Annotated in this window: 52 protein-coding genes, 5 tRNA genes and 3 pseudogenes (1 of these 60 running past the window's edge); 50 read left to right on the forward strand and 10 right to left on the reverse strand. The window is 39.5% G+C overall.

Annotated features, from left to right (window positions below):
- Positions 1-155 precede the first annotated feature (155 nt).
- Positions 156-482 (reverse strand): YnfA family protein, encoded by a 327-nt coding sequence (locus tag LMF89_RS13925; RefSeq protein WP_229535621.1) that lies wholly within the window; start codon positions 480-482, stop codon positions 156-158.
- Between the two features lie 245 nt (positions 483-727).
- On the opposite strand from LMF89_RS13925, the gene LMF89_RS13930 reads away from it, so the two are divergent.
- The 4 genes from LMF89_RS13930 (at position 728) to LMF89_RS13945 (ending at position 4,466) form a co-directional block, all read left to right on the forward strand.
- A complete protein-coding gene (locus LMF89_RS13930) occupies positions 728-1,309 on the forward strand; it encodes a superoxide dismutase (RefSeq protein ID WP_229535622.1) in 582 nt (193 codons plus the stop codon).
- Between the two features lie 242 nt (positions 1,310-1,551).
- On the forward strand, positions 1,552-2,280 hold the full coding sequence (locus LMF89_RS13935) for a (Fe-S)-binding protein (protein ID WP_229535623.1): 729 nt from the start codon (positions 1,552-1,554) through the stop codon (positions 2,278-2,280).
- Positions 2,277-3,689 carry a LutB/LldF family L-lactate oxidation iron-sulfur protein gene (locus LMF89_RS13940; RefSeq protein WP_229535624.1) on the forward strand — a complete coding sequence of 471 codons (1,413 nt, stop codon included), beginning with the start codon at positions 2,277-2,279 and terminating at the stop codon, positions 3,687-3,689. The genes LMF89_RS13935 and LMF89_RS13940 overlap by 4 nt, the downstream gene beginning before the upstream one ends.
- A 15-nt stretch (positions 3,690-3,704) precedes the next feature.
- Positions 3,705-4,466, forward strand: a complete 762-nt coding sequence (locus LMF89_RS13945; RefSeq protein WP_229535625.1) for a LutC/YkgG family protein — start codon at positions 3,705-3,707, stop codon at positions 4,464-4,466.
- A 30-nt stretch (positions 4,467-4,496) separates the two neighbouring features.
- Here the strand turns inward: LMF89_RS13945 and ubiE are convergent, their stop codons facing one another.
- Positions 4,497-5,213, reverse strand: a complete 717-nt coding sequence (gene ubiE, locus LMF89_RS13950; RefSeq protein ID WP_229535626.1) for a bifunctional demethylmenaquinone methyltransferase/2-methoxy-6-polyprenyl-1,4-benzoquinol methylase UbiE — start codon at positions 5,211-5,213, stop codon at positions 4,497-4,499.
- A gap of 356 nt (positions 5,214-5,569) precedes the next feature.
- Between ubiE and LMF89_RS13955 the strand changes: the two genes are divergently transcribed.
- From LMF89_RS13955 to dinB, 5 genes are all read left to right on the forward strand, one after another.
- Positions 5,570-5,803, forward strand: a complete 234-nt coding sequence (locus LMF89_RS13955; protein ID WP_229535627.1) for a hypothetical protein — start codon at positions 5,570-5,572, stop codon at positions 5,801-5,803.
- Positions 5,804-5,963: 160 nt separating this feature from the next.
- The gene (locus LMF89_RS13960) at positions 5,964-6,215 is read left to right on the forward strand and encodes a hypothetical protein (protein ID WP_229535628.1); all 252 of its coding nucleotides are present in this window, start codon (positions 5,964-5,966) and stop codon (positions 6,213-6,215) included.
- Positions 6,216-6,345: 130 nt separating this feature from the next.
- A tRNA-Ser gene (locus LMF89_RS13965) sits at positions 6,346-6,434 on the forward strand.
- A gap of 12 nt (positions 6,435-6,446) precedes the next feature.
- Positions 6,447-6,537 (forward strand) — tRNA-Ser (locus LMF89_RS13970).
- Between the two features lie 102 nt (positions 6,538-6,639).
- Positions 6,640-7,803 (forward strand): DNA polymerase IV, encoded by a 1,164-nt coding sequence (gene dinB / locus LMF89_RS13975; RefSeq protein ID WP_229535629.1) that lies wholly within the window; start codon positions 6,640-6,642, stop codon positions 7,801-7,803.
- A 23-nt stretch (positions 7,804-7,826) separates the two neighbouring features.
- Here the strand turns inward: dinB and LMF89_RS13980 are convergent, their stop codons facing one another.
- Positions 7,827-8,123 (reverse strand): hypothetical protein, encoded by a 297-nt coding sequence (locus LMF89_RS13980; RefSeq protein WP_229535630.1) that lies wholly within the window; start codon positions 8,121-8,123, stop codon positions 7,827-7,829.
- A 184-nt stretch (positions 8,124-8,307) separates the two neighbouring features.
- On the opposite strand from LMF89_RS13980, the gene LMF89_RS13985 reads away from it, so the two are divergent.
- Positions 8,308-9,435, forward strand: a complete 1,128-nt coding sequence (locus LMF89_RS13985) for a M20/M25/M40 family metallo-hydrolase (protein ID WP_229535631.1) — start codon at positions 8,308-8,310, stop codon at positions 9,433-9,435.
- Positions 9,436-9,496: 61 nt separating this feature from the next.
- Here the strand turns inward: LMF89_RS13985 and LMF89_RS13990 are convergent, their stop codons facing one another.
- Entirely contained in the window at positions 9,497-10,558 is a 1,062-nt protein-coding gene (locus LMF89_RS13990) for a tetraprenyl-beta-curcumene synthase family protein (protein ID WP_229535632.1), read from the reverse strand.
- Positions 10,559-10,623: 65 nt separating this feature from the next.
- Positions 10,624-12,147, reverse strand: coding sequence for an exopolyphosphatase (ppx, locus tag LMF89_RS13995; RefSeq protein WP_229535633.1), 1,524 nt, complete (start codon positions 12,145-12,147; stop codon positions 10,624-10,626).
- Positions 12,148-12,502: 355 nt separating this feature from the next.
- Between ppx and LMF89_RS14000 the strand changes: the two genes are divergently transcribed.
- The 5 genes from LMF89_RS14000 (at position 12,503) to LMF89_RS14020 (ending at position 15,671) form a co-directional block, all read left to right on the forward strand.
- Positions 12,503-14,557 carry an RNA degradosome polyphosphate kinase gene (locus tag LMF89_RS14000; RefSeq protein WP_229535634.1) on the forward strand — a complete coding sequence of 685 codons (2,055 nt, stop codon included), beginning with the start codon at positions 12,503-12,505 and terminating at the stop codon, positions 14,555-14,557.
- Positions 14,558-14,872: 315 nt separating this feature from the next.
- Positions 14,873-14,949, forward strand: a tRNA-Arg gene (locus tag LMF89_RS14005).
- 22 nt (positions 14,950-14,971) lie between these two features.
- Positions 14,972-15,048 (forward strand) — tRNA-Arg (locus LMF89_RS14010).
- A gap of 23 nt (positions 15,049-15,071) precedes the next feature.
- Complete coding sequence (gene tadA, locus LMF89_RS14015; RefSeq protein ID WP_369412610.1) at positions 15,072-15,551, forward strand: tRNA adenosine(34) deaminase TadA; 480 nt, start codon at positions 15,072-15,074, stop codon at positions 15,549-15,551.
- Between the two features lie 29 nt (positions 15,552-15,580).
- A tRNA-Ser gene (locus tag LMF89_RS14020) sits at positions 15,581-15,671 on the forward strand.
- Positions 15,672-15,809: 138 nt separating this feature from the next.
- Here the strand turns inward: LMF89_RS14020 and LMF89_RS14025 are convergent.
- Entirely contained in the window at positions 15,810-16,391 is a 582-nt protein-coding gene (locus LMF89_RS14025) for a site-specific integrase (protein WP_304622607.1), read from the reverse strand.
- A gap of 887 nt (positions 16,392-17,278) precedes the next feature.
- Here LMF89_RS14025 and LMF89_RS14030 point away from each other — a divergent pair.
- Together LMF89_RS14030 and LMF89_RS14035 are read left to right on the forward strand one after the other, a co-directional pair.
- A complete protein-coding gene (locus LMF89_RS14030) occupies positions 17,279-17,476 on the forward strand; it encodes a hypothetical protein (protein ID WP_229535635.1) in 198 nt (65 codons plus the stop codon).
- Positions 17,477-18,190: 714 nt separating this feature from the next.
- Entirely contained in the window at positions 18,191-18,838 is a 648-nt protein-coding gene (locus LMF89_RS14035) for a response regulator (protein ID WP_229535636.1), read from the forward strand.
- Between the two features lie 376 nt (positions 18,839-19,214).
- Here LMF89_RS14035 and LMF89_RS14040 read toward each other — a convergent pair.
- Positions 19,215-19,364, reverse strand: a pseudogene (locus tag LMF89_RS14040) (IS3 family transposase); the annotation flags it as partial.
- On the opposite strand from LMF89_RS14040, the gene LMF89_RS14045 reads away from it, so the two are divergent.
- The 3 genes and pseudogenes from LMF89_RS14045 to LMF89_RS26230 all read left to right on the forward strand — a co-directional run.
- The gene (locus LMF89_RS14045; RefSeq protein ID WP_369412608.1) at positions 19,332-19,904 is read left to right on the forward strand and encodes a transposase; all 573 of its coding nucleotides are present in this window, start codon (positions 19,332-19,334) and stop codon (positions 19,902-19,904) included. The pseudogene LMF89_RS14040 and the gene LMF89_RS14045 sit on opposite strands and share 33 nt — an antisense overlap.
- Entirely contained in the window at positions 19,870-20,097 is a 228-nt protein-coding gene (locus LMF89_RS14050) for a hypothetical protein (RefSeq protein WP_229535638.1), read from the forward strand. The genes LMF89_RS14045 and LMF89_RS14050 overlap by 35 nt, the downstream gene beginning before the upstream one ends.
- A gap of 241 nt (positions 20,098-20,338) precedes the next feature.
- Positions 20,339-20,668: pseudogene (locus LMF89_RS26230) on the forward strand (transposase); the annotation flags it as partial.
- Positions 20,669-20,701: 33 nt separating this feature from the next.
- Here LMF89_RS26230 and LMF89_RS14055 read toward each other — a convergent pair.
- Positions 20,702-21,292 (reverse strand): transposase, encoded by a 591-nt coding sequence (locus tag LMF89_RS14055; RefSeq protein ID WP_229535639.1) that lies wholly within the window; start codon positions 21,290-21,292, stop codon positions 20,702-20,704.
- A gap of 577 nt (positions 21,293-21,869) precedes the next feature.
- On the opposite strand from LMF89_RS14055, the gene LMF89_RS14060 reads away from it, so the two are divergent.
- From LMF89_RS14060 to LMF89_RS14180, 25 genes are all read left to right on the forward strand, one after another.
- Positions 21,870-23,207 (forward strand): B12-binding domain-containing radical SAM protein, encoded by a 1,338-nt coding sequence (locus LMF89_RS14060; protein WP_369412609.1) that lies wholly within the window; start codon positions 21,870-21,872, stop codon positions 23,205-23,207.
- A 180-nt stretch (positions 23,208-23,387) separates the two neighbouring features.
- On the forward strand, positions 23,388-25,058 hold the full coding sequence (locus LMF89_RS14065; protein ID WP_229535641.1) for a DHA2 family efflux MFS transporter permease subunit: 1,671 nt from the start codon (positions 23,388-23,390) through the stop codon (positions 25,056-25,058).
- Positions 25,059-25,284: 226 nt separating this feature from the next.
- Positions 25,285-26,496, forward strand: a complete 1,212-nt coding sequence (locus LMF89_RS14070) for a beta-ketoacyl-[acyl-carrier-protein] synthase family protein (protein ID WP_229535642.1) — start codon at positions 25,285-25,287, stop codon at positions 26,494-26,496.
- Between the two features lie 6 nt (positions 26,497-26,502).
- Positions 26,503-27,498, forward strand: coding sequence for a beta-ketoacyl synthase N-terminal-like domain-containing protein (locus LMF89_RS14075; RefSeq protein WP_229535643.1), 996 nt, complete (start codon positions 26,503-26,505; stop codon positions 27,496-27,498).
- Between the two features lie 19 nt (positions 27,499-27,517).
- Complete coding sequence (locus LMF89_RS14080) at positions 27,518-27,751, forward strand: acyl carrier protein (RefSeq protein ID WP_229535644.1); 234 nt, start codon at positions 27,518-27,520, stop codon at positions 27,749-27,751.
- Positions 27,752-27,807: 56 nt separating this feature from the next.
- Positions 27,808-28,254 carry a 3-hydroxyacyl-ACP dehydratase FabZ family protein gene (locus LMF89_RS14085; protein ID WP_229535645.1) on the forward strand — a complete coding sequence of 149 codons (447 nt, stop codon included), beginning with the start codon at positions 27,808-27,810 and terminating at the stop codon, positions 28,252-28,254.
- Complete coding sequence (locus LMF89_RS14090) at positions 28,244-29,422, forward strand: beta-ketoacyl-[acyl-carrier-protein] synthase family protein (RefSeq protein ID WP_229535646.1); 1,179 nt, start codon at positions 28,244-28,246, stop codon at positions 29,420-29,422. The genes LMF89_RS14085 and LMF89_RS14090 overlap by 11 nt, the downstream gene beginning before the upstream one ends.
- Positions 29,419-29,964 carry a beta-ketoacyl-[acyl-carrier-protein] synthase family protein gene (locus tag LMF89_RS14095; protein ID WP_229535647.1) on the forward strand — a complete coding sequence of 182 codons (546 nt, stop codon included), beginning with the start codon at positions 29,419-29,421 and terminating at the stop codon, positions 29,962-29,964. Before LMF89_RS14090 ends, LMF89_RS14095 begins: the two co-directional genes overlap by 4 nt.
- 24 nt (positions 29,965-29,988) lie before the next feature.
- Complete coding sequence (locus LMF89_RS14100; protein ID WP_229535648.1) at positions 29,989-31,293, forward strand: B12-binding domain-containing radical SAM protein; 1,305 nt, start codon at positions 29,989-29,991, stop codon at positions 31,291-31,293.
- Positions 31,294-31,298: 5 nt separating this feature from the next.
- The gene (locus LMF89_RS14105; protein ID WP_229535649.1) at positions 31,299-32,609 is read left to right on the forward strand and encodes a B12-binding domain-containing radical SAM protein; all 1,311 of its coding nucleotides are present in this window, start codon (positions 31,299-31,301) and stop codon (positions 32,607-32,609) included.
- Positions 32,610-34,775, forward strand: coding sequence for a 2-hydroxyacyl-CoA dehydratase (locus tag LMF89_RS26235; protein ID WP_229535650.1), 2,166 nt, complete (start codon positions 32,610-32,612; stop codon positions 34,773-34,775).
- A gap of 1 nt (position 34,776) precedes the next feature.
- Positions 34,777-35,553, forward strand: coding sequence for an acyl-CoA dehydratase activase (locus LMF89_RS14115; RefSeq protein WP_229535651.1), 777 nt, complete (start codon positions 34,777-34,779; stop codon positions 35,551-35,553).
- Between the two features lie 14 nt (positions 35,554-35,567).
- Positions 35,568-36,251 carry a hypothetical protein gene (locus LMF89_RS14120; protein WP_229535652.1) on the forward strand — a complete coding sequence of 228 codons (684 nt, stop codon included), beginning with the start codon at positions 35,568-35,570 and terminating at the stop codon, positions 36,249-36,251.
- Positions 36,252-36,255: 4 nt separating this feature from the next.
- Positions 36,256-37,449, forward strand: a complete 1,194-nt coding sequence (locus LMF89_RS14125) for a 2-hydroxyacyl-CoA dehydratase family protein (RefSeq protein WP_229535653.1) — start codon at positions 36,256-36,258, stop codon at positions 37,447-37,449.
- Complete coding sequence (locus LMF89_RS14130) at positions 37,439-38,185, forward strand: enoyl-CoA hydratase/isomerase family protein (protein ID WP_229535654.1); 747 nt, start codon at positions 37,439-37,441, stop codon at positions 38,183-38,185. The genes LMF89_RS14125 and LMF89_RS14130 overlap by 11 nt, the downstream gene beginning before the upstream one ends.
- Positions 38,186-38,248: 63 nt before the next feature.
- Complete coding sequence (locus LMF89_RS14135) at positions 38,249-38,998, forward strand: 3-oxoacyl-ACP reductase family protein (protein ID WP_229535655.1); 750 nt, start codon at positions 38,249-38,251, stop codon at positions 38,996-38,998.
- Positions 38,999-40,552, forward strand: a complete 1,554-nt coding sequence (locus LMF89_RS14140; RefSeq protein ID WP_229535656.1) for an NHL domain-containing protein — start codon at positions 38,999-39,001, stop codon at positions 40,550-40,552.
- An 86-nt stretch (positions 40,553-40,638) separates the two neighbouring features.
- Positions 40,639-41,481, forward strand: coding sequence for an Fpg/Nei family DNA glycosylase (locus tag LMF89_RS14145; RefSeq protein WP_229535657.1), 843 nt, complete (start codon positions 40,639-40,641; stop codon positions 41,479-41,481).
- A gap of 80 nt (positions 41,482-41,561) precedes the next feature.
- Entirely contained in the window at positions 41,562-43,145 is a 1,584-nt protein-coding gene (locus LMF89_RS14150) for a calcium-binding protein (RefSeq protein ID WP_229535658.1), read from the forward strand.
- Between the two features lie 80 nt (positions 43,146-43,225).
- Positions 43,226-43,939 (forward strand): HAD family hydrolase, encoded by a 714-nt coding sequence (locus tag LMF89_RS14155; RefSeq protein ID WP_229535659.1) that lies wholly within the window; start codon positions 43,226-43,228, stop codon positions 43,937-43,939.
- Positions 43,936-46,521, forward strand: a complete 2,586-nt coding sequence (locus tag LMF89_RS14160; RefSeq protein ID WP_229535660.1) for a PEP/pyruvate-binding domain-containing protein — start codon at positions 43,936-43,938, stop codon at positions 46,519-46,521. The genes LMF89_RS14155 and LMF89_RS14160 overlap by 4 nt, the downstream gene beginning before the upstream one ends.
- 107 nt (positions 46,522-46,628) lie before the next feature.
- On the forward strand, positions 46,629-46,886 hold the full coding sequence (locus tag LMF89_RS14165) for a phosphopantetheine-binding protein (RefSeq protein WP_229535661.1): 258 nt from the start codon (positions 46,629-46,631) through the stop codon (positions 46,884-46,886).
- A 141-nt stretch (positions 46,887-47,027) separates the two neighbouring features.
- Positions 47,028-47,900 carry an alpha/beta hydrolase gene (locus LMF89_RS14170; protein ID WP_229535662.1) on the forward strand — a complete coding sequence of 291 codons (873 nt, stop codon included), beginning with the start codon at positions 47,028-47,030 and terminating at the stop codon, positions 47,898-47,900.
- Between the two features lie 4 nt (positions 47,901-47,904).
- The gene (locus LMF89_RS14175) at positions 47,905-49,236 is read left to right on the forward strand and encodes a B12-binding domain-containing radical SAM protein (RefSeq protein WP_229535663.1); all 1,332 of its coding nucleotides are present in this window, start codon (positions 47,905-47,907) and stop codon (positions 49,234-49,236) included.
- A gap of 84 nt (positions 49,237-49,320) precedes the next feature.
- Complete coding sequence (locus tag LMF89_RS14180; protein ID WP_229535664.1) at positions 49,321-50,259, forward strand: ACP S-malonyltransferase; 939 nt, start codon at positions 49,321-49,323, stop codon at positions 50,257-50,259.
- 271 nt (positions 50,260-50,530) lie between these two features.
- On the opposite strand, the pseudogene LMF89_RS14185 reads toward LMF89_RS14180, so the two are convergent.
- Positions 50,531-51,557: pseudogene (locus LMF89_RS14185) on the reverse strand (IS6 family transposase).
- Positions 51,558-51,681: 124 nt separating this feature from the next.
- On the opposite strand from LMF89_RS14185, the gene LMF89_RS14190 reads away from it, so the two are divergent.
- The 5 genes from LMF89_RS14190 (at position 51,682) to LMF89_RS14210 (ending at position 56,341) form a co-directional block, all read left to right on the forward strand.
- Positions 51,682-52,767: an NHL domain-containing protein gene (locus LMF89_RS14190; protein ID WP_229535665.1), complete on the forward strand. Its 1,086-nt coding sequence runs from the start codon at positions 51,682-51,684 to the stop codon at positions 52,765-52,767.
- A gap of 188 nt (positions 52,768-52,955) precedes the next feature.
- Positions 52,956-54,146 (forward strand): methionine adenosyltransferase, encoded by a 1,191-nt coding sequence (metK, locus tag LMF89_RS14195; RefSeq protein ID WP_229535666.1) that lies wholly within the window; start codon positions 52,956-52,958, stop codon positions 54,144-54,146.
- 136 nt (positions 54,147-54,282) lie between these two features.
- Positions 54,283-54,990, forward strand: coding sequence for an IS4 family transposase (locus LMF89_RS14200; RefSeq protein WP_229535667.1), 708 nt, complete (start codon positions 54,283-54,285; stop codon positions 54,988-54,990).
- A gap of 17 nt (positions 54,991-55,007) precedes the next feature.
- Complete coding sequence (locus LMF89_RS14205; protein ID WP_229535668.1) at positions 55,008-55,649, forward strand: transposase; 642 nt, start codon at positions 55,008-55,010, stop codon at positions 55,647-55,649.
- A 530-nt stretch (positions 55,650-56,179) separates the two neighbouring features.
- Complete coding sequence (locus LMF89_RS14210; RefSeq protein ID WP_229535669.1) at positions 56,180-56,341, forward strand: hypothetical protein; 162 nt, start codon at positions 56,180-56,182, stop codon at positions 56,339-56,341.
- 1,070 nt (positions 56,342-57,411) lie between these two features.
- Here the strand turns inward: LMF89_RS14210 and LMF89_RS14215 are convergent.
- A protein-coding gene (locus LMF89_RS14215; RefSeq protein ID WP_229535670.1) for a flavodoxin family protein crosses the window boundary here: on the reverse strand, positions 57,412-57,671 show its end. It continues 409 nt past the right edge of the window; only the last 260 of its 669 coding nucleotides appear in the window; the start codon falls outside the window, past its right edge; its stop codon occupies positions 57,412-57,414.

The following is a 57,671-nucleotide window of genomic DNA, read 5'->3' on the forward strand; positions in this document are numbered from 1 at the left end:
TACCCCCATACAGGACTTTTATATTTCAGTGTCCTATATAGGGGTAGCATATCAATATAACTGACAGCTTCTTTTGTATTAACGGAAGCGAGGACGGGAACGTGGTTAAAAAAGGACAGGACTCGATGCGTTCTCTTATGAGATTACTGAAGCTATCATCTGGGCCAGTACATAATAATCAGGACGCCTACTAGGGAAATGAGTCCGCCAATAATATCAAATCGATCTGGTGGTATTTTATCAATACCCCACCCCCATAGGATGGAAAGTACGATGAAAATGCCTCCATAGGCAGCATACACCCGTCCAAAGCTGGCTGGTTGTAATGTAGGGATGACGCCGTATAACACTAGAATAATAGCACCCCAGACTGCATAGCTAATCCCTTTTCCCTCCCGCAGCCAAAGCCATATTAAATAACCGCCGCCAATTTCAAATAGACCAGCAAGGATAAAATAGCCTACGGATTTTAGAACCTCCATCGTTGTCCTCCTTGAGCGTGTTGATAATCGTTTTCATTATGGCGCAATATCGAATGGTCATCTGATAAAGTATACTGTATAAATGCTGTATAGGGGAAGCAATGCCGCTTTTAAGGTGATATAATACAGAAATAATAACATATAATAAAGACAAAGGGTAGAACGAATGAAGTAAATTACAATTTTACTGTGTGGAAAAAGAACGTATGTACATCATGAAAATACTTTAAGTGAGGGGAAGAAACATGTCTTATCAAGTACAAGATTTTGACCATCTTTTAAGAATGCAAGGCTTTAGTGAAACCTTACTGCACCATCATTTTGCCTTGTATCATGAACTTGTGGAAAATCGGAATCGAATTGCAGCCAACCTTGAAGGATTAGTAGCACAAGGACAGGAAGACACCCCTGAGTATGGGAGCCTTAAGCGTCGTTTGAGCTGGCAATCGAATGATATGCGTTTGCACGAACTGTATTTTGAGAACTTAGGCGGTCAGAGTGAGAGGAATCATAGATCCTGTTTAATCGAAAAATTAACCGAGAATTTTGGCAGTTATAAAGCATGGGAAGAAGATTTTAAGACAACTGCAAGTATTCCTGGCGTTGGCTGGGCTGTATTGTGTCAGGATCACAGCAGTGGTAAATTAAATAATCTTTGGCTTGATGAACATCAGGCTGAGATTCCCGCAGATTATAAGCCGTTGTTAGTACTAGATGCCTGGGAACATTCTTACATGATGGATTATGGTTTTAAAAGACCAGAGTATCTGGAAACTTTCTTTAAGAATATTGACTGGGATGTAGTTGATAGAAGATTAATTGTATAAGTGATGTCAAAAAGCTCAGGGATGTAGTATTCCTGAGCTTTTTTTATAAGGAACGTTATCTTTTCTCTGCGTATTCTACGCCTCTGTGGTTCGGTTATGTTTTTTTATTACCCTCCAATTCAAGTACATATTCTTATCAAGAAAGGTATGAATCTATCGCATTATGCAAAACATAGGAATAATTAAATTATGCCGTAAAAAGGTAATCCTTAGCGGCAGATAAGGATATGGAGGCTAAAGCTGTGAAAGCATCAATTTTTATCACATGTATTTGTGACAGTATGTTTCCTCGTGTAGGGGAGGCTATGGTTCGTGTATTAGAGCGGCAAGGAGTCAGCCTGGATTTCCCCCCGGGGCAAACCTGCTGCGGGCAGCCCGCATTATCCAGTGGGTATTGGGATGATGCCAGGGAGGTTGCCAAAGGCTTTATCGACTCTTTTCATGCTAGTGAAATCATCGTAACACCAGCAGGATCTTGTTTGGCAGCGATTAAAGAATTTTATCCTGTTTTATTTGAAAAAGATCCCAAATACCTTGATCGATCCAAAGAGTTAATTCGAAAAACCCATGAGTTTAGTGAGTTTCTAGTAGAAGTGTTGCAAGTAACCAATGTGAATGCTTCTTTTCCCTATAAAGTAACCTATCATTCCAGCTGTCATCCCAGGCGGTTTCTAGGAGTTGATAAGTATGTGTATGCGTTATTAAAGAATGTGGAAAAATTGGATTTTATTCCACTGGCTCATGAGGAACAATGTTGTGGATTTGGTGGGACTTTTTCGGTAAAGATGCCTGAGATTTCTGAGAGTATGGTAAATGCCAAAGTCGCTGACATCTTGGCAACCGGAGCGGATGTTGTGGTAGGTACCGATTTAAGCTGTTTAATGAATATTGATGGCAGACTTCGTAAGCAGGGAGCCAAGGTACGGGTAATGCATATTGCTGAACTACTAGATGAAGGGATGAGGACATGAGTCATAAACCTACTTTGCATTTACGCGATAGGGCAAGAAAAGCCATAAAAGATGAGCCAATGAGAAAAGCTGTACAAAAGGCTGTTGACCGATTAAGCGGCAATCGTGAGAAAGCCCAAACCGAATTGCCTAGCTGGGATGACTGGCGTGAGCAAGGCAAGCGTATTCGAAAGCATACCGTAGATCATCTGGATTATTACTTAGGACAGCTATCAGAAAGCGTACGAAATAAAGGTGGGCATATTCATTTTGCCCAGACAGCAGAAGAGGCAAGAAGAGTCATTATCGATATTTGCAAAAAAAACAATGGCAAGTTAGTGGCCAAGTCAAAATCGATGGTTACAGAAGAAATTCACTTAAATCCTGCCTTAGAGAAGGAAGGCATGGAGGTAATTGAAACGGATTTGGCAGAATATATTTTGCAGCTAGCCGGTGAAACGCCTTCTCATATTATTGTACCGGCCATTCACAAAAATCGGTATCAGATTGCAGAGCTTTTTTCTAAAGTCGCTGGCAAGAAGATCGAACCGGATACACCAGCTCTAACCGCTTTTGCACGGCAGACGTTGCGGCAGAAATTTATGCAAGCCGATATCGGTATTACTGGCTGTAATTTTGCCATTGCGGATACAGGAGCCATTTCCTTGGTAACGAATGAAGGGAATGCCCGCCTGACAGCCTCTTTGCCAAAAGTACTGATTTCGGTCATGGGCATGGAGAGGGTATTGCCTACCTTTGATGATTTAGAGGTGATTTTATCCCTGCTGCCTCGGCATGCTACAGGTCAAAAACTTACCAGTTATATATCGGTAGTTAATGCGCCTCGTAAGGAGAATGAAAAAGATGGGGCAGAAGAATTTCATCTGGTGATTGTCGATAATGGCCGATCGCGTTTGCTTGCAGATGAGGAGTTCAGGCAAGCCCTGCATTGTACACGCTGTGGAGCATGCTTTAATGTTTGCCCTGTGTATCGCCAAATTGGCGGGCATGCCTATGGTTCGGTATATGGTGGACCGATTGGGGCCGTGATCACTCCATTTCTAGAAGATGATTTTGATTTTTGGGGAGAGCTTTCCTATGCTACAACATTGTGTGCAGCTTGCAGCAGTGTATGCTCCGTAAAAATACCTCTTCATGATCTTCTCATTAAAATACGCCGCAAGAGAATCGAACTTGGTTTTACCCATCCTTTGGAGAGGGTCGGTTTTAACATGTGGCGGCGTTTCTTTAAACTTCCAGGCCGATATAAATTTGCTATGAAAATGGCTTCAATTGGTCAAATTCCTTTAGTAAAGGATGGATATATCAGATCTGGACCGCCGCCTTTATCCGGGTGGACAAACTCGCGTTATTTACCGGCAGCCGCCAAGAAGACTTTTAGACAAATCTGGCAGGAAAAATATGAATAATGAAGGAGGAAGGACATGCAAGGCAGGGAGCAAAGCTTTTTAAGTCATATCGCTAAGGTATTAGGCAGGGACAAACCTTTGACTTCAGCGCCAAATCGGGATGAAGTAGGTCCCCCTGTATTTTGGAAAGAACAAAAGTTTGATATAAATCAGCCTTTAGAGTTTTTCAAGACCAACTTAGAAAATTTGACAGGTAAGGTCTATATCGCAAGAGACGATCAGGATGCTGGTCAGCAAATTCGGGTTTGGTTAGAGGAATTAGAAGCGAAAAGGGTTATTATGTGGGATCATGAAGAGTTGAAACAGATTGTACATTTGGAGGATACCAATATAAAGCTGGATTATTGGTCGCCAGATCGTTCGCAAAAGGATCTCATTACTGCGGCAGAACAGGCCGATGTAGGCATTACTTGGGTAGATTATGCGATCGGCTATACGGGAACATTAGCCTTGTTTTCAAGTCCTACCCAAGGGCGATCCGTTAGTTTGCTGCCAACTGTTCATATTGCTGTGTTTAGGAAGGACAATTTAGTTCCTACCATGAGTACGGTTATGGAAAACCTTATGGAACGCCGCAGTACCCAAAAAGTTCCTGCTGCGATTGATTTTATAACTGGCCCTAGTCGTACTTCTGATATCGAGATGGATTTATCCATTGGGGTGCATGGACCCGTTAAGGTATGGACTATTGTTATTGAACAAAGTGGGAACGTCCAGCATCATAATGGGATGAAGGAAGAATTGCCTCTGGAAAAAGACGAGGTGCTGTATACTTAAGAATAAAATGAGCTTGGCTTAAGCCAAGCTTCATTTTATTCCTAGATGCACCGCAGCAATACCGCCCGTTAATTGATAAGAAGTGATTTGCTTTAGACCGACTTGTAGGAAGATATTTTGAATAACAGAATGCTCGGGAAGGGTTCTCAGGGAGGCGGGCAGGTTGTAGTAAGGCTGATTTTTATGAAACCCCAGATTGCCGATTAGAGGGAGCAGGTGTTCAAAGTACAGGAAATAAAGTTGTTTTAGAATTGGTGCGCTAGGTTTAGACAACTCTACGGATAATACGGTACCGCCGGACTTTGTTACCCGGTACATTTCGGACAGGGTTTTTGGTATATCTGCTACGTTTCGCAAGCCAAAGCCGATGGTTGTACAGTCAAAGGAATGATCTGGGAAGGGTAAATGTAAGGCATTGCCCTGCATGAGTGTTATCCGTTGGGAATAGGGAGTCTTTTTTATATTATCTTCGGCTTGCCGCAGCATATTTTCAGAGAAGTCAAGGCCGACAATTTGTCCTTGAAGCCCTGCTTTTTCTGCTAGCGCAATGGAGAGTTTTCCTGTACCGCAGCATATATCAAGGATGGACTGTCCGGTTTTTATATTTGCTTTATTAACAGCGAAGTTGCGCCAGTAGGAATCTTGGTTTAAGGTGAAGACTGCATTGAGCAAATCATAGCGTTTCGCGATGCTGCCGAATAATTCTTGAACGAAGTCTTCTCTTCTATGTTTATCCATTTGCTCCATGATGGTTCCTCCCTCTTTTTTTGCAGTAGATGTTAATTATTATCATTATACTAGTGATATAATTGTTTAGCGATAGGCGAATTCTTTGTAATTATAATTGTAGATGAAGAATCTAAGGTTTTATAAATTGAACCACAAAGGCACAATGCCGCTGATGCGGCACACAAAGGAGTACTCAAAATAAGTTATCAAAATAAGTTATAACATAGAGCCCTTCGTGTCCTTTGCGTCTTTGTGGTTCAATTCATCCTATATATTTTAAAGGACGCGTTAGCATTTTTCTTATTTTGTGATACAGATCATAGTACAAGAGTGAATGAATCGTTTATAATAAGAAGCAAAAGAGATAAAAGAGGGTGACAGCTTTGAAACTGTGGAATTGGTTTTGTAAGATCGGTGAGAATAAGGTCGGGTATCGAGTAAAGGCTGGACAGCCGGCTCTTCCAGTCAAACAGGTTTCGGAGCGCGTTAGTCGGTCGGGAGTCGATACGGTTTGCTCCCGGATCTGCGGTCATGAGAATTGTCAGTGTGGCGGAACCGTAAGAGGGCTGCATTGTGTTTGGTCCTATTATCGTTTAGACAATCAATAAAGAAAAATATCAAAGTCTAATCAAAACATATGAAAATATAATAAAAATGTAATAAAAAAACAGGTGCAAAGCAGGCAGATAGTGTTGCAATAATGATAAGAAGTGTGTATACAGTATTATTCGATAATGAAGTGTTCTTACAGTGAAGAGAGGTCATTGCATGATATCGCGGCGTAGATTTATCAAAGGATGTATCAGTACTATTATTGCTATCAGTGGTTCAGAATTGTTATTTCAGGCTCCTACCAGCAGCGGGTCGGGGAATCGGAACATTCCTGTTTTAGTATATCATCGTGTAGGATATACCACAGATGCCCTTACGGTTACTCCAGAGAGGTTTTCTAGTGATTTGGATAGTTTGCAAGAGAGAGGATATCATAGTATCTCCTTAGAACAATTCCAGAATTTTTGAGATGATCGCAATGTAGAAATGCCAGAAACTTATAAAATATATTATAAATTTTTATGTTGACTAGTGTTGACAAAGAAAAAGAATGCTGGTATACTAGTAAATGTGTCATCGGGAACGTGTCAACCGACACGGAGGGGTGTCCGAGCGGTTTAAGGAGCTGGTCTTGAAAACCAGTGATCCTGAAAGGGACCGTGGGTTCGAATCCCACCCCCTCCGCCATATTTCTAATACGGAGCGATACTCAAGCGGCTCAAGAGGACGGTTTGCTAAATCGTTAGAGGTCGTAAGGCCTGCCAGGGTTCGAATCCCTGTCGCTCCGCCATTCATTTTAAATTTTACGCCTTCATCTTTTTAAAGATGAAGGCGTTTGTTGTATAATGAAATAAGGCATGATCTGCACAAATGGAAAGTTAGGTGAAAATGCATGCAACGATGGATTATACATATTGACATGGATGCTTTTTTTGCCGCTGTGGAACAGCGTGATAATGAGGCGCTACGAGGGAAACCTCTTATTGTTGGGGGAATTGGCAATCGAGGTGTGGTGGCAACAGCCTCGTATGAAGCACGCCGTTTTGGGGTGTACTCCGCCATGTCCATGGTGGAGGCGAGACGCCGTTGTCCGGAAGGGAACTTTGTGCCCTGCGACCATGCAAAATACAGCAGGGTTTCTATAGAATTACAGCGCATTTTTTCTGAGTTTTCACCAGTTGTAGAACCGCTGTCTTTGGATGAAGCGTTCCTCGATGTTACAGGAATGGAGCAACTCTATGCTAGTCCCGAAGAGATTGCTGTTTGCATAAAGGAGCGTATTCAAAGTGAGTTGCACCTTACTGCTTCTGCGGGGGTCGCTCCGAATAAGTTTTTAGCAAAGTTGGCTTCTGAGATGAAAAAACCCAATGGTCTGTTTGTGATTTATCCAGGGGAGGAAGAGGCGATGCTGCGGAATCTGCCGATTACCTCCATGTGGGGGGTTGGTAAATCCATGGCTCAGGTTTTGAAAAACTTAGGAATCTATACCATCGGTCAGTTGGCTCAGACCAATGTGGCGTTATTAGTAAAGCATTGCGGACAGATGGCATATAAGATCCATGCGTTAGCACATGGTCAGGATGATCGACCAGTAGTAGCGGATCTTGAGCCTAAGTCTATTGGTAATGAACTTACTTTTCCTGTTGACATCATTACGGCATCTCAAATCGAAACCGAACTATTGGCCTTGGCGGAAAAAGTCGGCTGGCGGCTTAGGCAGTACGACTATAGTGGTAAAACCATTACTATTAAAGTACGTTTTGCTTCTTTTAAAACCATTACTCGCAGTAAGACATTGTCAGACTATACCCAGTTTGATGATGTTCTTTATAATGTTGCTATGGAAATTTGTCATCAGATACCCATGGGAGAGGGAGTAAGACTGTTGGGACTCACCGTGTCCAATCTCCAGTCTGGCGGCGGTCAGCTATCTTTATTTGATCAGCAGGAAGATAGGCGTGCTGCCATGTATGAAACCATTGATAAACTGAGGAATCGATTTGGTGCAGGCATTGTGACCAAAGGACGATTGATCAATGGAAAGGAACCGAAGTAAAGTGCATGCTGCTTCTAATGAGCTTATAGCTGTCGTTCTAAAGTGAGAAGTATTTGCTTAGGTGTTAAGTTGGTAATATTCAGCATAAGAGTGCTAGTATATGAAGCAAGTTCCTCTTCGGAATCTAGCATACTATCTCCTGGTTCGGCTACACTATGATAAGTAGTCAGAGCAGCAGGATGATAGGTTGTATATAAATACGCATCGACGAACTCTCTTTGCAGGTGGGCCTGATACATGTCGATGACAGTATAGCCCTGCTGTTGTAACAAATGGGCTAGTTTTTGGTTGTTTCCTTGCAATGCGATGGTTTTGTCCATTGATATCTTCCTTTAAATTATTTCATTCTTAGTCTAGTATGTGTACTGACTTTATAGATTATAGGAAAGATATCTTTTTATTTGTTCAAAGCAGGAATACAATTGCGAAGTAAGAATTAGATTAGAGTATGATGAAATGTTCTATGGATACAATATTTTTAGCTAAATTGTAGGGGGTTTGGTGATGATTAATAAAGAGCGTGTATTAGCGGAATTCTTTGAACTGGTAAAGATTAAATGTTCGACTCGGGAAGAACGTGAAGTTGCAGATGTCCTGAAGGTTCGTTTAGCAGAATTGGGATTAGAGGTGACAGAAGATCAGGTTGGGGAAATCATTGGTGGTAATTGTGGCAACGTGATTGCTTATAAAGCAGGAACAATACAGGATGCTCCTACTCTGATGCTCAGTGCTCATATGGACTGTGTTGAACCTTGCGGCGGGATAGAACCTCAGCTTAAGGATGGTGTGATCACATCCGTTGGAGATACGATTCTTGGTGCCGATGATAAAGCTGGAGTTGTAGCCATTTTAGAAGCATTGCGCATTGTAAATGAGGAACATATTTCTCACGGCCCCATTCAGGTTGTATTTACTGTAGCGGAAGAAGGGGGCTTAAATGGTGCAAAGGCGATTGATTCTGCTGCGTTAAAAGCTGACTTTGGATATGCTCTTGATTCCAGTGGTGGACCTGGCGAAATTATTACGATGGCTCCTGGTCAAAATAGCATTACAGCGTTGATTCATGGCAGAAAGGCTCATGCAGGCGTAGCACCAGAAGAGGGAATTAATGCCATTGTAGTAGCCGGTAAAGCGTTGGCCGAGATGCAGATTGGACGTATCGATTTTGAAACAACCTCTAATGCAGGGATTATTAGTGGTGGCATTGCCACAAATATCGTGCCTGATTTGGTAGAAGTAAAATGTGAAGCTCGCAGCCGAAATATGAAAAAGCTGGAAGTGCAGACGCTTCATATGAAGGAGACCTTTGAGCAAGTGGCAACTGCTAACGGAGCCCAAGCCGAGGTCAAGGTAGAGACTGCTTATGGTCCTTATGTTTTATCGGAAACAGATCCTGTAGTAACTTTGGCAGTGAAGGCTGCGGAAAGTATTAGCCTCATTCCGGAAATTAAAGCTACAGGCGGAGGCAGTGATGCGAATTTCTTTAATAATTATGGTGTACCTACAGCCGTATTAGGAGTGGGTATGAGCAAAGTACATACCAAGGATGAATATATAAAAGAAATTGACTTGTATAATAGTGCGGAATTAGTGACCGCTCTGATCAAAACAGCAGCAACTATGAAAAAGTAATATAAAATAAAGGCTGAGTGTAATCGCTGCACTTAGCCTTTATTTTATATTACTTATCAGTTCACAGTTTTTTTCGAAAGCGCAGGAAATTACATAATAAATACAGGAGGCGGGTACAACCACCAGCTGTTTCTAGCAAGGAGTTTTTTATTCCTTGATAAGTATTGGCTTTGGGGTCGGAAAGATACATGGCAAGCAGTCCTTGCACAATGGTTTTATGAAAAGCGGGATAGGGTAATGTGTCGGCTTGAAGAAAGGCTTGCTGTATGAAGTGTATCAAGTGAGCTGCTGTTTCGGGAGAATCTTGATAATAAGAGACAAAATTAAGGTCGCCGCTTTTTTGATCTTCAGCCGCATCGATGAAGTAATCTAATAGGATATGTAAGCCGCTAATCCAGGGAAAGTAAGCGGAATCAATTTTTGAAACTGTGCAAGAGGTGAGATTCTTGTCGCTGGCAGCAGCGCAGAGCATAAACATACCTAAGGTAGAGCCCGTAGCTGCGGCGAATTCCCAAGGCGTAAGCTGAGGGTAGTGCTCGAGATGCTTATGAATCCAAGTTAGCATTTTTTCTTCGCGAATGCTAGGATTAAGATGTTTATAGGTCTGTAATTCGCTGTAGAGGCGGGCCAATTTCTGGATATTTGGTTTTACCAGCTCATAAGAAGGCAATGTATTTACCTTTTGCTGGCAAGTCAGGACAAGCTCTTTCAAATAACCCCCGTCTTCTTTATAAGGATAAAAAGCATAATAATCCTTAAGGTGGGCGCTGGGGTCAAGAGCATCCGTGATTGCGTAATGCAATTGGCGGAAGGCCTGTTCATCTGTTATACCAGCGTTATCGCACAGGTTATCTAAATAATCGCTGATGGTTTGTAACGCGACGACGAGAGAAATAAAGTCTGTTTTACATACTGTAGGGTAGAGGCTGTAAATGCTTCCTCCCTGACAATGGAATTTTTTGTTCGTAATACTGGCAAGGGCCTGCTCTTTAAGCTCGGGGCAGGCATGGGATATCCCTTTCGTAGACCAGTGGTGCAGTTCGCTGTCAACTAAGGGAAAGACTTTTCTGACAAAAGGAATAATTAAAGAGAGTACTCTATAGAATTTAGCAAAGAATTTCATAATAGCCTCCTTGTTGAGAAAGGGTACAGTTTATTTTAATTTTGCTATGCCTTTTCTTCTTTATTCTATAAGGAGGCAGTTGAGACCGCTAATTCTAGACCTGTCTCACGTTTAAACCATTTGCTATGCTTCTTTACTGCCTGCAGTTCTAATAATAATTCTTGTTTGGTTGTTAAAATCAGCTGTGCCTGTTTTTTTGAGATGTTTGTTGTAATTTTTTCTACCAGACTCATTTGCGTAGTATCTAAACCTTCCGCCAAGGCTAGCAATAATGCCAGTTTGCGAGCTGTTTGCCAGTTGGCTGCATCTAGAAATTCATTATAAATTCTGTTATAAGAATATTTTACCGAAGGGCTATGATGCCAGCCGGCAATGATTGCGGCCATGATTTGCTCGCGGTGGGAAAGACCGAATAAACGAGCATTTTCTATTAAATAAGCGCTATGTCGTGCATGGTCATAATAACTCACTGTAATGCCAATGTCATGTAATAACGCGGCTACTTGCAAGAGTGTTCTGTTACGCGGCTGTAAGCCGAGTATTTCCTGCCAATCATCAAATAAGCCATTGGCTAGCTTTGCTACCTGGCCCGCGTGCCTTGTATTGCCGCTATAGAATGACAGCATATTGTCTGTACTATGGGAAAGCGGATCTAACAGCTCTGTTTGCCCAGTTTGGGAAAGATAATATTGAAGAAATAATCCTTCCCTTACACCACAGCTGCTAATAATTAATTGTGTACTATCGATTTTTTCAAATAAGTGTTTAACAATAGCTAAACCTGAGATAATAATATCAGCACGTTCACTACTGAGCCCCGCTATTTTGCGACGCTGAGCACAGGACATTTTTATGACGTCTTCCCATAAGGAGTGGAAGGATAGAGAGCTGGTACGGTAGTTGTGCAGCTTTAATAAAGGGTAATGATTTCTTTTCTGCTCCATTTTTCCAATGCTGCGGGCAGTTCCGCCAATGCCAATTAGAGGAAGATTAAGGGTTTCTAGCCAAGGTACTTTTGCAAGCTCCTGGGACAGAAATTCGTCAAGATCTGCTAATTGGACTTCCGTTGCTTTGTTTTCTAGTTTAAAGCGTTCTGTTAAGGTAACAGCTCCAAAGGGCAAACTAATGACTTCTTCGGCTTTGCGGTTCTTGATCAATGTTAATTCCGTGCTGCCGCCTCCTAAGTCGAATAATATGGCATCTGTAACATCAAGGGTATTAATGGCCCCTAAATAGCCCAATTTTGCTTCTTTTTCCCCGCTAATAATGTCAATAGAAATGCCTGTCTCTTTTTGAATTTTCTTTACGAATTCCGAGCCATTAACGGCATTGCGCAGCGCTGCTGTTCCTACGCCTAGAATTTTATCCGTATGAAAGATTTGACACATATGAGCGAAGCTTTTTAGTAAGCTCATTGTACGAGCCATGGCCTCTGGCTGCAGCTGACGATTTTTATCTGCCTCTTGTCCCAAACGAACCGCATCTTTTTGATGATAAATTAGATTGTAGGAACCGTTAGTATAGATTTCGACGATAATAAGGCGAGCAGAGTTTGATCCTAAATCGATAATCGCGATACGTTGATTCATGAAATCATTTCTCCTTTGTACAGGGTGCAAATTCTTTTATAAAATATGTATTAGCAATATTTTATAAAAATCCTCTGCCTAAATAGCAATTTACGAAAGATTATTATGATAAAATAAATGTTATAAAATTTAGATAATTGAGAAAACAATGCGCTGCTTTAAAGGAATTTTAATGGATTGAAAGCGTATTCTTTTATAATTCTCTCAATCAGTGGATTGTTAAGTTATTGTAAATTTATTCAAATACAGCTCTTATACTAGAGGAAACGGCAGGTAATATAAGGAATTATGTCGAAAGAAAACTACTACAATGAGTAAGCCCAGTTTCAAATTCTGAGATAGGCAGGTTGAAGCCATGTTTGATAAAAAAGAGAATTTCCTAAATAGGGAATTAAGCTGGCTGAAGTTTAATCATCGGGTATTAGAAGAAGCGAATGACCCTGAAAAACCTTTGCTGGAACGATTGAAATTTGTGGCGATTGCCAGTTCTAATTTGGATGAGTTTTTTATGATTCGTGTTGCTGGACTGAAACAGCAAGTGGAGAGCGGTATTGGTAAGAGAGACCCTGCAGGATTTAATGCAGCCCAGCAACTTCAATTAATTGATGAAGCGGTGCGGGAGATGGTACGGCTGCAGTATTGGTATCTAAAGAAGATTCTTGGTGCCATGCAGAATCATGATATTTATGTAAGTGATGTTGAGAGTTTAGCCGTTAGCGGACGACAGTGGGTAGAAGAGCATTTTTATAACACGATCTATCCGTTGCTTACGCCATTAGCAGTAAATGCCAGTCACCCTTTTCCTCTATTAGCCAATCGGAGTTTAAATCTGGCAGTGCTGCTAAGTAAGGGAAAAGAGGAGCTGCAGACAGCAATTCTTCCCGTTCCTAGTGCTCTGCCACGAATTATTGAAGTGCCTGACCAAAGTGTTGGCAAACAATTTGTATTATTAGAAGACATTATAAAAAAACATTGTTCTGAGTTATTTTGCGGCTACACGATTAAGGATATTGTACCCTTTAGCATTACGCGCAATTCGGATTTGTTAATTGATGGTGAAGGTGCCGAAGATCTGCTGGCCGAGGTAGAAAAATCTCTGCGTCAGCGTAAACGGGGCGAAGCAGTACGTTTGGAAATGACCAAAACAAAGAAATCTTTTTTAAAAGATTTCTTGCTAGATATATTTAAGATGGATGAACAGGATTTGTATGAAGTTACGGGTCCTATTGATATATCTTGTTTTATGAAAGTGATGGATCTTCAAGGTTTTGATGACCTGCGCTATGAGCCCATCATTCCACAGATTCCCATAGGATTAAAAGATGCAGAGGATTTGTTTGATGTAATTCGAGAGAAAGATATTTTACTACATCATCCTTACGAATCCTTTATGCCCGTAGTAAACTTTATTCGTCAGGCAGCAGTTGATCCTAAGGTGTTAGCGATTAAGCAAACTTTATATAGAGTGAGTGGTAATTCTTCCATTGTCCGTGCTTTGGCTCAAGCCGCGGAAAATGGGAAACAAGTTACGGTTGTAGTAGAAGTTCGAGCTCGTTTTGATGAGGAAAACAATATTCTATGGGCCAGAAAATTAGAAGAATCTGGATGTCATGTAATTTATGGATTGTTGGGTCTCAAGGTCCATGGTAAAATGGCATTAATCATTCGGCAGGAAGAAGCTCGTATTAAGCGATATGTGCATATGGGGACGGGGAACTATAATGACATTACAGCCCGTATATACTCTGATATGAGTCTGTTTACTGCCAATGAAAAAGTAGGAGCGGATGCTTCTGACTTTTTTAATATGTTATTGGGTTATTCGGAACCACCATCGTGGAAAAAGCTGGTGGTTGCCCCCGTTGGTTTGCGAGAGAAAATAAAAGAGCTGATTGATCGGGAAATTGCTTTTGCTCAAGAGGGAAAAAGCGGTCATATCATTGCTAAAATGAATTCTCTACTGGATAAGGATATTATTCTTAAATTGTATGAGGCTTCTAGCAAAGGGGTTAAAATTGATCTTATTATTCGTGGAATTTGTGCTCTAAAACCAGGGCTTGAACATGTTAGTCAGAATATTAAGGTACGAAGCATTGTAGGGCGCTTTTTGGAGCATCATCGTATTTTATATTTTGCAAATGGTGGTAAGGAAAAAATCTATTTATCCAGTGCGGACTGGATGAATCGTAACTTAAGTGAGAGGATCGAATTATTATTTCCCATTGATAATCCAGAAATTCTAGAACGAATAAAAAATATTTTACATATTATGCTGAAAGATAATCGTAAGGCTTATATGATGAAAAGTGATGGCACCTATCGACGGGTATATCGCCGAGGTAAGATCGTTAATAGTCAGCAAAAATTATATCAAGAAGCACAAGAGCGAGCTGGTGGTGCAGATTTTTAAAGAACAAGGCCTATACTTTCGTATAAGCCTTGTTTTATCTTGATTTCCCCTTAATTTCAATAGTTATCCCCATAGTTATGCACAAAAGGATAACAAATGTGGATAACTATGGGGACATATTCTGATTTTTACTTCAAAATGAGGGAATTTTATAGCTTCACGAGGAATGAACATGTGGATAAAAGGATGTGGATAAAGTTATCCACATCCTTTTATCCACAATTAGAAAACGAAATAATAAAAACTCTTGACTTTACCTATAGAACTATGGTAAGATATTTTTTGTCGACGGGACAAGGGTTCCATTGAAGGAATGACTCCGTAGCCCAGCTGGATAGAGCGCTTGACTACGAATCAAGAGGTCGCAGGTTCGAATCCTGCCGGGGTCACCATTTTTGTTGCTAACTATATTTTGCGCCCGTAGCTCAGGCGGATAGAGCAACGGTTTCCTAAACCGTGTGCCGGTGGTTCGAGTCCTCCCGGGCGCACCATTGTATTTTGTGTGGTGAACCGGATATTGGATGATCATTATTATATGGGATTAGCATTAGAGGAAGCGCAAAAGGCTTATGCGATTGGTGAAGTACCAATTGGAGCTGTGCTTGTTCTGGATGGTCAGGTAGTGGCTGCAGGACACAATATGCGGGAAAGTTGGCATGATGCGACGGCTCATGCTGAAATGATTGCTATTCGGGAAGCTTGTCAAAAGCTTGGACGATGGCGTTTAACTGGACTTACATTGTATGTTACGATAGAACCTTGCCCTATGTGTGCTGGTGCTTTGGTCATGAGTCGTATTGACCGCTTGGTTTACGGCAGTGCTGATGTAAAAGCAGGGGCAATTGAATCGATTTTTAATATAGCGCAAAATGATGCATTAAATCATTCCATGGTGGTTACATCGGGAATACGTAGAGATGAATGTGCGCAAATCATGAAAGATTTTTTTAAACAACGACGAAAAAAGAATAAGAAGCATCACATAGATACCTGAGACATGAGCATTGAAGTAGATCAGGTCACGGAGAGGTGGCTGAGCTGGTCGAAGGCGCTCGACTCGAAATCGAGTAGGCGGGAAACTGTCTCGTGGGTTCGAATCCCACCCTCTCCGCCATAAAGTGAATAATACCAGAAGTTGTAGCTGCTTGCAGTGAAGACTTCTGGTTTTTTTATTTGTGTAAAAAATTCAGTTGATAACATTTTGATAACAAAAGTGTAGCCCGGCCTATTTTTTGACAGGCCGGGCTATTCATTATATATCTATATTAGCTTTTTCAATAGCGTTACGTTTATTTTCACGAGAAGGATGAAGATAATGATTGGCTGTTATGCTGATATCAGAATGACCAAGAATATCTGAAACAGTTTTTAAGTCTACACCAGCTTCTAGAGCATTGGTGGCAAAAGTATGTCGCAAATCATGAATTCGGATGTGAGGTGCTCCAATGCGAGTGATTGCGCGGCTAAAAGATTGAGAAACATAGTTAGGGTGCAGATGCTCGCCATTTGGCTTACAACAGATAAAGCCCTCATCATGATAGATATTTGTTGATTTCTGTTGCTCTTGCAAGGCTTTTACTTCCGTGAGAGCGATGTATAGGTTGTCAGGAATGGGAAGCGATCTATGGCTAGTACTTGTTTTTAATTTTACTAATTTAATACAGCTGTTTGAGCGACGGAGTTGTTGGATAATATGTATTTCACGATTCTTTAAATCAACATTGCTCCAGGTCAGCCCAAGTATTTCACCACGACGTAGGCCGAGTGCAAGGCCGATTTTGATTGGCAATTCAATTTCGGTTCCTCTCACATCATCTAATAACAAAAGTTGCATAGGTGAGTTATAGCCTAGCTGCTGTAAAAATTTTCTAGTAAATATGATCATTTATAGTTATAAAATAAAATAGGCTGTTGAGAAATAGCTTTATGAAGTTGAATTTATAAATAAGATCATGAGTATCGTAGCTTGATATTTTGATGAAAGGTAGGGACTTTCTGACTTTGTAAAATTTTAGCACCAGAACCCGCTAAAAAAATAGCGCAGGAGTCTTTAATGATATTGAAGATTGGAATCCGACACTTACCAGTAATCTCCATGTAAACAACATTGAAGTTTTTTGAAGATACCACTCTTTAAAGAGTAAAAGATCACTTGTAAAAGTACTGAATTTCTTTGCCTTGTATGTAGTTACATTGTTTTCCCAAAAGCAATCGTAGCAACAATAAACTTCTTGTGAACACCAACACCACAGCATACAGAATTCAGGGCATATTATGAAAAGATGGAAAAATAAAGAGGAAAAATGGGGATAATAGGGAAATAAAGTATTAGGTGGGAAAAAGTGGAGAGCCTCATTACTATTTTAGAAAAAATGACAGACCCAAGGAAGGGAAAATAAAACATAAACTATATGATATTTTACTCATTTGTCTGTTTGCAGTAACCTGCAATGCAAACAGTATTCTAGAAATACGTGAATTTTCCATTTATAGAAAAAATGGATGGAAAACTATCATTAAAAAATGGAATACCTAGCTGCCTGACGTTTGCTAGAGTCTTATAGCTACTTTCGCCCGAAACTTTTTCTATACTCTTTACTCAAATTATGGCAGGCGTTGAAGTAATAGCCAAGGGCGTGTGGTTACCCTAGATGGAAAAGCTATTGCCGGAACGTACCATAACGAAGAAAGAAAAGGATTAGTCTACATGATAAGTGCTTGGTGCAGCGAAAACAAGCTTTCTTTGGCGAAGTAAAAACCAAGGATAAAAGTAATGAAATCATATCTATTCCCGAATTATTAGATCTTCTGGATCTAAAAGGCGCTGTTGTAACAATGCGTGCTATGGGATGCCAGAAAGATATTGTGAAAAAGATTGTAAATGAAAAAAGCGGATTATCTTATTGGTCTAAAAGGTAATTAAGGGATTATGTATCGGGGATGTCTTGAATATGCGCAGGCAACTATAAACCAGCATCAAGAAAAGGACATACGAAATGTATCGCACCTTTGAAAAAGGCCATGGAAGAATTGAAGAGAGAAAGTATTACCTATTCCGCGATTTGGAGTGGTTTGCAGATAAAAAAGAGTGGGCAGGACTGATGGAGCTATTGCTTACAGAGAGTCGCTGAACGGATGTTAAAAGTGGTAAAGCAGGAGAGATAGAAATTCGACTCTATATTACGAGTATAAAAAGTAAATATGCAAGAAGTAGCCCAAGCCTCTCAGACGCACTTGGGAATTGAAAACAATCTACACTTGGTAGTGGATGTAGGCTTTCGGGAACCAATGGCAGACAAGAATGAACGTTGAAACAGGCAACTTATCACAAATGAGAAGACTATCTGCTTATCTCTTAAAGTTGGAAACTGAGTAAAAAGTTCCAATTCAATGAAGAACGATATCTTTGTTCATTAGATGAGAATTATATGGGAAAAGTTGTTCTTTCCGAAGTTAGTTGTTTTTAGTGCTTCAGGCAACAAGATAACCTTTGCTCTTAATGATTTTCTAGTGCAATCACACTCACCCCGCCGTTCTCTGTAGTATACCTGCATCACAAGTATTTTTTACCCAAAAGTGAAGTGGTTCATAACTTTTTTTGCTTTAGACACAGTGAAAGGAATGGTATTTAAAATGACTAGAATTAATGTAGCTATAATTGATACTAACCAGGAGTTTATTTCAAGGCTGACAAGATATCTGGACAGCTCAAAAGACATATTGGTGGTTAGTACTGTGACTAAAAAAAGCCAAGCTTTAAAATTGCCTGAAATCTATGACATCGATATTATGCTTATAGACATTAATTTGGGTGAAAAAGGCTGTGAGGGGATCTCGGTTGCCAATGAAATTGTAACATCTTATTTTCAAAAGCCAAAATTAATAATGCTTACTAATTATAATGATGAAGAACTTGTTCGAAAATCCTTTATAGCGGGTGCAGTTTATTATATATTAAAAAGTAATTATAAAATGCTGCCTGTGATTATCAGGCAAATTCATAATAACGATTTTCCTATAGAATCGGTTATTAGGGATTATGCTGATCTTATGAAAGATAAAATTCTTAAGTCTAAATTTCTATTAAGTGATAGTGAAATTGCAATTTATAAGTTAGCAGAAAAAGGGGGAAAGAAATCTAAAATAATAGAAGATCTTTATATTTCTGAAAGCACTTATAAAAAGCATGTTAACAGTATCCTAAAAAAAATTAAATCAGCAAAAAATATAAGACAGGCAGTCGAAAAGTTTAAAGAATATTTTGTTGCTTATAAATCCTAAATTGAGAGAGTGTCCCAAATTCGACCTGTTGACAAATAGCTTTTTTTGGGAGAAAAGCTATTTGTCAACAGGTCCAACGATTTACGCTACCTAAATTTTGCTTATAAATTATGAATGGTCTTACCAAAATAGTTGTTATGTTCATATGATTATATTCACGATGCTTGGTGCTGGCGAGTAACGTGTTTGGCTATAAATCCATATCTGAACAATAATGTAAAGTAATCAAGGATCATTTGGGTGTAAATTGCAATAGCGAAATACACAAAAATTGCAATGTTAAAGTGCACAATTACTTTATAGCTTTGTGAACAGTATTATCATCGGTAAAATTTGATGTGGTCAAGCCCTAGTAGACACATAAAAGGACGAAAAATTATGCAACCTCTTCAAACTGAGATGGAGTAAGGTACCCAAGGGTAGAGTGCAATCTCTGGCGATTGTAAAAAACTTCTATATATTCTATAACTGACTTTCTACACTTCTTACGATTGTGAAATGCATTTCCATATATCCATTCCACTTTGGAAGATTGGTAAAGATGTTATTAATAGGATATTTGTATGGAATAAAATCAGAACGACGTCTCGAAGAGGAAATAACATTAAACCTTGCTTATCGCTGGTTCTGTGGTATTGAGCTTAGCGAAAAAGTTCCAGATCATTCTCTTTTTAGTCAGAATCGCAGAAGACGTTTTACTAATGATACTTTATTCCGTGAAATATTTAATGAAATAATTATAAGGTGTATTAAACAAGGAATTGTAAGTGGTGAGACTGTTGCCAGTGATGGTTCATTTATCCCCGCAAATGTATCATGGGCGAGTAAAGAAGAAACAACAGTTCTTGTTGAACGAAGTTCAGTTGATTATCTTGATCCTCTCAATGAAGAATTATCAGGACTTCCTGGATATACAAAGTCAGAAATCGTGCAAGAAGAAAAGAAAATCGTCAAAAGCAACACCGATAAAGAGTGTGGTTATATCAATCAACGAAACAAAAAAGGTCTAGGCTATATGACTGAAATGACAGTTGATATATCCAAACGGAATCATTACTGGTGTTGATGTATATCCTGCTAATCGCAGAGAAAGCGATATAATATTACGTCACTTAAATCGTCAGATGAAAGATACTGGGCTTACGATATCGGAAATTGCTCTTGATGGAGGATATGATGTCGGAGCTGTACATAGAGGACGTGAAATATTAGGCATAACCGGATATTGTAGCTCACGCACATACCACAATAATGATTAAAAAAGGGTTTTGAATACGATTGTAAGAGCGATACATTTGTTTGTCCAAAAGCAAAACGACTTTGTTTTGAAAGAATAGTATACAAAAAGACAACTGCAAACTATTTCAGAACGTATAGTATTCCACGCAAAGCCTGTAAAGACTGCGATTACTTAGAACATTGCTCAGTTGATAAAGGAAAATGCCGTATAAATGCTAGTTCATTTTATCCGTCGTTTCACTCTAATCAGCAAAGGTTCATAGTCCTAGATATAAATTATTAAAAAAGTTACGAAGCATTTGGAGTGAAGGAACTTTTTCGGTTCTCAAGCGTGAGCATAATCTAAGAAGAGCTACAAAAAGAGGCATTTACCGCATTGGTGAAGAGTGCCTCCTTTCGACGTTGGCCTTAAACTTAAAAAGAATAGTTAAAGCCCTCGGTTCAATGGATGGACCTTTCGATTATACGATAATATATGCAAAAATCTTAGTTTTTTTGAGAAAAAAGCTATTTGTCAACAGGTCCAATTTTCCGCGCTCTCGTAGCTTTGCATACAAAGAGCATACTCCTTCATTTTATCTTATTCAGTGAGTTAAGACTCCCGCCTCTATAGGCGGCGTCAGTTCAGGTGGAGTTGACTCTCCACCTGAACCCCCGATGTTTCAGCTTTGCTGAAACGAGTTCACTTCTGATAGTGCCTCTGCCGATATTGATGCTGATATTTTTAAGAGCGGCTTTTATTCGCCTTACGCCATAGGTTCTTTGTGAATTGTTAAATATTTCACATATTTTGATACCCAATAGGTCGAGTGGCGTATATGTTGAAATTTTTAGCAAACGATAATAGCTGATACTTCTAGCAAGTCGCATGCACGGCTCACTTTTATCTGACCACCATTCTTTTTTATCGTTACATATTTTCCTGTGGTTGCTTGCAAAGTACGCTGTTGCCTTTTTTAAGAAATCCACCTCGGCTTCGAGTTGTTTTACCTTTTCTCGAAGCTTACGATTTTCTTCATCGTCTGGTTTTTGATGTCCACTGCCAGGCAGGGCATTTTCAGGATCAGTACGATATTTTTTTACCCAATCACATACAGTTGCTGCATTTACATTAAGTTCTTTTGCGGCTTGCTTAGTTGTCATCTTATTTTCTAGTATCTGTTTAACGTAAGCAATTTTAATATTTCGTTCGATTACTTTCCCACTTTTCGACACTCCTTTTTTAAATTATATATTTTCGTACTTCAGAGTGTCTACTTGGATAATATCACATCAAAAAGTTTATGCGACAACTATCTTGACAACGACCGATTGCTTTGATTGTGTATTGTCTGATAAAGAATTTTTTTGTCTGACGTTTTTTTTAATTTTATGTAACGCTAATGACCCCAACTACACTAATCGATTTAGATTTCACCAACAAGACGCGCAAAACAAACATTAAGAAGTTTATAGAAGAAAAAATCGTATTTATGTGCGCTAAGAATTTTTAATCGAGTTGGCGGCACTGGCGGAGTAAAATAGGAAATTCGCAAGTATTGAGTTCTAAAAATAGAACTTTTTTATTTGGGTTCTTAAAAGGGGACCTATTTTTTTATTTAGGTCTATAAAGATGGACCTATTATCTGGAATTAAATAACAGTATAATTAAGCATAAGCAGTAATGTGTACAACCTAGAAGATCGTGTGTCATTATATTGGATATAAGACTCGATGTATTAGAGTTTGCCTAGGAATGCTCTATACATTTTGATACAGGGCTGTAAAATGACCAATTACGAGGGGGGTTATTGTGAAGGCAGTTTTTATTGTTCCTAATAGTTCGATAACATTCGACAATAAAGCACAAAATTTGAAATTTGATGAATTATGGGAGTTTCGAGCTAGGGAAAGGTTATGGTCTACTCCAAATCTGAGCCTTCTGACAATGGCAGGGATGCTGCCTCAAGAATATCAAGTGGAATATATTGACCAAAACTATATTGAAGTACTTGATTTGGATTATCAATTGGCGTTTTTTTCACCATCAACATCGCAAGCTTATAAGGCTTATGAACTTGCTGATAAACTAAGGGAAAATGGAGTATTGGTTATGATGGGAGGAGCCCATGTTTCAGTGCTTCCTCAGGAGGCGTTAAAGCACGCTGATGCAATATTCATTGGAGAAGCTGAGGAAACTTTCCCTGTATTTTTGGATGATATTAAAAGAGGAAAGCCTAAACTAATTTATAAATCTCTTGAACCTCCCAATTTAAACTTAAGTCCTGTGCCAAGGTATGACTTGGCAAAAAAATTTCCCTATAAAAGTATTCCAGTACAGACATCAAGAGGATGCCCGCATCAATGTAATTTTTGTATTTCATCAAAACTTTATGGACGAAAGATTAGAAGAAAATCAATTCAGCAAGTAGAAAGTGAATTGATCAAAATAATGGATCTTTATCAAAATCCTTTTATCTTTTTTACGGATGATAATTTTTTAAGGGATCTGGAATATGGTAGAGAACTAATGAACATTTTGAAAAAATTTGGTCTAAAGTGGTATGCTTTTACAGATGCGAGCATAGTTGATCAACCTGATTTACTTGAGAATGCGGCAAAGTCAGGCTGTTCACGATTACTGATTGGATTTGAGAGTTTAGAACCTAAAAATCTTGTAGTTATAAACCAATCAAAATGGAAGTTAAAAAAATGGGCGCAGTATAAGCAAATTATTGCTGAAATTCAAAGCCACGGTATAGGAGTTGTGGGAAGCTTTATTGTAGGGATGGATGAAGATACAAAAGAAGTCTTTGATATACTGTATAACTTTATAAATGAAACATGCCTTTACGCAACCAATATAACGGTATTAACCCCATTTCCCGGTACAACTATATATAAGATGCTTCAGACGGAAAATCGTATTACAACGAATGATTGGACAAAGTATAACGGATTTAAACTTACGTATACGCTGAAAAGTATTTCCAAGCATGAGTTTGAAAGAGGGTTCGAAAATTTGTCGCAGAGGCTGAATTCATCGGAACGAATCAATAATGTAATTAATTATTATAAAGAGATTATGAATGCCAAAATAAAAAATAAAACGGCTTGTGACCTGGAAACGCAGGATGAAAAATACCCATGACGCTAACGCGGCAGAACTAGAAATGAAAACGAGTAGTCGCCTATTTCTTATCAAAGGACAGTGTCTACATGACATATTTTCATGAATGGTTAAGACAAGTCTATAGGAAAAAGTGATAGGATATAGGTTTGGTCATATAGGTAATGAAGCAGGACTACTTAGACTAAAGGAGGTGCGATAGTGATTACTATTCCGCGACTTGCGATTCCAGATCCAAAATATAAGTGGTGGGCGCTCGGAATAACAATGATCGGCGGATTTATGAGCTTGTTAGACACGAATATAGTCAATATCGCTATTCCGAAAATGATGACTGTTTTTTCAGTAGATATAAAAGGCGCTCAATGGATTTTGACGGCTTATATGCTTACAATAGGCGTATTGCAGCCTGTATCTGGCAATTTGTGCGACTTATTCGGTACGAGGCGGATCTATCTGATAAGTCTAGCAGCTTTTACCATAGGTTCAGCACTGTGCGGTATCGCGTGGAGTAACGACAGTATGATCGTTTTTCGGATTATTCAAGCTACGGGTGGCGGACTCATTCTTCCTGTCACCATGACGATAGTTTTTGAAACATTTTCAGAAAAAGAGCGTAATATGGCGCTTGGTCTGTGGGGCATATCAGCGATGGTGGCACCGGCAATCGGTCCGACACTTAGCGGCTATCTTGTCGAATACTGGGATTGGCGGCTAATTTTTACTATAAATATACCAATAGGTATTGCAGGGTTTATTCTGGCGATGCTGATTTTGCGGGAACCCGCATTATATCGCAAGAGCCGATTCGATTACGGAGGATTCCTCACTTCGACGCTGGGATTGTTTTGTTTACTTTTAGCTCTGAGCAAGGGCGTAGAAAATGGCTGGACATCGACATATATAATTACGCTGCTTTGCATTTCTTTTGCTAGTCTGTCGTCTTTTGTAGTGATTGAGAGTTCACATGAAAACCCGATTTTTGATTTAGCTTTATTTAAAAGCTGGAATTTTACTTGCAGCACCATCATTGTGTTTATTGGGGTTATTGGCATGATTGGTGGTGTCTTTATCATACCGCTGTTTTTGCAAAGGGTATATAATTTTACGGCAATGCAGACAGGTATCTTAATGCTTCCATCGGCGATAATTACCAGTGTGACGATGTCGATAGCGGCCAAACTTGCCGATAATTTCGGCGCTAAACCAGTGGTGCTTGCTGGCATCACTATACTTGGAATCAGTTCTTTGCCTTTGGTCAGTCTTGATATGGATATCAGCTATGAAATCATTATGCTTGTCATGATCATGCGCGGTTTAGGAATGGGATTATTTTTTATACCAGCTACTGTACTTGGTGTAAATACTGTTCCCTTGCAAAAGGTTAGCCGGGCGTCATCCTTAAATAATTCAGTTTGTCAGATTAGCTCGTCGATAGGGATTGCTATATTGACAACCATTCTTCACAATAGGCAGATATATTATTTGGCGAATACTGCGGGGAGCAACGACGAAGCTTCGTTTATGACCATGAGCATTGTAACCGTCAAAAGCATATGCGGGAAAGTAGGCTGTCTGTCAGATGGCGTTAAGCAAATGCTGGTCTATATGAATAATTTATACGCACAGTTTGACTTTGGTTCGGGAATTGCTCAGGCAAAAAGTTTGGGGCTGGTAAGTATGCTTGCGGAGAAGAAACCTATTATTTTTGCATTTGATGATGCATTTGTTATTCTATCACTAATCTGTTTAAGTGGGGTTATTCCTGCTTTGCTTACCAGATCGGCTAAGTCCAAGGAGGATAGGATAGTTGGCAAAGATATCGACAAAAGTATAACTCAAGAGATAAATAACAGCGATTTGTTGCAGTAACGGAAGTTAACATCCATTGTCAAAGCATAAGGACTGTCATACGTACCGATTCGTGTCTTGATGGTATCTGTTCTTATTGTGAGTAGTATATAAATCAAAATAAGCTGCCTATTGTTGTAAAAACGATAAAAAGAAAGGAGAAGCTGCTTCAAGAAAATATATAAAGTTACTCAGGAATTTTCTTGATATAGATTCGTTGTCTATATTTTAAGTGGCAGGTGGACAAATGGATACAGTTGTTATTACTGGGATAGGGGTAATTTCAAGTGCGGGATTAAACCTTGAAGATTTTTGGAATACCCTTGCAGCAGGAAAAGTATCATATGGCGAAATCGAGGAGTACAAAGACAATAAAAACTACAGAGTGAAAATAGGTGCAAAGATAGATGATGAGAGATGGAATAGGAATGTAAGTGAAGAGATAAGGGTTAAATACGGTAGGACTTCTAACTATGCCGTTAGTGCAACCCTTTCGGCGTTAGAAAGTGCAGGACTGTCGTCCGAAATGCTTCCTAATGGACGCACTGCGATTTCGATTGGAACAACGATGGGAGAAATACAGGTTGAGGAACGAATTTCCGAAATTCGTCATGAAAAAGGGGTTCAGGGAATTCCCAAAACGCTCTTGAGACAGTATAGAACGGACAACATAGCTTCTTCCATCCGGGCAGCTATCGGCGTATCAGGACCAATATATAACGTCCCGACGGCCTGTGCTGCAGGAAATTATGCCATTGCTCTTGGCAAGAGACTCATTGACTGGGGCTGCGCGGATGTAGTTATAGCTGGTGGAGTGGATGTATTTTCCCGAGTGGCTTTTACTGGTTTTCAAAGATTGCTTTCGCTAACACCTGACATGTGCAGGCCCTTTGACCGTAATAGAAAGGGGCTTGTGATTGGAGAGGGGTGCGGCATCGTGATATTAGAGAGGGCAAGCTCGGCAAAAGCACGAGGAGCTCGTATATTTGGCGAAATCATTGGAGTTGGTCTTACTTCTGATCGACATCATATGATTTCGCCGCACCCAGAGGGAGATGGCGCAGTAAGAGCCATGCAGCTGGCTTTAGAAGAGGCGAGAATCCTTCCAGGAGAGATTGATTATGTATCTGCTCATGGAACAGGAACTCCTGCTAATGATAAAGTGGAAGCGAAAGCACTCAGCAGGGTGTTTGGACCAGAGCGCATACCTCCTACTAGTTCAATCAAATCAATGATTGGTCACGCTATGGGGGCTGCGAGCGCTTTGGAATTGGTTGCATCCTTGCAGATGATGAATCATGGCTGCATTTTGCCTACTATAAATTATGAAACTCCCGACCCGGAATGTATGCTTGATTGTGTACCTAACAAGGCACGGAAGGCACCTATCAATTGTGTGATTTCGAATTCATTTGCCTTTGGGGGGCAAATTGGCAGTATTATTGTGAAAAAAGGATGATGTAACTTGGAAGAAAATGGAGTATGTATTTCTGCAGCAGGTCTTATTATTGGTAAAATAAAAACCACACCTGGGAATTCCATTAAAATAGACAATACAGACTATGAGTCTGCTCTTGAAGGATTTGAACTGAGACATGTCGACAGGATAAGCAGATTGGTGATTGGTGCCGCAAGTTTGGCATTGAAAAATCGAGGCTTACATGTTGAAAAAGGGAGCAGTAATGATTATGGGATTTTTTGGGGAACGAAATATGGGGCAATTGAAAGTATACACAGCTTTGATATGGTAGCTGTGGAAAAAGGTGCAGCATTTGTAAATCCTGGACTCTTTCCCAGTACTGTTTTGAATTCTCCTGCTTGTCAGGTTAGCATCCAGCTTTCGGTTGCTGGTCCCATTCATACAGTGTGCAATGGTCATACGTCTGCTCTTGATGCTGTAGGGCTTGGATATAATTATGTCAAATCAGGTTTAGCTTCGATGATTATGGCAGGTGGGGCGGATGAGATTTCTGAACTGCAGACATTAATGCATGAAAATGATCATCAGATAGGAGAAGCAAGTGGGATTTTGCTTTTAGAAAAAAGCAATGCTGTACCAGAGGCGCGGAGCATCGTTGAAATTGCAGGATACGGATCAACGTCACTTTTGTCAGATAGTTTGGCAGAAATACGATTGAAAATTGTTGAACTGATTACAAATATTCTGGATGCTCAAAGGATACCAAGTCATGCGATTGAGTGTATGAGATTCAGTACCTATTTACCTTCGAAAGAGGGAAGAGAGATGGCTGATGGTGTTTGCAGAGACCTGAAATATGAAATACCCATTGAATACATGGAAACAGATTGGATGGGGGCAAGTGGAATTGTTCAGATTGCATCTGCTCTAAATTTCTGGGAAGAAACGTTTAAAGAAATTGCTGCCCAGATAATAGTAGGTGTTGATAATGATAAGGTATCCGTTCTTGTTCTTGTTACTAATTCCGGATTGACAATATAAAAAAAGTGGAGGAATTGTTGTGAATATTGATAATGAAGTTAGAAAAATTGTAGCCCAGATTATTGAGGTGGATGAATCAGTACTGGATCCAGATGCATCATTTATGGAAGACTTAGGCATAGATTCACTAAGGGCATTAGAGATTCTTGCGGCCGTAGAAAACCAATACTCTATCACTATTGAACCTGAAAGACTTCGGGAAATGACTACATTGAACAAAGTAATTGCTATCACGAAGGAATATCTGGATTGAAGATTTTCTTCCGGGGCGATCCAATGTAACGATTAGCAGTATACCAGGAGGTTACTATGCTTTCATTTAATGAAATTTGCAAAATATTAGAACAAAAAGCTCCGTTTGTGCTTGTTGACAAGGTGTTAGAGATTGATAAGGGCAAGCGAATTGTGGCTGTCAAAAATGTTTCGGGTGGCGAATTATTTTCGGCACTGCACTTTCCCGGGAATTCGGTATATCCAGGAATATTAATTCTTGAATCAATTGCTCAAACAGCATCCATTCTATTTTCAGACTCCATAGACAAAGATATCAGTACTGAAAATCAGTTTCTTGCCCTTGGCGGAATACAAAGATTCCAATTTCTGAAGGTTGTTAGACCTGGAGATACTCTTATCATTGAGGTAGAAATTATAAAAGGAACTTTGCAGATGGCGTTAACAAAGGTTAGCGTGAAAATGGGCGATACGATAATTGGGGAAGGGCAAATGTCTTTTGGAGTTGTTAAAGATGGAAAATAGGAAAGACGGAGCCCTAATAACAGGTATAGGTGTTTTATCTCCTTATGGTAGTAGTGTTGACGAGTTTTGGAACGGTTTGAAAGCAGGAAAAAATGTTGAAAAAGAACTTACTCGTTTTAAAGATTTAGGGATTGATCATCCATCTGGAGTAGAAGCTTGCCTTCCTTTACAGTTTATCTCTCCGGAAGAGAGAATTCTTTATATGGGTGAAAAGGCCATTGCGTCAGCTATCCTTGATTGGGGTGGGGATTTAAATGGCTTCAAGAGGATTACCCTTGTGGTAGGTTCAGGATTAGGGCTGGCAGATCAATTGTATTTTGATAGCGATCAGCCTGAAGGCTGTAAATTCCTTTCAACGTTGGCAGATAAGCTCGCATTACGCACAGGAATTAACTGTAACGCTATTTTTATTGGTAATGCTTGCTCTGCTGGGAGTCAGGCGATAAGTTATGGCAAAGACTTGCTTGACTTAGATGATTCCGATCTTGTTATTGCAGGTGGAATTGAAATGCTTTCTCAGATGGCATATGCAGGATTTATAAGACTGAAAGCCATTGATTCAAATGGCTGCAGACCATTTGATAGAGACCGTAAGGGAATTATGGTTGGAGAAGGTGCCGTTTTTTTTGTATTAGAAAAATCGAAAAAGATCGTCGATGAAAGGGATAAAGCTTATTGTCTTTTGTCAGGAGCAGGTGTAACTAGTGACGCCTACCATATCGTTCAAATAAAACAAGATGGAACAGAAATTATGCGAGGCATGGATGAAGCTCTTTCAGCCGCTGGTCTGACAAAGAGTGATGTTGACATGATCGTTGCCCATGGAACGGGTACTGTACAAAATGACAAAATAGAATCTGAAATTATTCGCAAATATTTTGACGATCATTTGCTCCTTATGTGTATTACTGCCCCCAAAAGCGCAATCGGTCACACGGGAGGGGCTTCGGGTGCTTTTGGAGTCTTGGTAGCTGTCGGTGCGATTCTCTCTGGGATTATACCTCCGACATTCAATAGCGAGAATATTGATCCAGAATGTTGGATGCCCTTAGTATATGGGAAGTATACCAAGCGCGACGTGCGTGTAGTCATGGTTAACGCATTTGCATTTGGCGGCAGCAATGTAATTATTATTTGCGAAAAGTGTAATGCGGAGGAAAAGGGATGAAAGGTCTGGGCATAACAGAAATCTTATACCTAAGCCATAGGGGGTTTGATGAAAAGCTCTTTACGCATCGGGATTCTAGGGTTATGGATAGATTTACCAAGATATCGGTGCATGTCGCACGCAATCTTTTTGCGAGTGTTAGAGGACAGAAAATATCTCCACAAATGGTTGGAGTGGTAATTGCTACGAATACCGGAGCCTATCAATCAACTGTAGAATTCAACTCATTGTTAGCAAAACAGGGGGTTGCAGGCGTTAATCCGAGCAAATTTCCCAATGTGATGCTCAGCACACCCTTATCAAGGGTTGTAACGGAACTTCAGGTGCGGGGACCTTCCGTTCCATTATATCTGGGCAAATATATGGAGGCGGCTTTTCAATATAGTGCAGTCCAAATTTTAAAGGGAAGATGCGATGGAATATTGATGTTATACACGAATGAAGATCGGGGCTGCCTAGGGTTATTTATTGAAAGAGAAGAATCTGCCAGGGAAAGAGGACTTAAAACTAGGTTTTTGCTCCCTTGGAGGGAGACAATATAATGTTTGAATATAAGGTGGGATAACATGCGTTTAGCACTTATTTCTCCCAAGGGCGTAGCCATGGGTACAAATGAAGAAAACAAAAATACAGCTGAAATTTATCGTCGGTTAAATGGCATTGATTCACTGAAAGAATTGATGAATTGTCCTAATTCGCCGTTGCTTACCATAGCGGCGCTCGCAGAAAAATATTTTGATGAAATAGTGTATATAGATGAAGAAATTGAAAATATACAATGGGACAAATATTATGATATGGTCGCTATGTCATTCATGACACAGCAGGCTTCCAGAGCGTTTGAACTTGCTGGGCGTTTTAAGGAAAAAGGTACTTACCTTGTTTGTGGCGGAATGCACCCCACGAATTCAACGGAAGAAACACTGCAGTACTTTGACACGGTATTCAGAGGGGAAGCGGAAAAAACTTGGTTTGCGTTTATGGAAGATTTCTCAAAACAAAGTCCTAAACGGATCTATGAAAACAAGTATGAAATAGATATGGAAGATGTACCTATTCCCAGGTATGATCTGTTAAAGATGGACAGCTATAGAACAATCCCCATACAGATTTCCAGAGGATGCCCTCACGATTGTGAGTTCTGTGCTTCAACCAAAGTATATGGGCCCAAGTATAGGCATAAGAGCGTGGAAAAAGTTTTGACGGAGATTGAGGCTGTAAAAAAGTTGAAATCCAATCCACATATATATTTTACAGACGACAATATGCTAGTAAACAAAAATTTTTCATTACGGCTGCTGGATGAATTAAAAGGCGGAGGTATTCGGTGGATGACTCATACCGATGTCAGCGTGGCCGACCACGAAGAAATACTGAATAAACTGTTTGCCTCTGGCTGCAGGAAAATTGTTATAGGCTTTGAAAGCGTCGTGCCAGAATCTCTTCGAAGTCTTGAAAAATGGAAATACAACCGTCTAAGCACGTATGCCGAGGCAATACGAAAAATACAGTCCTATGGCGTCGGTGTATGGGGGACTTTCATTGTCGGCCTTGACAACGATGATACATCGGTGTTTCAGAGGGTGATTGATTTTACACTTGAAAACAATTTGTATGGAGCCATGATATCAGTACCAACGCCCTTTCCTGGTTCGCGGTTCTTTTCCAGGTTGGAAAGTGACGGAAGGATTCTTAGTAAGCATTGGGGCAGCTATACCTTGTGGAATGTGGTAATGAAACCTGCAAAGATGACCGTAAATGAACTTCAGAATGGCTTCGAACATACATTGACTCAGATTTATTCTGAAGAAGCAACCTACAAAAGGATGGAATATTTTAAGCAGATTTACAGTTCAATAAGGAGGCGGTAGGGGTCTTGAAGCGTATACTTTTACTTGTGCCAAAAGGAAATGGTCCGGGAGATGGGAAAAAATGGAATAAAGACTGGCTTGATGAAATGGAAATAGCCGTAAGTAAAAGTCTATGGAGGATTGTAACTCCGGGTGCTCTTGTATTGGGCAGCTTAGCTGACAGTATTGGTCATCAGGTGGATTTAGTGGATGAAGAATTTCAAGAAGTAGAAAAAGATAAGAAATTTGATATTGTTGCCATGTACACAGTTGCTCCGAATGCCAAAAGGGCTTACATGTGGGCGAATTATTATCGCTCTGTTGGAACTCATGTAGTGTTGGGAGGGGTACATGCAGCAATGTGCCCTGAGGAAGCAGAATTGCATGCTGATACGCTGCTGTTGGGGGAGACCGAATATATTTGGCCTGAATTTTTAAAAGATTTTGCGTATGGTAAGGCAAAAAAAAGATATACTCAGGCCTTAGGAAAGGTCGACCTTAATCATTCCCCTGCGCCAGCATTTAAACTTCTCCCGCCTAATGGGAGAAGAATAATACCTGTACAAACCGCAAGAGGGTGTCCCCATGGATGCAGATTCTGCAATATGAGAAGTTTGTATGGCAAGGGATATAGGCTGAAAAACCTCGACAATGTTGAAAAAGAGCTGCAGGAAGTAATGAAAGTAAACCCAAGGGCGACAATCTATTTTACGGATGATAACTTGTTTTGCGACAGGGCACGTTCCAAAAAAATGTTAGAGATCATTAGATCCTATGGGCTGCAGTGGTATACCAACTGTGATATTTCTTTCGGACAGGATGAAGAATTCGTTAAAACAGCATACAGGAGCGGGTGCCGTCAGGTATTGATAGGCTTTGAAAGTGTTAATCCCGAAAATCTGGTCAATATTGATGAGAATAACTTTAAGAGTCATCAATTCTCAAATTATAAGGATGCGATCCGCAGAATTCAATCAAACGGTATTGGGGTTGTGGGAAGCTTTATTATAGGGCTGGATGAGGATGACAAAGAGGTGTTCCAAAAGACTGTGGATTTTGCTTGCGAAACCAATCTTTTTGGGGCAAGTGCTACAGTGAATACTCCGTATCCTGGGACAGTATCTTTTGGTGAGATGAGGCAGCAAGACAGGATAGTAACATATGATTGGGATATGTATACCATTTTTCAGCCGGTGATAATTCCCCGCAAAATGACTGTGGAGGAACTGAATGATGGCTATACCCAAATGATTAAGGAAATAAATTCACCGAAGAATATTAACAGACGACTAGAATACTTTAAAGAACAGTTGAAAAGCGTGAAAGGATACGGATAAGTGAATAAACGCAAAAACAGCGACGCCAAACCTGTAATTGGGTACTTATGCTCATTTTTTCCCGACAAGCTGATAAAGAAGATTGGCTTCGAGACAGTATCTTTTAGCGAAGTCATGATAAATGACCCAATCGGAGAAGATATACTGCCAATCAATATATGCAGCTATATTCGCTGCAGCCAGAAGATGATCGACGCAGCAGAAATAGACGGATTGGTTCTTACAAACTGCTGTAACGGCATGCAGCGCCTATATGATTATATTAAAGTCATGAAACCGGAAATGTTCTGCCACATATTAGAACTCCCGAGAGAGTTTAGTTGGAATGACTATGAATTTTATGCGAAACATGTTGAAATGCTTGTAGATAGTATGTGCGAGCACTTTTCAGTCAAACGTCCCCAGGATTTTTATACATGGATGGAGGATGAGGATTCTCCCGATACCATTGAAAAAGGGTCTATCTATGTATTAGGCAGTGCTGTATCTCCTAAAATGAGAGAAAAAATTGTGGAATTTACCGAGGGTTATCCCGTGCAGATGAATCTTTGCAATACAAGGAGTAACGGTGATGCGATTCTACGGGAATACTACCAATTTTTAAAATCAGCGAATGAGGGCGAATTGCTTTGGAAGTCCAAACCGTCGCTTCTCGAGCCGTGTGCAAGAATGGGACATTTTTCTCAGTGGTTTGAAACCTTCATAGTTGAGAATAGTTCCCGCCTGGCAGGGCTAGTATATATATCATCACAATACTGTGACAGTTTTCTTTTTCATTACCCATCGGTTCAAAAAGAGTGTGCAATACATGGTATTCCGGTAATCGGCTTGGAGGAAAGTTATCGTACCAATGGCTTTGGTCAGATTTCGACAAGGATAGAGGCCTTTATTGAAAGCCTTAATTTTAACAACCGAAGCAGAAGAATTACACAATCCAATAGTGAAAATAGTCCAGCCAATAGAGCGAATGCTTTTACACAGAAGATGCGCTTGACTAAAGCCTTTATATCCAGACAACCCTTAACGGCTATACAAAAAGTCGTTGATAATCAGTTTGAAATGTTTACCAAAGCTGTTTGGGACAATCCCGAAAAGGTTGTTTGGACGAATATGGTAATGACTGCAGAGCCATTCTATGCTGCTGGATTACTTCCGATAAATATGGAACTGGTGGCCGGGTGGCTTGCTACCTTAGGACTTTCAAAGGACTATATATCAAAAAGTGAAGGCAGGGGGTTTAGCTCGACGCTGTGCTCATACCACAAAGCAACATTGGGGCTTATAGAAGATGGCGGTTTACCGCATCCTCAAGGCGCGGCAGTATCATCGCATCTTTGCGATGGCGGAGTAGGTGTAGTGAAGTATTTTTCACAACGTTACGGGGCAGATACGCTGATACTTAACACTCCATTTTACAATAGTGATACAAATAGTAAATACATGGTTAACGAATATACGCGTCTTTTCAAATGGATTGAGGACTATACTGGCAGGCCTATTGAATCAAATAAACTGACAGAGGCTCTTTCCATGTCAAACCAGGCAAGAGAGTATTGGATTAAAGCATTTGAGCTTCGTAAGGGCAGGCCGCTGTTTCCAGGACATCTGTCCTTACGGAATTTGTTCGGCGCAACGTTTTTATTTGGATCATCTTTAGGTGTAGAAGTTGCAAAGGCTTACTATGAACAATTGCTCGAGTTGGGCAGACAAGACGACGTTCCAGATAAAAAAAAGAAGCGCTTGCTGTGGATCCATTTTGCACCATTGTATAACAACAGCATTATGGAATATCTTGAAAAAGAACTGAACTGCTGGATTGTTGCAGACATTACGGGCTACATATATTGGAAAGAATATGATTTGAATAAGCCAATGGAGAGTCTTGCCAGCAGGGCTTTATCTCATTTTTACTTGGGCAGCGCTGAAGAGCGCAAACGGATTTACCAAAGACTGATTGAAGAATACGAAATAGACGGAATGATTCACTTTATGCACAACGGCTGCCGCGCTATTCCCGGATCTTCATGGCAAATACGGGAACTGGCAAATGATTTGGGGATACCTTATCTAGAATTATCAGGTGACTGTATCGATCCAAGGGGATTTTCGGAGGCGCAGATGAAACTGCGGATGGAAGCGTTCCAAGAGACGCTTGGGAGGGTGTAATGTGTTTTTAGGAATTGATATAGGGTCTGTTAGCACCGATGCAGTGCTGATCGATGATGATTGTAATATAAAGGGATATTCTATTGTGAAAAGCGGTTTCGACTATAAAGAGGCTGCGAATAGAGCGATTGAAGAAGGTTGCAGGATTGCAGGCATAACTGAAAAAGACATAACAAAGATTGTAGGAACGGGGTATGGAAGAAAGAGTGTCCCAAGTTCATGCAGGTCTGTTACGGAGATCTCATGCCATGCGATGGGGATACATCAAATATTTCCTGAAGTAAGAACCATCATTGATATAGGTGGGCAGGACAGTAAAGTGATTCGCGTTTTTGAAGATGGTTTTGTTGAGACCTTTGTTATGAATGATAAATGTGCGGCGGGGACAGGAAGGTTCCTAGAGGTAATGGCACAGGCAATGGGGATCGAAGTATATAGGCTGGGAGAGTTATCGCTGACGGCAAAAAAAGTACAAGCCATCAGCAGCATATGTACCGTATTTGCCGAATCCGAAGTGATTTCTAGGATTGCTCAGGGGTGCCCTAAAGAGGAAATAATTGCGGGAATTCATAAGGCGATAGGAGAGCGCCTTATGAGTATGGTGAATTCTGTGGGGCTTAAAGGTCCTGTTGCCCTGACGGGAGGCGTTGCAAAAAATCAGGGATTGATTCAAGCAATATCTAGGCATTTAGAAGATAACTTTTATATACCCCAAGAGCCGCAAATCGTAGGAGCGTTAGGGGCAGCGATTTATGCAAAAAACCATACTGACAAATAAGGCGGGAATGTGAAATGCAAAGCAGTGTACCAAAGATCGGCTGGTACTGTCCATTTACATTTCCACCGCTCATGAAGGCAGAAAATATACATCCGGTGCAAATAGTATGGAACCATGGTCGAAATGGAAGGCTGGGCACAGTTAAGCTATGCAAAAAAACGACCACGATCCTCGATTCCATTGATTCAGGGAATCTGGATGGATTGGTCATGATAAATTGCTGCAATTTATCTCTATATTTATACGAATATTTTAAGAATAGATATCCGCATTTATTTATCTTTCAACTACGCGTTCCAATAAAAGGAGGCCCAATATTTACTTCGGCACTTTTGAAACAATGGGGTAATTTGACGGAAGAAATAGCGAATCTAAGTGGCAGAGCAGAGGAAAGCTTCTCTCGGGAGTTTAGAGGAGATGCATTTAGCCAGAGGAATATGATGGAAGATATGACAGTTCATAATGCATGGTGCACCTTTCCCGCTGACCTTCGAAAAAGAGAAGGGGCTTGGTTTGCGGGTGAATATGTAAATGCTCTAGCGAAACAGGTTCTCTGTCCTAAGATGTATAACGAAAAAAATGAATGGGGACTAACAGAGTTTAACGATGAGAACAGAGGTAAATTCCCGAAAGCAGATGACACAGAGTGTGTTCTTCAAACCTATTATATGACAGCAGTTTCTTGGCTAAAGGAGTAAAGCTATGAACCAACTCCGACATCGAATGGACTTAGCTAGAAGATTCCATGATGCTAAGTTAGAATCCTACATGGGAAAGTTTTTAAAAGAGCAGATAAACTCCTTTGACCATATTCAAGATGGTAAACCCTACCTTGCAGCAACCTTTTATGTGCCTGGTGAAATAATAGCACTGTTTGACGCAGAAGTTGTATTTATTGAAAGAATGGCTGGATTTGCAGCAGCCAACCGAATTATCTCCGCATCTGGTGTTATGAGTTTACTATCTGGTATGCCAGCATGCGGGTGTTCCTATCAAGCACTTTTTCATTCGCTGCTTGCAGATAAGATTATTCCTATACCTTCAGGATTTGTGGCTTCCAGTTTTGCTTGTGATGATGCTTGGATGTATTGTCGTGCCGCAGCGGCTAAATACAAAATTCCGTTTTACTTTGTAGATATTGTGCAAACCGTAGAGGAAAGTACAGTACGATGTGCAGCTGTTCAATTGAAAGCGTTCTACAAAGAATTAGAAGGGAAGTATCGTGTTATTTCAAGTTTGGGTGAGGTTATTGCAGCATCAAACAAGGCGATGGCAATCAAAGAAGAAATTGATAATTTGAGGATAAGTTATCCTGGTATTATGGACAGCATGGAAAGTTTTAAGCTTTTTACTCTTTACAATGATTTTGGCAAATTGCCAACCTTGCAAATATTGCAGGATTTAAAATCTTCCATACAAGAACGAGTAAAAGATTATAAAATAGAAAAAATACCCAGGCTGCTTTGGCTAGGGATGATTCCACTATATCGTAACAGCCTGCTGCGGGATATGGAAAAAAGATACCAATGCAGGGTTGTATTTGAGGAATTATTTGATTTTACGCATCAATACCTTACGTATGAAAGGTTCTTTGAGGACCTGGCAAAGAGGATCGTATCCTCACCATTTTTCTCCGTTGAAAATCGAATCAATAACATATTGCATTATGTCAGAACCTTGAAGATTGACGGCGTGGTACATTTTTCCCAAAGAAATTGCAGATTTTTGCCTCCTGCTGTTCCCCTTTTACGAAGTAGTCTGGAGAATGCAGGAATTCCATTTGTTGAGATGCAAGGCGATGCGATTTATCCCGAATATTTCAACGAGACAGCATTTTGGGAGCACTTGGATTCGTTTTTTGAAATGGTAGATGGAGGTACCGGCTGTGCACGTTGAGGTGGATATAATCAATAATGTTGGAGTGCTAAGGCTAAATCGCCCCAGAGTGAACAGCCTTAATCACGACTTCCTTCAAGAAATAGTAGAAAGCCTTTGTTTCATGGAATCACAGGAGTTGATAAAGGTCGTTGTAATTCTCAGTAAACAACCCTTTGGCTTTTCCTCAGGTTTAGATTTAAGTAATTTTTTTGATCGGAACTGCCCAGAACGTTTGGCTGATCATGTGTATAAGGCTGTAACACAAGTTTATCAGATCAACAGCAGGATATTGTCCTCCGAAAAAACATTTATTGCAGCTCTTTCAGGCCCGGTTATAGGATCTGCGGCATCGATTGCATTGGCCTGTGACCTGCGAATTGCTGCGAGAAACACATGGTTCTGGCTGCCTGACCCTCAGTATGGCGGATTGCTCGCCGATGGGGGAATTGATCTTCTTGTAAAATTGGTAGGAGTATCGAGAGCATCCATGCTGGTACTAACAAGCGATCGGATCAACGCAGAACAGGCAGACAAGTGGGGATTGCTGTATGGGATAACGAGTGTAGAGGAACTAGAAAAAGAAGCATTATCAGTGGCCGATCGATTAAGTAATTATTCACAGCTTACGCTCAGCATGAGCAAAAAAATATTGAATAGTGATATACTGGGTCCTTTCCAGGAAGAAAAATTAAGAGAGGTTGTTAATTCCGACCAGCCTTTCATGCGGCTGCAATCATTTATAAGAAACCAGTAAAAATAAAAATGCCTGACAAGTGCAGTAAAAGAGCAGGAAGGCAATTTATAGGGGGGGAGAAAAGTGTCTTTACAAGGAAAATCTGTAATTATATCCGGTGGGACAAGAGGAATTGGACGTGGGATTGTGGCTGCCTTGGTTGAAAAAGGTGCAAAAGTAGCATTTTCATACTCAAAAAATACGGTGGCGGCTGATGAGGTTGTAAGTGAGACAAAACATCTTCCAGGGATTGCTTGGGCTCATCAAGTAGATATTAAAAACCAGCAGCAGGTAAAAGCTATGGTTGCTCAAGTCGTAAAAGAATGGGGCGGCGTTGATATTGTTGTAAATAACGCGGGCATTCGTAGAGATAAATCCATAATTTTTATGGCAGCTGACGATTGGAATGAAGTCTTGCATACTAATGTTACAGGTGCCTTCCATCTAACACAGGCTGCCATTTTTTATATGCTCAAAAAAAAATCCGGCAGGATAATAAATATCAGTTCCATAAGCGGAGCAACCGGGATTGCAGGACAAACCAATTATTCCAGCTCAAAAGCTGCACTTTTTGGATTTACTCGATCCCTTGCAAAAGAAGTTGCTTCTTATGGTATTTGTGTAAATACGATTGCGCCAGGCGGGGTGGAAACAGATATGACAAGCAGCCTGACGGACAAACAAAAGGAAAAACTTCTTCAAGGAGTTCCTATTGGACGAATGTGCCGGGTCGGTGAAGTAGTTAAAATGGTGGAGTTTCTGGCAGATGATGAACTGGCACCGGAGTATCTGACCGGATCGGTAATTTATCTGGATGGAGGGGCTGGATTGTAGATGAGTAACGAGTTTGACTTGCTAACTAACGTATGGAACAGGCATACTGTTTTATCTCATATTTCTCAATTGGTGCAGCAAGAACGTAAAGTGGGAATCGCCTTGGCAGATGTTGATTTTTTTATAAATGTTGATTCTAAAGTTGGCAATGAAGAAGGGGATCGTATACTGCAAAGGATAGCAAGCTTTTTTTCGAAATGTGAAGGCACCGTTGCCGGACGATATGAGTCAGATGAGTTTATCCTTGTTTTTTCGGGAAAGGAGCAGGAAGAACTTTCGATTTTATTGGACTCTTTACGAAAAAGCTTCAGGAAGCAGAGGTTTATAAGCGAAGATTCATTATACGCTAAGGTGCCTATGACTGTCAGTTTTGGACTAGCGGTTTATGGCGGAAGAATAAATAGTATGGAATTATTGTTAAAATCGGCGGAGATTGCTCTCGCAATGGCAAAAAAAAGAGGACGAAACCAAGTGGCTGCTGCAACTGATAATATATATATAATTTCTAATGATGAGCAGGCCGAAGTGTCAACTGTTATCGGTTCAGGATTAAAGGGGTATGGCGGAGACGGCTGTTATGCTGCCAGTGCTAGACTAGTAGAGCCATACGGAATTGACTTGATAAATGAAGAAGAAATCATTTTTGCAGATCGCGGAAATCATCGGATAAGGAAAATTAGGAAAGATGGAATTGTTGAAAACGTTGCAGGGGATGGAACGTATGGATACTTTGGTGATCATGGTTTTGCACAAACAGCGAAGCTAAATAAGCCCAGCGGTATAGCTGTTACATCAGAGAATCATATATATATCGCCGATACGGGGAACCATTGCATAAGAAAAATTGATAAGGACGGTACTATTTCAACCTTGGCAGGGTGCGGTTTGGAAGGGTATGAGGGAGATGGGAAAGAAGCCGCTATGGCCAAGTTGAGCCGTCCTGGCGGTGTTGTTGTAGATAAGGTAGGCAATGTATATACAAACGACTATGGAAACAACGTAATTCGGATAATCACGAAAGACGGAATCATATCTACGGTAGCTGGTTCAGGCGAGTTCGGTTATAAGGGTGACGGAAAAAATCCCCTGGAAGCGGCAATGGATCGTCCTTACGGTTTGGCGGTTACACAGAATGGAGAATTTATCTATATTGCCGACTATGGAAATAACTGCATAAGAAAAGTAGCTGTCAGAGAACACACAATCCATACAATTTGCGGTACAGGAGAGCAAGGATATGACGGGGATGGGGGAAATGCCCTAAAAGCGAAGCTGAACGGCCCTTATTGGATCAGTCTCTGGTTAGATCGATATCTATTGATAGCAGACGCTGACAATAACTGTATACGAATAATGAATCTTTTGACGAATCGAATTGAAACTCTCGCAGGAAATGGTAAGCCCGGTTATTGTGATAAAAAAGAACCTGATGAGCAGACATGCTTCAATATTCCTGCGGGCATGGTTGCGGATACTAAGAACGGGCTTTTATATGTTGCTGATTATGCCAATAATGCCATTAGAAAGGTGAAAATTAGTAAATTACCTTGTTAAAGGTCACTACTCCCATTGCGGAGACAGGATGGGTTTCTGCTGCTAGAGCGGTCAAGCCATGGTGAATGATTTGATAAAGAGAGTTGATGAAAATGCCTGAATTACCTGAGATCATTAATTTATCCGAGCAAATGAATCAAGAACTGCAGCACACAATAATCAAAGATATCTATGTGATGCAAGAAAAGTGTATTAATATGCCTGCAGCTGATTTTATAAAGCTATTGTCAAACAAGCGTGTAGAGCAGGTATCCTCTAGAGGGAAATGGATTATCACAAGGCTTGACCACGGTGTTGGACTTTTTTTGAATCTGGGTATGGGGGGAAACGTAATTCTTCATGAAAATGATCATGACCTGCCTTCAAAGTATCAGCTGAGGATAGATATGCATGATAAACGAGTATTAACCATCAGCTTCTGGTGGTTTGGATATATACACTGCGTTGATAAAGGAGATTGGGGAAGCCATAAGGGGATTGCAAAGCTTGGCCCTACGCCTATAAGGGACCCCGAATTTACACAAGTACATTTTATAAACCTGCTCCAAGGCAGAAAAGGTTCAGTTAAGAACTATCTACTCAATCAGAACAATATTGCCGGTATAGGAAACGTATATGTTCAGGATATATTGTTTAGGGCCAAGATACATCCCGATAGGAAATTGCAAACATTGTCGGAAGCTGAGAAGTTTTTGCTCTATCGGAGTATTATAGAAACTCTTGAGGGGGCAGTTAAACTTGGTGGGCTTGCTTACGAAAAGGATCTTTACAACCAGCCAGGCAGATTTAAGGACTTTCTTGTAGGTTATCGGGAGGATCTTCCATGTCCAATATGCAAGACACTCATTCAAAAAATTAAATCGGGCAGTACAGCCTCGTATATATGTCCCGCTTGCCAAGGATTGGATACTAATGGGGCCAATGTGTAATTTGGTCTTACCCATACATGAATCACCTAAGAATTCATGATTTCAGTTATAAATAATAAATGAAAAGAGGTAGATAATTTATGGCTACTCGTGTTGGTACCACTGTATATTGCAATAATACTGGCGAACTGATAGACCTTAGTGACGTCAAATATAATAATGAGGTCACCAAAATTATCGGCGGTGGCGGTAATGACATTCTTAAGGGGAATTCTCTTGATAATGTTATACAAGGAGGTTATGGAGACGACCAAATTTGGGGAGGTCCGGGGGGGAATAATACTCTCAGCGGAGGACCAGGTACTAATGTTTTTTGGTGGGATAAGAATGGCGGACATGACACTATCTTAGACGAGGGCGAGAGACACAAAGGGAACTTTCTATGCTTGTACAATATGAGCCGTCAAGAGTGTGAGGTATCGAATGAAAATGGGAATCTTCATATTGCGGCAGGACGTGCCCAATTAGATATAAGGAATTGGTATCATCAAGAACCTAAACACAGAATTCAGATATTTATCTTTAATGACAATACAGCCTATTTGTGGAATGATGGCAAAGGTGCTCGACTTGATCTTTTTAGTGAGTGTTATAAACCGATTTATGACGTTTTGGGAACTGTGATTCATATCAAGACACTGGATTCCGGAAACTGCATTATACATGGAAACTATGCCGACAACATCATTGAGGGCGGTAACGGCAACGATCAGATCTGGGGCGGCCCAGGAGGCAATAACATTCTCAGTGGAGGCGCAGGTGCTGATGTCTATTGGTGGGGGATGATAGGGGGAGATTCTGATGCTCATGACATCATCTTAGACGGAGGCGAAAAGAACAAGGGAGATGTTCTTTATTTATACGATGTGAGCCGCCAAGATTATTTCGCTTCGAATGTAGACGGGGATCTTCATATTAGTGCCGGAAATGCTGTGCTTGATATAAAAAATTGGTATCATCAAAATCCAGAAAATAGGATTCAAACATTTATATGTAATGATAACATAGCTTATGTTTGGAATGATGGACATGATGCCGAAATTAATTTATTTGAAGAGAGTTTTCAATGGCTTACGAATCGGTGGGTATCTATATGTCATATCAAAACACTTGAGTCTGGGAACTGCATTCTGCGCGGAGACAGCTTCGACAACATCATTGAGGGAGGCAGCGGCAACGACCAAATTTGGGGTGGATCCGGCGGTAGTAACATTCTCAGTGGAGGAGGAGGTGCTAATGTCTTTTGGTGGGGTAATGGTGAAGGCAATGACATCATTACTGACTTGACTTCCAGCGACTTGGTGAAATTATACAATATTAGCATGGAAGATTGTTCTGCCTCGCGACTGGAAAATGATTTAATCATTACGTCGAATTTGGCTGGCAACAGTCTCACAATAAAAGCCTACTTTAGTAATGAATCCTTTGACTACTCTCAGAATCCTAAAGTCCCTGCGTTTTATGACAGTACGAAAAAACTTTTTACTTTGTGTGGCGATACCATGCAATTTGTTATGCTAAGTACACCCATTCAGTCCCAAGGGATTGATTTGGAGATTTTGAATCGAGATATTCTTGCAGATGATTGTGTCAGACGGCTTAAAGGTGATGGTCATCACGCACCCGTACAATCATTAGGGGCGGCCAAGCAGCGGTCATTATAGGATGCGCAAATTCTAACAGGAATATTTGTTTTGCCAGAGTTAAATTAGGCATAGAAAGCTTGGATGAATATCTAATACTGATGGGAGTACGTGAAATGAAACAGCCAAACGTAATTTGCTTTGATTATTATATGACCTTGGTTGAATTACACCAGCCATATGAAAAAATAAGGACATGGCTTGGATGTTACCTGAGAAATTCACATCCAGAGATTGATTCTGATAAATTCTATGGCAAATTCAACAGAAATAGGGCTGTATTAAGTTCAGGAGGGATTTTCAAACTAGGGATTGATTTGTTATGCCAAAGTTTGCAGAAAACATGCGAGTCCTTTCACATAAATGACTTTTCATACGAATTTGCAGAATTAATTTTTGATCTCTTTAGTTCGCCAATCGCGTATTTTGATGCTCATGATACTGTAAATAAGCTTAAAACTCAATTTTCCGTTGGACTGTTAACAAATGCTGATAACTATATAGTAAAGCAATCCATTTCTAGGCAGAAATTCGAGTTTGACTTTGTGATTACATCAGAGGATGCAAAAGCCAATAAACCTGATAACAAAATTTTTTTACACGCATTGGAAAAGCTCGGTAAAAAGTATGATGAGATTCTTATGGTCGGAGATTCGCAATTTGATGATCTTTATGGGGCAGGGAAATTAAATATTAAAACTCTGTGGATCAATAGAAACAATGAGCCATTAAAAGCAGGCGTAATACCACCTGCCTTTACAACGGATACCTTATCAGGAATATTAAAATATCAAGATCTGAGGATGGAATTATGAGAAGTATTTATAATTGCCTTCAAAATATCCAAAATAAAGACGGGGAATTGTTTGGAATGAAAACAATTCGGCTTGCTGGGCTATTACAGAAGGGGTATGATGTCCCCGCTGGATATGCCTTATCTGTTGAAGCTTTCACAAAGTTTTGCAGCTTTAATGGTATAACCACGACAAACAATAGCATGGAAAGCAGCGAAAAAATCCTTGCGGGCAGCTTTCCTGACGATTTGCGTACGGACTTGAATGCAGTTTGGAACCAAATTGCTCAAAATGGGAAGTGCGATGCAATAATTGTACGTTCCTCAGCAATTGATGAAGATGAAAAACAGTATTCTTGCGCAGGGATATATGAGAGTATCATTAACATAAAAGATGTAGAGAGTTTTTTTGAGAGCATAAAAAAATGTTGGGCATCTTACTTTTGTGAAAGAGCATTGGTCTACAGAAAGAAATGCGATTTAGAAGCAGTAGGGATGGGACTCATTATTCAAGAAATGATCAGCGGGGAAAAAGCTGGTGTGATATTTACCATAAACCCCGTAACCGGAAATCGTAATGAAATGGTTATTGAGGCGTATCCCGGTTTGAACTTTGCTGTTGTGGAAGGAATAACTCAAGCGGATAAATTTATTGTAGACAGACAGGGGAATATACTTTCCTCAGATATCTCCGATAAAAAGGTTGAATACTGCATTGGGGGACATTCGCTGTCTATCGATGTAAAGAGTATAGAAAAAGTGGACTGGGCAGCGCCTTGTTTGTCTGTAGAGGAATTATTCGCGGTTTCAAAAATTGGAACTTTGCTGGAAGAATGGTTAGGGGAGCCGTGTGATGTAGAATGGACAATTAAGGATCATAAACTATTCATCCTGCAATGCCGCCCAGTAACCGTTAAAGAAGATAGTGCTTCCAAGCCTTGTATACCTTATAACTTTGATATTCCAGAGAATGTTGAGTGCAGTCTTCTCGACAGGTATTCTGAACCGGCAAGCACTTGTTATCTTTCACTGCTTGAGTCTTGGGAAGAGGTCGTATATCTCAGCTTTTATACAAAGCTTGAAGGAAAATCATGCAAGGAAAAACCCTTTTTATTTTACTTTAACAGGGTATATTGGAATCACAAATTTCAGAGGGAAGTCTTTGATAACCTTCCATTTGATACCCCGATATGTAAGGATGTCAGCAAAAAACTGAAGCTTACACGACTTATGTTTTGCGGGTATAAAAAGTGGTATAAGCGTTTGGACAGATATGAAGGATATATTAAGGAATTTTCCAGCTATGATACAGCTGCTATGAACATTGGTGATCTTATCCGGCTTGCTAAGAAAGTTACCAATGTCTTCTGCAATTACATTGGTAAAGACCATTTCCGATTCTTGGGGTTGGCACAAGTATGCTATAAGCTGCTGACTGCATATCTTCCTGATACACCTGAGGTAAAAGAGAATATTGCAAGAATCATTGAATCCAATGATTCAAAAAACATGACAATGCAATCGAATGATGAGCTTTTGCAGCTAGCTATGAAAGCAAATTCATGCACTGACATTCGGGAGATCTTCTGCAAAACGGATGCCAATGAAATATACGAAACAATGAAAGGGACTTGTGAAAGAGAGAAGTTTCGAAAGCAGTTTGACGATTTTATCAAAAGACATGGTCATCGGGGAACGTCTTGCGATGACCTATATACCCCTCATTGGGTGGAAGAACCGGCTATTGTGCTGGAGCTGATGAAACAATTAATCATAAACCCCGTGAATTCAGTATGTAATAGTAAAATATCGGATGCAGCTAAAAAAATAGAGCAGTCACTTTTTATTGATAGAGTACTAGCAAGTTCCAATAAAAGTATCCTCTCAAAAATAATTGAGAAGAAGAAACTAAATACAATAATACAGCTCACAACTGAGTATATGACCTTGAGGGAAAATCAGCGATATTATTTTGACAAAAGTTGGGTTTTGCTACGGGGAATCCTGCTTTCCATAGGAAATATACTAGTTGAAAAAGGTATCCTTCAGGTATCTGCCGATATATTCCATCTTACTATCGATGAAATATATGATTTAGAAGATCGTAATGATCCGCCATATACGAAGGATTGGGAAAGTGATGTGGAGCAAAGGAAAAAAGCTTACCTGCAAAATATCAAAATTGCGCCGCCGTATTTAATAAAGGATAGCGACTTGATTCGTTTACAGAAAAGCGGCTTAAAAAAGAATTATAAATCAACTGGTATAAGCCCTGGCAAAGCGCTCGGACCTGTGAGGACAATTTCGTCGATTGCAGACTTAAGTAAAGTTCGTAGCGGCGATATTGCTGTTGTTTCGACATTTCATCCAAGTTGGACACCTATGTTGGGCGTAGTTAGTGGTCTTGTAATGAATTATGGCAACATTCTTTCACATGGAGCGGTTGTAGCCAGAGAATATAGAATCCCTGTAGTGGTATTTAACGATATGGCAACTCATGTGCTGCAGGATGGACTTTGGATAGAAATTAATGGGACTACCGGAAGAATACGGGTATGTGATATTGATGATGGAAGCAATAAAGGGGAGAAAAATATTTTGTGATAAAACTTTTAAATGTAAATGTGTATATGTAAACTTTTCAAGTGTACTTAATATGCTAACGTTTAAAGAGAATATAAAAAAATGAAAAAATAAGAGGAGGTTACCCAATGGATAAAAATGCAACGGTAGAAGAAAGGATTAAATCCATAGTCATTTCGAGGCTTAAAGATACGGAAATAACAAAAAAAATAACGTATGAAACTCCCCTGCTATCTTTAGGTATAGATTCCATTTTGGCATTATCAATCCTAGTTGAGATTGAAGAGATTTTCAATATCGAAATAGATGATGCTGATTTAAACATGGATAAAGTGAAAAATATCAATGCTTACGCAAATTTTGTGAGAGAGTATTTGAATAAATGAATCTTTAGACTGCGTTTTGTAGAGTAAAATCAGCCACGCAAAATCCTTGTATGGCTGGCATAAAATCGATGGAAATGTTTTTATGTTAAGAATGAGATAAGAACTTTAAGAATTTAAAATACATTGTTAGCGGGTGTGAACGTGTTTCATTTTACTATAATTATTAGTGTATTGATTCTAATATATTATTTTGTAAGAGCATACAAGCTAGTATTAGCATTGGGTCATCCCAAGAAAAATGAGTTTTGCCTAAAAAAAAATTCATCAATAACATATCGTAAGTTTGATTTTACTGCGAAGGATGGCCTCAAGCTTAAAGGTATTAATTATGAACCAACTATAAATCCAAAGGGGACAATACTCGCTTGTCATTATCTGGGGGGGAGCAAGGAAGCCATTTTCCCTTTTTTTGAGTCTCTGATACAGGCGGGATTTCGAGTGATTAGCTTTGATTTCAGAAACCATGGAGAGAGCGGCGATGATAGCAGAATTCAATACTCACTAGAAAATGATTTTATAGCACTGATTGAGACTATAAAAAAAATGGGTATTGAAGGACCTTTTGGTATTATGGGTTTTTCAATGGGATCAGTACCCGCATTATTAGCGATGCATAGGTATTCCGACGTGAAAGTCGTAGTAGTTGACAGCGGACCGCTTATTTTAGTAAAAAAATACTTTCAATATGTCTTAGATAATAAAGGTATAACAAACCCTTTGGTACGATTCTTATTTTTGTCATTATATCTGTATTATGGCGGTTATTTAAAAATGGCAAATAAGACAAAAAAGATTTTAAAAGAATTGAAGGGGAAGCCAGTATTATTTATCCATGGAGACAAAGATAACATAATTGCTATAGAAAATGCAGAACTAGCTTTTGAATTGCTGAAATCCAATCATGCAATGTTGTGGAGAGTACCGAACTCAAGGCACCTGACAAATAAATACATTAAGAGTGGAGAGTACGAGAAAAGAGTATTAGATTTCTTTAATACATATTTAAGGGCGTGATAATATGATGAAAAAGGTTGCACTGGTTACACCAAAAGGTAATACTTTTGGGAAAAATGAGAAAATGTCATCTTTTCTAGCTGGTTTGGAAAGTATGGAAAGCTTTAGGTTTTTATGGACAGGACCCAACTTAGGGCTGATAACAATAGCTTCTTTACTGCCATCTGAATGGGAATGTCATTATATCGATGAGAACTACAGGTCTATAAACTATAATGAGAAATTCGATATTGTGTTTATTAGTGCAATGACCCAGCAGATCATGAATGCTTATGAGATCTCCAAATCGTTTAGGGCAAATGGAGCTTTGACTATTATTGGCGGTATACATGCGACGCTGATGCCAGAAGAGGCACTGAAATATGTAGATGTGGTGCTCTCAGGTGAAGGGGAAGTTCTAGTACCTGAATTCTTAAACGATTATAATAACAAAAACGTGAAGAGAGTCTATTGCGAAACTTCACCAGGGAGTTACAGCTTTGAAAATACACTGCTGCCGCGGTTTGATTTATTAGAAGGATATAATTATCCGCTAATTACTTTGCAAACAACCAGGGGATGTCCCCACGATTGTTTCTTTTGCTCGGCTTCCAAGATTTTTGGTTCCAAATACCGAAGAAAAGATAACAGTTCCATTATTAGAGAGCTAAAGGTAATAAACGAAAAATTTCCTAATGCACTTATTTTGTTTGCCGATGATAATGTGTTTGTTCTGCGAAAGCAGTCCAAGGATCTTCTCAGACAAATGCGGGATATGAATTTAAGATGGATCGCGCAAACTGATATTTCGATTGCCGAAGATGATGAGCTTTTAAAATTAATGGTACAGGCAGGATGTCAATGGGTTGTAATTGGATTTGAAAGCGTTTCGTATAAAAGTCTATATGACCTTGATAAAAGAAACTGGAAATTGAAGCAGCTTCCTAAATATGAACAATCGATAGAAAAAATTCAGTCATATGGTATCGGCGTTTATGGCACTTTTATCGTCGGACTTGATGAAGATGGATCTGACATATTTGAATCAACAGCAAATTTTATTAAGAAAAATATGCTTTATGGCAGTAATATCACAGTTCCGACACCTTTACCGGGAACACGACTTCGAGAGCAATTGGACAGCGAGGGGAGAATCCTTGATAGAGACTGGAGTTACCATACCTTTTGGGATATAAATATTAAACCCAAACAGATGAACTGCGAAGAGCTTGAGGAAGGCCTCTTAAACATCTATAGAACAATATCGTCAGATTCACATGTAACAGAACGTCTTGCTTATTTAAAACAAATGGCTAAAAGAAAAAAAGCTATATTGAAGGAAGGTGTCAGCCAGTAAGGCAGCAGGTTCAGAGTCTGAAGCTCTGATCAATAGAATACTTTGGGCTTCAGAGAGAGTACATGTTGTATGAGGAGGATTATCTTGAAGAGGTTTGAAAATTATGCAGTTGTCTTTCCGGCTAGAGATGCTTTTTACAAAGGGTTAAGCCCTACATTTTACAATAACTATGATTTTTTTAAGGATATTATGGATACTGCTAGTGATTATATTGGATATGATTTGTGCGAAATTTCCTATAAAAATCCTGTCTTAAATCCAGAATTACATACAGTTTGTCTTGTGGCGCACTGTTATGCCGTCTATAAGTTAGTCGTACGGCATGTAAAGGGACCAATAGCAGCTGCTGGTTTTAGTCAAGGCGAATTTACGGCAGTCGCGTCGGCTGGCTCCATGCAGTTCCCACAGGTTCTAAAACTTATCTATGAGTTGGAACAGCTAGTAATAACAAATGATAGTATTAAAGATGGTATGATGGCGCGTGTTATGGAGCTTGACAGAAATAAGCTGATGGAGTGCTGCCGGATTGTCGATCCGGAGGAAACCTCTGTTGTCCTAGCTACGTATCTTTCGCGTGACCAGAATGTAATTTCAGGTAGTAAAGTGAAAGTCGCAGAAGTTGCAAGACTGGCAAAAAAAAGTGGGGCACGATGGGTTATACCTCTGGACACTGCTGCTTTCCATAGTCCGTTATGTTTAAATATGGCTGCGGAGTCGACACCAATATTCGGAAGATATAATTTTAGTGATTCTGAATATCCGGTATATTCCTGCGTTGATGGTGAAGGGGCTGTAAAAGGAAATCAAATCAAAGAAAAGTTATCTAAGCAGCTTGCAGCTCCGATACTTTGGGACCGAATTGTTGGCAATTTCAAAAGCCTTGGAATAGACGGGATACTGGAATTGGGAGCTGGTTGTACAGTATCGGGAAATATAAGAATTATCGATGAAAGTATAAAATGTCAATGGATTAACACTGCTGAAGACTTGGAAAAGATGATTGACGCGTCCATTCGTTGCTAGAAATCTACGATTGTAAGAGATGGTAATTACTATAGGGATTACATGGTGTTTGCGCTTGTGGCACTGATATTTTTGAAAATTGAAAGGATCCTCGCAGAAACAATAAACTAAGAATGATTGCCTTTTGAACATCTAAATTGATATAATGGTTCTGGGAAATATTGTATCATAAGGTAGACAAATCCTTTAGCTACAATTCATCTTACAAAATGATAACTATGGCTCTGTAAAGTAAACATGAAAGAATAGCACAATATTTCATTGAAATTCATCAAGCTACAATCAAATACTCTCGTTTTTGTTTCTTTGTTAAATTGAGTCCGGCAACTTGTACTGGTGTAAGGTAATTAAGAGCAGAATGTGGTCTGACGAAGTTGTAAAAGAATACAAACATTGAGATGAGGTTATTAGCTGAGGCAAAGGAATGGAAGCCTTGTTTGGTTTTGTACCAAGCTTTGAATTGATGGTTGAAAGATTCAATGAGATTATTGGAAACATCATCTTTAAATGATTCTACTCGAATGTGCTTTACATCCCTAAAGACAGATTTAACAGGCACGTTATAAGCAGAATAGCGATCTGAGACAATCGTTGTAGGTTGCCCTAATGTTTTGGCTGCATTTAGAACAGAAAAAGCTTGTGGAGAATCACGATGAGGAGACAGATGAAAAGCAACAACAAAACGAGTTTCTGAATCCACAACAAACCAAATATAGTATTTGACACCAGCTACTTTGACAACTGTTTCATCGGCATGCCATTCATCAGAATTTAAGTTTAAGGACGGTATTAGCTTTAAGCTGATATTTTGAAAAAGTGGGGCAAAGTTTTTACACCAATTACTAATGGAAGTATGTGAAACTTTGATATTAAAAACGGTACGCATGATTAAAGCAATATTTCTAAAAGAATCTTTACCCAAATAAAACATGGATAAAGCAGAAAGAATGACATGAACAGGATAACGCATGCGTTTAAAATTGGTCTTACCCATCAAATGATTCATAGATGGAGGAGCTATTATAGAAGATTTTGCAGTGAAAAAAGAATGATTACATTTCTTATCGCAGCAACGAAAATTCGAGTAATGCTTATGATCATGGTGAAGAAAAGTAGCTTTACCGCATGCAGGGCAACTAGGATAGTTTGGTTTATCAGTTGACCTTGGATTATTTGGTGAATTGATGATTGCATGTACGGCATTGATATTTTTGGAATCCCAATTTATCTTTGCCGTAGCGATAAAATGAGTGAGAGTTGTTGCACTTTGGACACCTAATTGATACAATGTTTTGCATGAGGACTTGTCTCCTTTCTGGGAGGTATGTGTTTTGTCGCAAAAACATTGTACCAGAAAGGATGGCAGGTCCTCAATTTTCATTTAACTTTACAAAACGATAACTATTTATTGGGGGTAGAAAAATGATTTCTAAAGACATTAAATGGACAAAAGGTACAATACATAGATTTGCGGGGACAGGCGCTGCCGGATACTCTGGAGATGGGGAAAAGGCTGACATCGCACAGCTTAACGGACCTGCAGGCTTGGCAGTTGATAAGAACGATAACGTTTTTGTCGCTGAAATGCATAATCATGTCATTAGAAAAGTTGATGTAGGAACAGGAATGATCACAACGGTAGCAGGATGCGGTGCAAAAGGATTTGACGGAGATGGGGGACTTGCTGTAGATGCAAAACTCAATGGACCTGCCGGAGTATTCATAGATAGTAATGAAAATATCTTTATTGCCGATTTCTTAAATCATAGAATCAGAAAAATTGATGCTATGACAGGTATCATTAACACAATTGCTGGGACTGGTGATACAGGATACAACGGTGACAACATAAAAGCATGTGATGCAAAACTCAACTATCCAGCCGGAGTTATTGCTGATTCTATAGGAAATGTATATTTTAATGATTACAAAAATAATAGAATTAGAAAGATTAGTACAAATGGTATGATATCGACCTATGCAGGAACTGGTACTTACGGATATAGCGGTGATGGAGAACTGGCAGAGCAAGCACAGATGAATGATGTGTATGGGTTAGCAATCGATCGATATGATAACATTTATATTATTGATAGTTTAAATTTCGCTGTCAGAAAAGTGGATGCTAAAACTGGGAGGATAACCACTATTGTGGGAAAAGGTGAAGCTGGTCCAGTAAATGAGTTTGGCAGTATCACCAATAGCTTTTTGGGAGGAATCCTTCCTAATAAGGAAAAAATTGGAGTAGACGAAGTGCCGCATGCAATCGAAGTGGATCTTAACGGAAATTTGTTCATTGCCGATACCGGTTCTAATAGAATCCGTATGGTAGATATAGAGCAGGGTGTAATTTATTCGATTGCAGGAAACGGTGAAAAGGCTTACTCCGGGGATGATGGCGCTGCACTGAATGCGGGTTTAGGTGTTTATGGTCTAAGGATGGATTCAAAAAACAATCTATATTTTATTGACTTTCATAAGCACGTAATCCGAGTAATCCGATTTTGACCTCAACAAGGATGGTCGCACCAAGTAAATACAGTCCCGTAGAGGTCGGTCGTCGGTGTACTGAGCGCGACTTGGAACCAAGGAAGCGACTACCATCACACAAGCAGGCTAATGTTGTATACGATTGATCTGAATGATAGTGACATCCTTAAAGAAAGAGATTTTTAGTAAACAGGGAGATGTAGGTTATGGGAGAAAAACGTGTTTTATTCACTTCAGAGTCAGTGACAGAGGGACATCCTGATAAAATGGCGGATCAGATTTCAGATAGTGTACTTGATGCGATTATGGCAAAAGATCCTATGGGGAGGGTAGCGTGTGAAACGCTTCTGACTACAGGACAGGTGCATGTCGTTGGTGAAATTACTACGAATTGCTATGTAGATATTCCTTTAATTGTACGTGATACAATTAAAGAGATCGGGTATACTCGCGCGAAGTATGGTTTTGATGGGGATACTTGTGGGGTGCTGGTTTCTATTGATGAGCAATCCGCTGATATTGCGATGGGTGTAGACAAGGCCTTGGAAGCTAAGAAAGGGCAAATGGATGAAATCGAGGCGATTGGTGCTGGTGATCAAGGAATGATGTTTGGTTATGCAACCAATGAAACTCCGGAATATATGCCATTGACAATTTCTTTAGCGCATAAATTGGCTCGTCGTTTGTCTGAGGTGCGCAAAAACGATGAAGTAGATTACTTGCGTCCTGATGGAAAAACTCAGGTAACGGTGGAATATGAAGATGGAAAACCGATTCGTGTTGATACCATTGTTATTTCTACTCAGCATAGTCCTGAGGTTGATTTAGCGACAATTGAAAAAGATATGATTGAGAAAGTTATTGTACCAATGGTTCCTGCTGCCTTACTAGATGAAAATACTAAATATTATATTAATCCGACAGGCCGCTTTGTAATCGGTGGACCGCAAGGTGATGCAGGACTTACTGGTCGCAAGATTATTGTTGATACTTATGGTGGAATGGCACGTCATGGTGGTGGTGCATTCTCAGGTAAAGATTGTACAAAAGTGGATCGATCAGCTGCCTATGCTGCTCGTTATGTAGCTAAAAACGTAGTAGCTGCGGGACTGGCTGATAAATGTGAAATTCAATTAGCTTATGCAATTGGTGTTGCTCAACCAGTATCTATTATGGTGGATACCTTTGGAACTGCTAAACTTAAGGAAGCTGACATTGCTCTTCTTATTAATAAGCATTTTGACTTGCGTCCAGCTGGTATTATTAAAGCATTGGATTTACGCCGTCCCATTTATCGTCAAACAGCAGCGTATGGTCATTTTGGCCGTATTGACATTGAATTGCCATGGGAGCGAACAGATAAGAGTGAAATTCTGCGCAAAGAAGCCAATATATAATTTAAATTTGCTGGCGATACCCCATAGCCATCAAGCTAAGAAAATTCAATTAAATAAAGCCCCCTCCCCCCCCATTTGTAAAAAAATGTTATCCTTTTAAAGGACGATGAAAGCATACAGATGGGGGAATTTATAATTGATAGAAGAAAACTTAACTTTGGATGAAAATATAAAGCATTTTGCAGATGAACTCAAAAGATGGTTTTCAAAAGAGGAGATTGAAGAAATAGCAATAGAAACTGGTTTTGTGAAAAGAAAGGGTAAAATTACAGCATGTGAATTCGTTTGCTTATGCTGCTTTATGGATGTAGGGGTTGCGAACCACACACTTGTTACCTTATGTACAAAACTGAGTGCAAAAACAGGCGTAGTGATTTCCAATCAGGCATTAGACCAACGTTTAAATGAAAGATGTGTGGAATTTCTAAAGAAGATTTTCGAGAAACTTTTACGCCAAACAATAACAAATCATACTCGTATATCCAGTCTATGGGATGACGATTTCAAACGAATAAGAATACTTGATTCTACAGCTTTTCAAGTACCAGAAAACTATAAGCATACCTACCCTGGCTCAGGTGGATGCTCTCAACCTTCAGGGGTTAAAATACAACTAGAATATGAATTGAAATCAGGAAATTTTATGAATGTAGAAGTGGGAGCTGGCTCAGGAAATGATAACACTTTTGGAACCAAGATAAGAGATACTATCAAACCTAGAGATCTTATTTTAAGAGACCTTGGCTATTTCAGTTTTGAAGATTTTTTTGGATGTAGAAAAGAGAAAAGCCTTTTATATATCAAGACTCAAACCGAATATAGCCGTGTATATAGAAAATACTGAGATCGAGTATTATAAGAATGGTACCCCTAAAAAAATCAACATTTTTTACAAGAATTCATATTTCTGACATCATGAAACAGATGAGCGATGGAGAACGTTATGAAATTAAGGATGTCTATGTAGGTAGGGAGAAAAAACTGAAAACCAGGCTTATTTTATATAAACTAACAAAAGAACAATTGAAAAAAAGGTCGGAGAAGTGTGAGAAGAATGCTAAAAAGAAAGGGATAGAGAAGAGTGATCATACCATTGAATTATTAGGGATATCCATTTATATAACGAATATCGAGGAAGCAGTGTTAAGTGCCGAAGAAGTTCATGAATTCTATTCATTGCGTTGGCAGGTGGAGATAGTATTTAAAACTTGGAAATCTATATTTCATATACACATTGTAAAACCAGTTAAAATAGAACGATTTCAATGTCAGCTTTATGGGAAACTCATTTTGCTACTCTTGAGTTCTGCTGTAACGTTTAAGATGAGGGCTTTAGTGTTAGAAAATAAAGCACTTGAAGCCAGTGAAATGAAAGTTTCTGAGATTGTTCATGAATATATTGATAGACTATCCTTTAAACTTATAGAAATCCCTAGTAAAGCTTTCAATACCTTACAGTTAGTATTTGAAAATGTAGTCAGGAATGGCCTGAAATCTTTATAGGAAGAACAAGAAAACTGTTTTTGATATTCTTAGGGCTTGTTATAAACGAACATCAGGGAGAGTTAGAATGGCAGCATAAACTAATTTCACAATTTTGTGAATTTTTCACTGTATATGTGGTTTTTTAGTGTGCCATGAAATAGTTTTAATACTCATGTACACTTAAAAGACACCATTGAAAATCATGAACTGAAAGAAAAATTGGCGAAAATAGGTGCCCGATGAGTGTCCACTATTATTGACTATGGCTTAGCTTGATGGCTATGGGATGTCGCCAACATTTCCGACAAAGCCCACGCTAAGAGTTAAAATGGGTAAAAACATTACTTTTTACCTACGTTAAGATAATGAATCGAAAAATAAGTGCATTAAAGGTTGTATTAGCTTTATGTTGATACTTTGTTTTGGATAATAGTTTTAGAATGAAAAAATACGCTTAAATAAGCTATTTGAAAGACTTCTATATAAGTACCTAAAACGTGCGTTTATGGTTCAAATTCTTTAATCTTTAATCGGAGCGAGTAGTCAAATTGTGGGGTGAAGTAGATTTGGATGTTTTTGATATAAGTAAAGATGATAAATGTAGAGCCAGACATGAGATTGGTCATGTGCTTGTATTAGAACAAACTAAGGTTGATTGGGAATATGTAACTATATTATCCGATGATGGAAACCAAAGGTGGCTGCGTTAAACATAATCAGCTTGAAACAATTGAAGCAAACTGCTGTAATCATATTCTGATTGGTCCGTGAAGCAATTATACGTATAAGATATGATGAGTTTTCAGCCTTACTTTCGTCCATAAAATATGACCAAGAAGATGTAAAACCGTTTCTAGCACAAGTCAATCCCTCCATTCGGGAAAATCACTGTATAAATCATGCGATAGCCTCCAATTTAAAGTTTTTCCGTCGTCCAGAAATAAAGAGAAAGATCAATCAGCTTGTAGAGGAACCTATAAATCGCAAAAAAATGACTAGACAGGAATATTTACTTTTGTAAAAAGCATATAAGGGCGACAAATGGGCAAAGTGCCTTGGGTACTTCCTTCACCCATTGTTAAAGATATCCGCTAGCAGAATCATTTCATGTATTGAAGTTGATGTAACGGGATGGCAGTGGTTATAATATAATAGATGAGGTAATGGTGCCCATAACTCGATCTAAACTTTTTACGCTGACTTGCTTGTCCATTATATTGTCCCTTATCGTTTGCAAATGTCCCTTGCTGTTTACCAATAGGTACAAATGATAAACGGCAAGAATTCAGGAAAAACAAAGGTTATCAATTAACATAAACATTTACAAATAGCGTTCCTCTCATTCGTAATGAGTGGATCTGTAGAAAAAAAGCTAAATTTAATTAGTTAGCTGGTCTTAATATATAGACACAGGCAAAAGTCTTAGTATAGAAGCCCCGCAGGGGATATATGCCGAAATGGCGCTTTTGATAACACTTTTGATAACAGACTGTAAAAAACAGCAAAAAAATAAATGAACTACATCGATTGATAACCGTGAAAAAGCTGGATTCTATGGATTATATACTAGTGGAAAATACGGGCTTATACCTTAAAAATGTGGGTATGCTCGACTCGAAATCGAGTAGGCGGGAAACTGTCTCGTGGGTTCGAATCCCACCCTCTCCGCCATGAAGTTAATAATACCAGAAGTTGTAGCTGCTTGCAGTGAAGACTTCTGGTTTTTTTATTTTTGTGGAATGACGTGGGGACGGTGGTAGTGTCTTGTTATAGACTGTTATTATGGATTTTCTTTGAGAATTTTGGCTTGTTGAACGAAGCGTACTCCTAAGTCGAAGGCCTTGTTGCAGTATTCGGGAAATTGCTCTTCCTTTACTTTGGCCTTTTTATCTCCGTCAAAAACTGTTATGACGTATTTAGAGTAATCGTCGAATTGATAAGTATCATTGACAACAAGTGGCTCAAAATAACCAAATACTCTTTTTAAATCTATCTCCGAGAATCTCAATCCCTGTGTATATCCTAACTCATTCATTTGGT

It is taken from the genome of Pelosinus baikalensis, assembly GCF_020819555.1.
Taxonomy (GTDB): Bacteria; Bacillota; Negativicutes; order DSM-13327; family DSM-13327; genus Pelosinus; species Pelosinus baikalensis.

Bases quoted from the DNA above. Each gene is read 5' to 3' on its own strand.
- LMF89_RS14160 (WP_229535660.1), top strand. From the start codon at position 43,936: ATGAGAAGTATTTATAATTGCCTTCAAAATATCCAAAATAAAGACGGG.
- LMF89_RS14155 (WP_229535659.1), top strand. From the start codon at position 43,226: ATGGGAGTACGTGAAATGAAACAGCCAAACGTAATTTGCTTTGATTAT.
- LMF89_RS14150 (WP_229535658.1), top strand. From the start codon at position 41,562: ATGGCTACTCGTGTTGGTACCACTGTATATTGCAATAATACTGGCGAA.
- LMF89_RS14175 (WP_229535663.1), top strand. From the start codon at position 47,905: ATGATGAAAAAGGTTGCACTGGTTACACCAAAAGGTAATACTTTTGGG.
- LMF89_RS14205 (WP_229535668.1), top strand. From the start codon at position 55,008: ATGGTACCCCTAAAAAAATCAACATTTTTTACAAGAATTCATATTTCT.
- LMF89_RS14025 (WP_304622607.1), bottom strand. From the start codon at position 16,391: ATGCAACTTTTGTTATTAGATGATGTGAGAGGAACCGAAATTGAATTG.
- LMF89_RS14140 (WP_229535656.1), top strand. From the start codon at position 38,999: ATGAGTAACGAGTTTGACTTGCTAACTAACGTATGGAACAGGCATACT.
- LMF89_RS14100 (WP_229535648.1), top strand. From the start codon at position 29,989: ATGCGTTTAGCACTTATTTCTCCCAAGGGCGTAGCCATGGGTACAAAT.
- LMF89_RS13940 (WP_229535624.1), top strand. From the start codon at position 2,277: ATGAGTCATAAACCTACTTTGCATTTACGCGATAGGGCAAGAAAAGCC.
- LMF89_RS14000 (WP_229535634.1), top strand. From the start codon at position 12,503: ATGTTTGATAAAAAAGAGAATTTCCTAAATAGGGAATTAAGCTGGCTG.
- LMF89_RS13945 (WP_229535625.1), top strand. From the start codon at position 3,705: ATGCAAGGCAGGGAGCAAAGCTTTTTAAGTCATATCGCTAAGGTATTA.
- LMF89_RS14165 (WP_229535661.1), top strand. From the start codon at position 46,629: ATGGATAAAAATGCAACGGTAGAAGAAAGGATTAAATCCATAGTCATT.
- LMF89_RS13985 (WP_229535631.1), top strand. From the start codon at position 8,308: ATGATTAATAAAGAGCGTGTATTAGCGGAATTCTTTGAACTGGTAAAG.
- LMF89_RS14070 (WP_229535642.1), top strand. From the start codon at position 25,285: ATGGATACAGTTGTTATTACTGGGATAGGGGTAATTTCAAGTGCGGGA.
- metK (WP_229535666.1), top strand. From the start codon at position 52,956: ATGGGAGAAAAACGTGTTTTATTCACTTCAGAGTCAGTGACAGAGGGA.
- LMF89_RS13980 (WP_229535630.1), bottom strand. From the start codon at position 8,123: ATGGACAAAACCATCGCATTGCAAGGAAACAACCAAAAACTAGCCCAT.
- LMF89_RS14090 (WP_229535646.1), top strand. From the start codon at position 28,244: ATGGAAAATAGGAAAGACGGAGCCCTAATAACAGGTATAGGTGTTTTA.
- LMF89_RS13925 (WP_229535621.1), bottom strand. From the start codon at position 482: ATGGAGGTTCTAAAATCCGTAGGCTATTTTATCCTTGCTGGTCTATTT.
- LMF89_RS14190 (WP_229535665.1), top strand. From the start codon at position 51,682: ATGATTTCTAAAGACATTAAATGGACAAAAGGTACAATACATAGATTT.
- LMF89_RS14095 (WP_229535647.1), top strand. From the start codon at position 29,419: ATGAAAGGTCTGGGCATAACAGAAATCTTATACCTAAGCCATAGGGGG.
- ppx (WP_229535633.1), bottom strand. From the start codon at position 12,147: ATGAATCAACGTATCGCGATTATCGATTTAGGATCAAACTCTGCTCGC.
- LMF89_RS13960 (WP_229535628.1), top strand. From the start codon at position 5,964: ATGATATCGCGGCGTAGATTTATCAAAGGATGTATCAGTACTATTATT.
- LMF89_RS14125 (WP_229535653.1), top strand. From the start codon at position 36,256: ATGAACCAACTCCGACATCGAATGGACTTAGCTAGAAGATTCCATGAT.
- LMF89_RS13930 (WP_229535622.1), top strand. From the start codon at position 728: ATGTCTTATCAAGTACAAGATTTTGACCATCTTTTAAGAATGCAAGGC.
- ubiE (WP_229535626.1), bottom strand. From the start codon at position 5,213: ATGGAGCAAATGGATAAACATAGAAGAGAAGACTTCGTTCAAGAATTA.
- LMF89_RS14035 (WP_229535636.1), top strand. From the start codon at position 18,191: ATGACTAGAATTAATGTAGCTATAATTGATACTAACCAGGAGTTTATT.
- LMF89_RS14085 (WP_229535645.1), top strand. From the start codon at position 27,808: ATGCTTTCATTTAATGAAATTTGCAAAATATTAGAACAAAAAGCTCCG.
- LMF89_RS14120 (WP_229535652.1), top strand. From the start codon at position 35,568: ATGCAAAGCAGTGTACCAAAGATCGGCTGGTACTGTCCATTTACATTT.
- LMF89_RS13990 (WP_229535632.1), bottom strand. From the start codon at position 10,558: ATGAAATTCTTTGCTAAATTCTATAGAGTACTCTCTTTAATTATTCCT.
- dinB (WP_229535629.1), top strand. From the start codon at position 6,640: ATGCAACGATGGATTATACATATTGACATGGATGCTTTTTTTGCCGCT.
- LMF89_RS14145 (WP_229535657.1), top strand. From the start codon at position 40,639: ATGAAAATGCCTGAATTACCTGAGATCATTAATTTATCCGAGCAAATG.